General features: G+C 44.5%; 57 protein-coding genes and 2 pseudogenes (2 of these 59 running past the window's edge). 8 read left to right on the top strand and 51 right to left on the bottom strand.

Translation table 11 applies throughout. From position 1 onward, the window contains the following. The 17 genes from yhbY to FYJ39_RS02020 all read right to left on the bottom strand — a co-directional run. On the bottom strand, positions 1 to 21 hold the 5' end (the start) of the coding sequence (gene yhbY, locus FYJ39_RS02100; RefSeq protein WP_154470800.1) for a ribosome assembly RNA-binding protein YhbY. The gene continues 279 nt to the left of window position 1, outside the view; only the first 21 of its 300 coding nucleotides appear in the window; its start codon is at positions 19 to 21; the stop codon falls past the left edge of the window. A 67-nt stretch (positions 22 to 88) separates the two neighbouring features. Then, positions 89 to 1,378 (bottom strand): GTPase ObgE, encoded by a 1,290-nt coding sequence (obgE, locus tag FYJ39_RS02095; RefSeq protein ID WP_154470799.1) that lies wholly within the window; start codon positions 1,376 to 1,378, stop codon positions 89 to 91. Positions 1,379 to 1,485: 107 nt separating this feature from the next. Further along, positions 1,486 to 1,776, bottom strand: coding sequence for a 50S ribosomal protein L27 (rpmA, locus tag FYJ39_RS02090; RefSeq protein WP_007864521.1), 291 nt, complete (start codon positions 1,774 to 1,776; stop codon positions 1,486 to 1,488). A gap of 3 nt (positions 1,777 to 1,779) precedes the next feature. Beyond that, positions 1,780 to 2,121: a ribosomal-processing cysteine protease Prp gene (locus FYJ39_RS02085; protein WP_154470798.1), complete on the bottom strand. Its 342-nt coding sequence runs from the start codon at positions 2,119 to 2,121 to the stop codon at positions 1,780 to 1,782. Between the two features lie 11 nt (positions 2,122 to 2,132). Then, positions 2,133 to 2,441, bottom strand: coding sequence for a 50S ribosomal protein L21 (rplU, locus tag FYJ39_RS02080; RefSeq protein WP_154470797.1), 309 nt, complete (start codon positions 2,439 to 2,441; stop codon positions 2,133 to 2,135). A 479-nt stretch (positions 2,442 to 2,920) separates the two neighbouring features. Next, complete coding sequence (locus FYJ39_RS02075; protein ID WP_154470796.1) at positions 2,921 to 4,360, bottom strand: TrkH family potassium uptake protein; 1,440 nt, start codon at positions 4,358 to 4,360, stop codon at positions 2,921 to 2,923. Between the two features lie 13 nt (positions 4,361 to 4,373). Then, complete coding sequence (trkA, locus tag FYJ39_RS02070; protein ID WP_154470795.1) at positions 4,374 to 5,729, bottom strand: Trk system potassium transporter TrkA; 1,356 nt, start codon at positions 5,727 to 5,729, stop codon at positions 4,374 to 4,376. Positions 5,730 to 5,763: 34 nt separating this feature from the next. Then, on the bottom strand, positions 5,764 to 6,951 hold the full coding sequence (locus FYJ39_RS02065; RefSeq protein WP_154470794.1) for a ribonuclease E/G: 1,188 nt from the start codon (positions 6,949 to 6,951) through the stop codon (positions 5,764 to 5,766). Next, positions 6,951 to 7,697 (bottom strand): TIGR03936 family radical SAM-associated protein, encoded by a 747-nt coding sequence (locus FYJ39_RS02060; RefSeq protein ID WP_154470793.1) that lies wholly within the window; start codon positions 7,695 to 7,697, stop codon positions 6,951 to 6,953. The genes FYJ39_RS02065 and FYJ39_RS02060 overlap by 1 nt, the downstream gene beginning before the upstream one ends. 115 nt (positions 7,698 to 7,812) lie before the next feature. Further along, a complete protein-coding gene (locus tag FYJ39_RS02055) occupies positions 7,813 to 9,675 on the bottom strand; it encodes a TIGR03960 family B12-binding radical SAM protein (protein WP_154470792.1) in 1,863 nt (620 codons plus the stop codon). A gap of 694 nt (positions 9,676 to 10,369) precedes the next feature. After that, on the bottom strand, positions 10,370 to 11,107 hold the full coding sequence (locus tag FYJ39_RS02050; RefSeq protein ID WP_154470791.1) for a tyrosine-protein phosphatase: 738 nt from the start codon (positions 11,105 to 11,107) through the stop codon (positions 10,370 to 10,372). Positions 11,108 to 11,124: 17 nt separating this feature from the next. Beyond that, positions 11,125 to 11,973: an ABC transporter permease gene (locus tag FYJ39_RS02045; RefSeq protein WP_154470790.1), complete on the bottom strand. Its 849-nt coding sequence runs from the start codon at positions 11,971 to 11,973 to the stop codon at positions 11,125 to 11,127. Between the two features lie 82 nt (positions 11,974 to 12,055). Further along, the gene (locus tag FYJ39_RS02040; RefSeq protein ID WP_154470789.1) at positions 12,056 to 13,252 is read right to left on the bottom strand and encodes an extracellular solute-binding protein; all 1,197 of its coding nucleotides are present in this window, start codon (positions 13,250 to 13,252) and stop codon (positions 12,056 to 12,058) included. A gap of 342 nt (positions 13,253 to 13,594) precedes the next feature. Beyond that, positions 13,595 to 14,563 (bottom strand): ABC transporter ATP-binding protein, encoded by a 969-nt coding sequence (locus FYJ39_RS02035; RefSeq protein WP_154470788.1) that lies wholly within the window; start codon positions 14,561 to 14,563, stop codon positions 13,595 to 13,597. 12 nt (positions 14,564 to 14,575) lie between these two features. Beyond that, positions 14,576 to 15,397 carry an ABC transporter permease gene (locus FYJ39_RS02030; protein WP_154470787.1) on the bottom strand — a complete coding sequence of 274 codons (822 nt, stop codon included), beginning with the start codon at positions 15,395 to 15,397 and terminating at the stop codon, positions 14,576 to 14,578. Beyond that, entirely contained in the window at positions 15,394 to 16,371 is a 978-nt protein-coding gene (locus FYJ39_RS02025) for a CehA/McbA family metallohydrolase (protein WP_154470786.1), read from the bottom strand. Before FYJ39_RS02025 ends, FYJ39_RS02030 begins: the two co-directional genes overlap by 4 nt. Further along, the gene (locus FYJ39_RS02020; protein WP_154470785.1) at positions 16,368 to 16,838 is read right to left on the bottom strand and encodes a DUF6669 family protein; all 471 of its coding nucleotides are present in this window, start codon (positions 16,836 to 16,838) and stop codon (positions 16,368 to 16,370) included. The genes FYJ39_RS02025 and FYJ39_RS02020 overlap by 4 nt, the downstream gene beginning before the upstream one ends. Before the next feature lie 475 nt (positions 16,839 to 17,313). On the opposite strand from FYJ39_RS02020, the gene FYJ39_RS02015 reads away from it, so the two are divergent. After that, positions 17,314 to 17,556 carry a hypothetical protein gene (locus tag FYJ39_RS02015; RefSeq protein ID WP_235919700.1) on the top strand — a complete coding sequence of 81 codons (243 nt, stop codon included), beginning with the start codon at positions 17,314 to 17,316 and terminating at the stop codon, positions 17,554 to 17,556. A gap of 143 nt (positions 17,557 to 17,699) precedes the next feature. On the opposite strand, the gene FYJ39_RS02010 is transcribed toward FYJ39_RS02015, so the two are convergent. Both FYJ39_RS02010 and FYJ39_RS02005 read right to left on the bottom strand, forming a co-directional pair. Beyond that, positions 17,700 to 17,948 (bottom strand): AbrB/MazE/SpoVT family DNA-binding domain-containing protein, encoded by a 249-nt coding sequence (locus FYJ39_RS02010; RefSeq protein ID WP_154470784.1) that lies wholly within the window; start codon positions 17,946 to 17,948, stop codon positions 17,700 to 17,702. Between the two features lie 137 nt (positions 17,949 to 18,085). After that, the gene (locus FYJ39_RS02005; RefSeq protein ID WP_154470783.1) at positions 18,086 to 18,787 is read right to left on the bottom strand and encodes an L-ribulose-5-phosphate 4-epimerase; all 702 of its coding nucleotides are present in this window, start codon (positions 18,785 to 18,787) and stop codon (positions 18,086 to 18,088) included. A 231-nt stretch (positions 18,788 to 19,018) separates the two neighbouring features. On the opposite strand from FYJ39_RS02005, the gene FYJ39_RS02000 reads away from it, so the two are divergent. Next, on the top strand, positions 19,019 to 19,456 hold the full coding sequence (locus tag FYJ39_RS02000) for an IS110 family transposase (protein ID WP_287847553.1): 438 nt from the start codon (positions 19,019 to 19,021) through the stop codon (positions 19,454 to 19,456). Here FYJ39_RS02000 and FYJ39_RS01995 read toward each other — a convergent pair. From FYJ39_RS01995 to FYJ39_RS01965, 7 genes are all read right to left on the bottom strand, one after another. Beyond that, complete coding sequence (locus tag FYJ39_RS01995) at positions 19,395 to 19,889, bottom strand: heme-binding protein (RefSeq protein WP_154470782.1); 495 nt, start codon at positions 19,887 to 19,889, stop codon at positions 19,395 to 19,397. The two genes, FYJ39_RS02000 and FYJ39_RS01995, sit on opposite strands and share 62 nt — an antisense overlap. A gap of 11 nt (positions 19,890 to 19,900) precedes the next feature. Continuing rightward, the gene (locus FYJ39_RS01990; protein WP_353847293.1) at positions 19,901 to 20,872 is read right to left on the bottom strand and encodes a Gfo/Idh/MocA family protein; all 972 of its coding nucleotides are present in this window, start codon (positions 20,870 to 20,872) and stop codon (positions 19,901 to 19,903) included. 24 nt (positions 20,873 to 20,896) lie between these two features. Then, complete coding sequence (locus tag FYJ39_RS01985; protein ID WP_154470781.1) at positions 20,897 to 22,411, bottom strand: FGGY-family carbohydrate kinase; 1,515 nt, start codon at positions 22,409 to 22,411, stop codon at positions 20,897 to 20,899. A 203-nt stretch (positions 22,412 to 22,614) separates the two neighbouring features. Then, positions 22,615 to 23,910: a cupin domain-containing protein gene (locus tag FYJ39_RS01980; RefSeq protein WP_154470780.1), complete on the bottom strand. Its 1,296-nt coding sequence runs from the start codon at positions 23,908 to 23,910 to the stop codon at positions 22,615 to 22,617. Positions 23,911 to 23,968: 58 nt separating this feature from the next. Then, positions 23,969 to 24,940 carry an aldose 1-epimerase family protein gene (locus FYJ39_RS01975; protein ID WP_195840353.1) on the bottom strand — a complete coding sequence of 324 codons (972 nt, stop codon included), beginning with the start codon at positions 24,938 to 24,940 and terminating at the stop codon, positions 23,969 to 23,971. Between the two features lie 74 nt (positions 24,941 to 25,014). After that, positions 25,015 to 25,446, bottom strand: coding sequence for an RbsD/FucU family protein (locus FYJ39_RS01970; RefSeq protein WP_154470778.1), 432 nt, complete (start codon positions 25,444 to 25,446; stop codon positions 25,015 to 25,017). Between the two features lie 256 nt (positions 25,447 to 25,702). Beyond that, a complete protein-coding gene (locus tag FYJ39_RS01965; RefSeq protein WP_154470777.1) occupies positions 25,703 to 26,722 on the bottom strand; it encodes a substrate-binding domain-containing protein in 1,020 nt (339 codons plus the stop codon). A 160-nt stretch (positions 26,723 to 26,882) separates the two neighbouring features. On the opposite strand from FYJ39_RS01965, the gene FYJ39_RS21165 reads away from it, so the two are divergent. Further along, positions 26,883 to 27,005: a hypothetical protein gene (locus FYJ39_RS21165; protein ID WP_268890639.1), complete on the top strand. Its 123-nt coding sequence runs from the start codon at positions 26,883 to 26,885 to the stop codon at positions 27,003 to 27,005. A gap of 47 nt (positions 27,006 to 27,052) precedes the next feature. Here the strand turns inward: FYJ39_RS21165 and FYJ39_RS01960 are convergent, their stop codons facing one another. From FYJ39_RS01960 to FYJ39_RS01950, 3 genes are read right to left on the bottom strand one after another with little or no spacing between them, the layout of a single operon-like run. Then, positions 27,053 to 28,000, bottom strand: a complete 948-nt coding sequence (locus FYJ39_RS01960) for an ABC transporter permease (protein WP_154470776.1) — start codon at positions 27,998 to 28,000, stop codon at positions 27,053 to 27,055. A gap of 1 nt (position 28,001) precedes the next feature. Beyond that, entirely contained in the window at positions 28,002 to 29,513 is a 1,512-nt protein-coding gene (locus tag FYJ39_RS01955; RefSeq protein WP_154470775.1) for a sugar ABC transporter ATP-binding protein, read from the bottom strand. Then, on the bottom strand, positions 29,470 to 29,748 hold the full coding sequence (locus tag FYJ39_RS01950; RefSeq protein WP_154470774.1) for a hypothetical protein: 279 nt from the start codon (positions 29,746 to 29,748) through the stop codon (positions 29,470 to 29,472). Before FYJ39_RS01950 ends, FYJ39_RS01955 begins: the two co-directional genes overlap by 44 nt. A gap of 34 nt (positions 29,749 to 29,782) precedes the next feature. Between FYJ39_RS01950 and FYJ39_RS01945 the strand changes: the two are divergent. The 3 genes and pseudogenes from FYJ39_RS01945 to FYJ39_RS01935 all read left to right on the top strand — a co-directional run. Further along, positions 29,783 to 30,214, top strand: a pseudogene (locus FYJ39_RS01945) (transposase); the annotation flags it as partial. 346 nt (positions 30,215 to 30,560) lie between these two features. Further along, the gene (locus FYJ39_RS01940; RefSeq protein ID WP_287847559.1) at positions 30,561 to 31,634 is read left to right on the top strand and encodes a LacI family DNA-binding transcriptional regulator; all 1,074 of its coding nucleotides are present in this window, start codon (positions 30,561 to 30,563) and stop codon (positions 31,632 to 31,634) included. A 42-nt stretch (positions 31,635 to 31,676) separates the two neighbouring features. Then, a complete protein-coding gene (locus tag FYJ39_RS01935) occupies positions 31,677 to 32,534 on the top strand; it encodes an L-ribulose-5-phosphate 3-epimerase (RefSeq protein ID WP_154470773.1) in 858 nt (285 codons plus the stop codon). A gap of 404 nt (positions 32,535 to 32,938) precedes the next feature. On the opposite strand, the gene FYJ39_RS01930 is transcribed toward FYJ39_RS01935, so the two are convergent. The 7 genes from FYJ39_RS01930 to dcuC all read right to left on the bottom strand — a co-directional run bounded on the left by FYJ39_RS01930 (position 32,939) and on the right by dcuC (position 40,068). Beyond that, complete coding sequence (locus tag FYJ39_RS01930; RefSeq protein ID WP_154470772.1) at positions 32,939 to 33,244, bottom strand: hypothetical protein; 306 nt, start codon at positions 33,242 to 33,244, stop codon at positions 32,939 to 32,941. A 325-nt stretch (positions 33,245 to 33,569) separates the two neighbouring features. Beyond that, complete coding sequence (locus FYJ39_RS01925) at positions 33,570 to 33,779, bottom strand: hypothetical protein (protein WP_154470771.1); 210 nt, start codon at positions 33,777 to 33,779, stop codon at positions 33,570 to 33,572. A gap of 234 nt (positions 33,780 to 34,013) precedes the next feature. Further along, complete coding sequence (locus FYJ39_RS01920) at positions 34,014 to 34,190, bottom strand: hypothetical protein (protein ID WP_154470770.1); 177 nt, start codon at positions 34,188 to 34,190, stop codon at positions 34,014 to 34,016. 216 nt (positions 34,191 to 34,406) lie between these two features. Then, complete coding sequence (locus FYJ39_RS01915) at positions 34,407 to 36,332, bottom strand: TRAP transporter permease (protein WP_154470769.1); 1,926 nt, start codon at positions 36,330 to 36,332, stop codon at positions 34,407 to 34,409. Further along, positions 36,329 to 37,336, bottom strand: a complete 1,008-nt coding sequence (locus tag FYJ39_RS01910; RefSeq protein ID WP_154470768.1) for a TAXI family TRAP transporter solute-binding subunit — start codon at positions 37,334 to 37,336, stop codon at positions 36,329 to 36,331. Before FYJ39_RS01910 ends, FYJ39_RS01915 begins: the two co-directional genes overlap by 4 nt. A 148-nt stretch (positions 37,337 to 37,484) precedes the next feature. After that, entirely contained in the window at positions 37,485 to 38,654 is a 1,170-nt protein-coding gene (locus FYJ39_RS01905) for a MalY/PatB family protein (RefSeq protein ID WP_154470767.1), read from the bottom strand. 34 nt (positions 38,655 to 38,688) lie between these two features. Next, a complete protein-coding gene (gene dcuC, locus FYJ39_RS01900; RefSeq protein WP_154470766.1) occupies positions 38,689 to 40,068 on the bottom strand; it encodes a C4-dicarboxylate transporter DcuC in 1,380 nt (459 codons plus the stop codon). A gap of 258 nt (positions 40,069 to 40,326) precedes the next feature. Between dcuC and FYJ39_RS01895 the strand changes: the two genes are divergently transcribed. Next, complete coding sequence (locus tag FYJ39_RS01895; protein ID WP_154470765.1) at positions 40,327 to 41,028, top strand: FadR/GntR family transcriptional regulator; 702 nt, start codon at positions 40,327 to 40,329, stop codon at positions 41,026 to 41,028. 215 nt (positions 41,029 to 41,243) lie between these two features. Here FYJ39_RS01895 and FYJ39_RS01890 read toward each other — a convergent pair whose 3' ends face one another. The 7 genes from FYJ39_RS01890 to FYJ39_RS01860 all read right to left on the bottom strand — a co-directional run bounded on the left by FYJ39_RS01890 (position 41,244) and on the right by FYJ39_RS01860 (position 48,526). Continuing rightward, on the bottom strand, positions 41,244 to 41,732 hold the full coding sequence (locus FYJ39_RS01890; RefSeq protein ID WP_235919698.1) for a PTS system mannose/fructose/N-acetylgalactosamine-transporter subunit IIB: 489 nt from the start codon (positions 41,730 to 41,732) through the stop codon (positions 41,244 to 41,246). An 80-nt stretch (positions 41,733 to 41,812) separates the two neighbouring features. Then, positions 41,813 to 43,348: a CehA/McbA family metallohydrolase domain-containing protein gene (locus FYJ39_RS01885; protein WP_178257973.1), complete on the bottom strand. Its 1,536-nt coding sequence runs from the start codon at positions 43,346 to 43,348 to the stop codon at positions 41,813 to 41,815. Between the two features lie 13 nt (positions 43,349 to 43,361). Beyond that, positions 43,362 to 44,795: a sulfatase-like hydrolase/transferase gene (locus tag FYJ39_RS01880; RefSeq protein WP_154470764.1), complete on the bottom strand. Its 1,434-nt coding sequence runs from the start codon at positions 44,793 to 44,795 to the stop codon at positions 43,362 to 43,364. Positions 44,796 to 45,020: 225 nt separating this feature from the next. After that, a complete protein-coding gene (locus FYJ39_RS01875; protein ID WP_154470763.1) occupies positions 45,021 to 45,857 on the bottom strand; it encodes a PTS system mannose/fructose/sorbose family transporter subunit IID in 837 nt (278 codons plus the stop codon). Continuing rightward, positions 45,847 to 46,662: a PTS mannose/fructose/sorbose/N-acetylgalactosamine transporter subunit IIC gene (locus FYJ39_RS01870; protein ID WP_154470762.1), complete on the bottom strand. Its 816-nt coding sequence runs from the start codon at positions 46,660 to 46,662 to the stop codon at positions 45,847 to 45,849. The genes FYJ39_RS01875 and FYJ39_RS01870 overlap by 11 nt, the downstream gene beginning before the upstream one ends. Positions 46,663 to 46,675: 13 nt before the next feature. Next, the gene (locus FYJ39_RS01865) at positions 46,676 to 47,107 is read right to left on the bottom strand and encodes a PTS sugar transporter subunit IIA (RefSeq protein ID WP_154470761.1); all 432 of its coding nucleotides are present in this window, start codon (positions 47,105 to 47,107) and stop codon (positions 46,676 to 46,678) included. A gap of 60 nt (positions 47,108 to 47,167) precedes the next feature. Beyond that, positions 47,168 to 48,526, bottom strand: a complete 1,359-nt coding sequence (locus FYJ39_RS01860) for a sulfatase family protein (RefSeq protein WP_287847569.1) — start codon at positions 48,524 to 48,526, stop codon at positions 47,168 to 47,170. A gap of 266 nt (positions 48,527 to 48,792) precedes the next feature. Between FYJ39_RS01860 and FYJ39_RS01855 the strand changes: the two genes are divergently transcribed. Then, entirely contained in the window at positions 48,793 to 49,506 is a 714-nt protein-coding gene (locus tag FYJ39_RS01855; RefSeq protein ID WP_154470759.1) for a GntR family transcriptional regulator, read from the top strand. Between the two features lie 443 nt (positions 49,507 to 49,949). On the opposite strand, the gene FYJ39_RS01850 is transcribed toward FYJ39_RS01855, so the two are convergent. The 8 genes and pseudogenes from FYJ39_RS01850 to hisB form a co-directional block, all read right to left on the bottom strand. Further along, entirely contained in the window at positions 49,950 to 50,528 is a 579-nt protein-coding gene (locus tag FYJ39_RS01850; protein ID WP_154470758.1) for a dipicolinate synthase subunit B, read from the bottom strand. A gap of 1 nt (position 50,529) precedes the next feature. Beyond that, positions 50,530 to 51,357 (bottom strand): NAD(P)-dependent oxidoreductase, encoded by an 828-nt coding sequence (locus tag FYJ39_RS01845; RefSeq protein WP_178257971.1) that lies wholly within the window; start codon positions 51,355 to 51,357, stop codon positions 50,530 to 50,532. A gap of 624 nt (positions 51,358 to 51,981) precedes the next feature. Next, the gene (locus tag FYJ39_RS01840; RefSeq protein WP_154470756.1) at positions 51,982 to 53,679 is read right to left on the bottom strand and encodes a phosphoenolpyruvate carboxykinase (ATP); all 1,698 of its coding nucleotides are present in this window, start codon (positions 53,677 to 53,679) and stop codon (positions 51,982 to 51,984) included. 150 nt (positions 53,680 to 53,829) lie between these two features. Next, positions 53,830 to 55,053 (bottom strand): peptidase T, encoded by a 1,224-nt coding sequence (pepT, locus tag FYJ39_RS01835; protein ID WP_154470755.1) that lies wholly within the window; start codon positions 55,051 to 55,053, stop codon positions 53,830 to 53,832. A gap of 87 nt (positions 55,054 to 55,140) precedes the next feature. Continuing rightward, the gene (hisIE, locus tag FYJ39_RS21645; RefSeq protein WP_456236676.1) at positions 55,141 to 55,755 is read right to left on the bottom strand and encodes a bifunctional phosphoribosyl-AMP cyclohydrolase/phosphoribosyl-ATP diphosphatase HisIE; all 615 of its coding nucleotides are present in this window, start codon (positions 55,753 to 55,755) and stop codon (positions 55,141 to 55,143) included. Between the two features lie 339 nt (positions 55,756 to 56,094). Further along, positions 56,095 to 56,460, bottom strand: a pseudogene (locus FYJ39_RS21640) (HisA/HisF-related TIM barrel protein); the annotation flags it as partial. After that, positions 56,447 to 57,229: a 1-(5-phosphoribosyl)-5-[(5-phosphoribosylamino)methylideneamino]imidazole-4-carboxamide isomerase gene (hisA, locus tag FYJ39_RS01825; RefSeq protein ID WP_154470753.1), complete on the bottom strand. Its 783-nt coding sequence runs from the start codon at positions 57,227 to 57,229 to the stop codon at positions 56,447 to 56,449. The gene hisA and the pseudogene FYJ39_RS21640, both read right to left, overlap by 14 nt. A gap of 111 nt (positions 57,230 to 57,340) precedes the next feature. Further along, positions 57,341 to 57,671 carry the 3' portion of an imidazoleglycerol-phosphate dehydratase HisB gene (gene hisB / locus FYJ39_RS01820; RefSeq protein WP_154470752.1) on the bottom strand. It continues 257 nt past the right edge of the window, so 331 of the gene's 588 nt are visible here — the last part of the coding sequence; its start codon lies off the right edge, out of view — the gene reads right to left on this strand; it ends in the stop codon at positions 57,341 to 57,343.

Genomic DNA, 57,671 nt, shown 5'->3' with positions numbered 1-57,671 from the left:
GGCTCTCTGCTTACTCGTCATATGAACTCCTTCTATTGTTATATCTAGGTGTATCGGTTGAAAGGAACTATTTCAGCCCCCTTGTTATCTACTTGTAGTAATCAAATTCCAGCCCATACATACGGACTGTATCCCCTTCTTCTATTCCAGCCTTCTCCAGATCATCCAGAATGCCGGTAGACTTTAGGAATTTTTGAAAAAAATCAAACCCCTTCTCTGAATCCAGATTGGTATAGCCCAGCATTTTCTCAATTCTGGGACCTTCCACCACAAAGGCTCCGTCCTGCGCCCTTTCCACTGCGTAAGGCAGGCTGCGATCTCCCTGGTATTGAATTTCAAATTCCTTTTCAAATATAAGAGGCCCGTTATCCGCCGTCTTAAGCAGCTCATTTACATGAAAAAGCAGCTCCTTAACGCCCTGCCTAGTAACAGCAGAGATAGGAAATACCTTTATGCCCTGAGGCTCGAATTCCTTACGGAGCATTGTTACAATGCTGTCTGAAGCCCTATGATCATACACTGCATCCATCTTATTAGCCGCAATCACCTGGGGACGGGTAAGCAGCTGTGGATTGTACGCCTCCAGCTCTCGGTTGATGATCCGTATATCCTCCAGAGGGTCCCTGCCCTCAACAGAAGCTCCATCCACTACATGAACCAAAACCCTGGTTCTTTCAATGTGCTTTAAAAAGGTATGTCCCAGTCCTATACCTTCGGAAGCGCCTTCTATCAGTCCTGGTATATCTGCCATCACAAAGCCTTCCCCATCACTCAAATCTACTACCCCCAGATGAGGGTTCAGAGTCGTAAAATGGTAATTGGCTATCTCCGGCTTTGCGTTACTGACTATAGACAGCAAGGTGGATTTTCCTACATTGGGGAATCCTACCAGCCCTACGTCTGCAATCACCTTAAGCTCCAACTGTACCCAAAGCTCCTGTCCTGGCTGACCGGGCTGAGCGTACTTGGGCACCTGCATGGTGGAGGTAGCAAAATGCATATTACCAAGACCGCCTCTTCCGCCTTTAAGAATGACCTCCCGCTGGTTATCCTTAGACATATCAGCAATAACCTTGCCGGATTCAAAATCCTTAATCACAGTTCCTTCCGGCACCTTTACAATTAAATCCTGTGCGTCAGCGCCGTGACAGCGTCTTTTGCCGCCTGGTTCTCCGTCTTTGGCAGCATATTTGCGGATATGCCGAAAATCCACAAGTGTATTCTTCCCCTTATCCACCTGAAAAATTACATCTCCGCCCCGGCCTCCATCTCCGCCGTCTGGTCCTCCGTTAGCAATATACAGTTCCCGTCGGAAGGATACATGGCCGTCTCCCCCCTTACCGGACTTAATAAAAACTTTTGCACTATCGGCAAACATACATCGCACCTCCTGTGGTGTGTTTCGAAAGAAGTCTGCTGCCGTCAGCCTTCTTTCGCGCTATTGATAAAAGGAGCTCCATACGGTAAGTATGAAGCCCCTAAGAATTATTCGTTAATTGCCCTTGGATATACAGAAACCTGCTTTCTGTCTCTGCCCTTTCTTTCAAACTTAACAACTCCGTCTACTAAAGCAAATAAGGTGTCGTCACCGCCCTTGCCTACATTGTTGCCAGGATGAATATGGGTTCCACGCTGTCTGTACAGGATATTGCCTGCCAGTACAAACTGTCCGTCAGCCCTCTTGGCGCCCAGTCTTTTGGCCTCAGAGTCTCTGCCGTTTTTGGTAGAGCCAACACCCTTCTTATGAGCGAATAATTGAAGGTTCATCTTTAACATATCTTACACCTCCTCAAATCTGATATTAATATATGATTTTCCATAATCCCTCTCAATATTCTGAAGTCCCAGAACAAGAGAGTTCATAAGGAGCTGCGATTCAGGACTTATCTCAGAAGTGAAGAGGAACTCAAACTGTACGTTCTCCTCCCCTGCCCTTCCCTCAAATTTGTCTTCCGTAAATGCCTCAACAGAGTTAAAAAAGTTAAGTGCTAATGCAGAAACTGCCGCACAGATGATATCCTCGCCTTCCACGGCATAGCCTGCATGTCCCTCCATAAGGATGCCTTTGTAGAGGACATTGCCTGAATCTATGGAATGTTTTAATACAGTTGTTTTAATCATACCGGCTGGTATTAAGCATTGATCTTGTCAATTTTAACCTGGGTATAGAGCTGTCTGTGGCCGTTCTTTTTGTGATAGCCCGTTTTCCTCTTATACTTGTAAACGATAACTTTCTTGCCTTTTCCTTCCTTTTCAACCGTTGCAGTAACCGTTGCACCGGAAACAGTTGGGCATCCAATTCGCAGCTCGCCATTGTTTACAGCCAAAACCTGGTCGAATGTTACGGTTTCGCCTGCGCCTGCGCCCAGCCTTTCAACCTTAATGACATCGCCTTCCGCTACCTTGTACTGCTTTCCGCCTGTTGCAATAATCGCGTACATATAAAGGCACCTCCTATAATCATTACTCGCCAGCTTTGGTGTCCTGCCAGCATCTTCTTAAAAACGGACAGAATCTTAGAACCTCGCTGTGCGGCATACTTATGTATATTAACATTTCTTCCTGGAAATGTCAACTGGATTTTTTGGGGGAGCTGATTCCCTCTATAATCCCCCTGCATATATGCTTTTGCTGCATTGATATTATATTCCTCTTTTTTATCTCTTCCGTCTCACTTGAAGTTCTGTATGCCAATCTTTTCATATACGTTAACATCCCCACGGAGATTTTATATACTCTTCTAATTTTTCCAACTTTTTTCTTTGGCATCGAACCGTTGTATATGATAGAAATTCACCTTTCTTAACAAAAGAACTGGCAAGGCGATTATGTCTAACCGCAGATACATTCATATGGTAATACAAATCACTACACTTATATATATTTCGGCACAAATTAAAAATGTAAAAACGCCGTTCCTCTAACGCTGCTTCCACGTTCCAGGCGACATAATCACCAGCATGGGGAACAGTTCCAGCCTTCCTGCCAGCATATCAAAGATAAGCACCGTTTTGGACAGATAGGACAAGGAGGAATAATTGGACACCGGCCCTACCATGGACATGCCGGGGCCAATATTGTTCAGGTTTGCGGCCACCGCAGAGAAAGAGGTCATAAAATCAAAGTTATCCAGACTTACAATCAACAGGGAAATGCCAAATATCAGAAAATATAAAATAATGTAAGCATTCAGCGACCTGAGAACATTGTGATCCAGAGCCTTCCCTTCATATTTGAGGACCTTCACGCTGCGCGGATGAATAACTGCCGACATCTCCTTTTTCACTTCCTTGAAAGCAATCATAACACGGGATACCTTCATACCGCCGCCTGTGCTGCCCGCGCAGGCTCCAATAAACATAATTAAAAGCAGAATGCACTTGGAAAATTCCGGCCACTGATTGTAATCCACAGTAGCATAGCCGGTGGTTGTGATGATGGAGGAGACCTGGAAAGCCGCCTGGTGAAAGGCCATAAACAGGCTGGGAAACAGAGAGCGGATATTAATGGTAATCAGGAGAATGGAGATAGCAACAGCTGCCAGATATCCTCTTAATTCCTCGCACCGAAAGGCCTCTCTGGGCCGGCGAATCAACATTAAAAAATATACGTTAAAATTCACTCCAAAAAGCAGCATAAAAACCGTGATGACTCCCTGCTGATATATCGTATAGCCTGCCTGACCAAAATTGCGGCAGGAAAAGCCACCTGTACCAGCCGCTCCAAAGCTCATACAGATACTGTCAAAAAGGGGCATACCGCCGGCTAACAGAAGAATCACCATTACAATGGTCATGCCAAGATAAATGGAATAGAGCAGCTTGGCAGTAATACGAAGCTTCGGAACCAGCTTTCCCACAGAAGGTCCGGGGCTTTCCGCACGCATAATATGCATATTGTAATCGCCTGCCATAGGAAGAATGGCAAGAATAAACACCAGAATTCCCATGCCTCCGATCCAATGTGAAAAGCTTCTCCACATAAGGGTGGCTCTGGACATGTCCTCTACCTGGGGAATAATACTAGATCCAGTCGTTGTAAAGCCGGACACTATCTCAAACATAGCGTCAATTATATGGGGAATCTCCCCACTGATAACAAAGGGCATACAGCCGAAAAAGCTAAGGACAATCCAGCCGAAAGCTACGGTAACAAAGCCCTCTCTGGCAAAAAACATCGTTAGCCTGGGCTTTTTTCTGGTACAAAAAAAGCCAATTAATCCGCAGACCGCAGCTACTCCCAGATAGATAAAACCAATAGATTCCCTGTAAATGGCGGCTGTCATCACAGGCAGCAGCATAAACAGGGCTTCTATGTTCATAATCCAGCCCAGCATATAGATAATAATATTGAAATTCATACTCTGCCCGCCTTTATCTTAAGATATCCTTTAAATCATTAAGCCCTGTATGAGTCGTTACAATAATTACTGTATCTCCGGCTTCCAGGGTGTCCTTTCCCCTAGGGGTAATAATCATTCCGTTCCGGTTAATGCAGGCTACCAAAAGATTATCCTTAAGCTTCATATGCTCCAGAGGTATCCCCAGAAGAGGATCGTCCTTTTTAACACGAAATTCCAGGGCTTCTGCTTTGTCAGCTACAATTTTATAAAGAGTTTCTACATTACTGCCCATGGAATTTTGCATAGCCCGGACATATTGAAGAATAATATCAGCCGTTAGCATTTTAGGATAGATTACACTTCCTAAATTCAGAGAATTAATTACATTTTCAAATGCAATTTTATTTACTTTTGTAATCAGCTTGGCCTTGGACCGGCTTGCTGCATACAAAGAGAGCATGATATTCTCCTCGTCAAAGCCTGTCAGGGAGGCAAATGCCTCTGTCCGGCAAATTCCCTCCTCCAAAAGGAGCTGTTGATCCGAACCGTCGCCGTGAATAATCATAACATTGGGAAGAAGCTCGCTTAATTCTCTGCAACGCCCGGCATCCCGTTCTATAATGGTAATCTTAAGCTTAGTATCTGACAGAAGCTTGGTCAGATAATAAGTCAGCTTTCCACCACCTACAAACATAGCTCTATTTACCGTGTTGTTCTCAATGCCAGCTTTTTGGAAAAACTCTGCCAAATCAGCATGGGATGCGATAAAGGAAATTTTGTCTCCTGTTCGCATCTCAAAATTACCGTCAGGGATCACCACGTCCTCTCCCCGCTCTACTGCGCAGATCAGGACATTGCTCTTAAGCTTGTTTACTACATCCATCACCTTCATCTGATCCAGAATGGATTCCTTGGGTATAAGGAACTTTAACAGCTCAATCCTGCCCTTTGCGAAGGGTTCAATTTTGATAGCGTTGGGAAAACGCAAAAGCCTGGCAATCTCCTGGGCTGCGGCCAGCTCCGGATTAATTGCCAAAGACAGGTTCAGCTCCTCTCGGATATAGTTAATTTCCGCAGAATACTCCGGGTTACGGATGCGGGCAATGGTGTGACAATTTCCAGCTTTCTTCGCTATGAGACAGCAGAGCATATTCAGCTCGTCGGAATTGGTGGTGGCTATGAGCAGATCCGCGTCTTGAATGCCTGCCTCCATCTGCACCTGATAAATGGCTCCGTTGCCGGTTATACACATCACATCAATGCTGTCTGACACAGACAGCAGCACATCAGGATCTCTGTCAATCAGGGTAATATCATGCTGCTCCCTGTTCAACTGCTCTGCCAAGGTTGTTCCCACCTTACCGCACCCTACAATTATAATCTTCATATTTACCTCTTTTACTCTCTTTGCGTTAAAATACTTATTCACAAACCTGCTCATAGAGCGGTTTTCTCTCTTTTTTTCGGGTCAGCTCCACCAGATTCAGCCTTGTCATGTCCACTACCGTTGTCTTTACAGGATCCTTTGAAACCGCCGCTTTAAGGTGATAAAGAAGCTTCTCCTTGTCCGCCTCCCGCTCCATATCAATAAAATCTATGATGATGATGCCGGAAAGATTGCGCAGTCTCAGCTGACGGGCGATTTCCCCAGCTGCCTCCATATTAATCTTGAAAATAGTATCCTGATGCTTTTTTTTGCCGGAATATTTGCCTGTATTGACATCAATCACGACCATGGCTTCCGTAGGCTCAATCACAAGATAGCCTCCGGATTTCAGCCATACATGCTTACTCAAAGCCTTTTCCACTGCCGTATCCAGGCTGTAGAGCTTTGCCATAGGAAGAAGTTTATCCTCATAAAAGACCAGTATATCCTCCTCTGCCTGCTGGTACTGTCCAAGATATTCTTTCAGCTGTTCGTGATATAACTCCTCATCTGTAACAATCTCTTGAATGGAACTGCCATAGGCGTCCCGTATAGCTGTAATATAAGCCGGAGGCGACTGATAGAGACAGGTGTAGCAGGTACGGCAGGCTGCGTCAGATAAAACCTTCCTGTACTGTGAGTTCAGAAGGTGAAGCTCGTCCAGTAAACCTTCTTCGGAAGCCTCTGGCCCGTTGGTACGGACGATAATTCCCATATCCTCCCCATAGGCTTCCATAGCTTTTTCCAAAAGCTGCCGTATTCTGGCTTTATAAGTTACATTCCCGATTTTTGCGGAAAAGCCGATTCCAGGCCTGCCAGCAGTAAGAACAAGAAATCTGCCTGCAAAGGAAAGTCTGCTTGTTAGTACCGGAGCCTTCGTCTTTACGCCATCCCTGATAACCTGAACAACGATCTCGTCTCCCGCTTTCAGCTTTTTTCCAGCAGAAGACACATATATATGATTGGGGTTTTCATCCAGACTGTAATAGCCGGTTTTATCCCTTCCTATATCAACAAAGGCTGCATTGATATTAGCCACAACCTTTTGAACCTTGCCGATATAAATATTATTTAGCATGGAAGTCCCATTGTCTGGCTCCAGCATTATCTGGGAAATACTTCCCTTCGACAGCGCCGCTGTACAGACCTTATTCCTCCAGCGGGTTACAATGATTTTATCCATTATCCTATTTCCTGTCCCAGGTCCTCCAATGAAATGAATCTGTGATCGCCAGCCTTCTTCTCAGCCTCTGAAGCCAGGTCTGTGTACACCTCCTCCCGGTGCAGCATAAACGCAAAGGGAGAGCGTTCCTGCCCCATATAGCTGTCATACGCATCCAAAAGTAATTCCGGCTTTACATTCACCAGACTGCCTGCAGACAGCTTCATAAAGAGAGCTGGTATTCCATTATCTGATTTTACAAGCCTCATCTCATAAATAAGAGGCTTTAAATCCAGCTGAGTCTGTCCTTTTTTTGTTTTTTTCGTAACGATTACAGATGGCTGGCTGAAATATTCTGACATTTCCTCAAACCACCGGGCTGCCCCCCTGTCCTCCGGTTCATATCCGGGACGGAAGGTCAGTGTATAATCAGCCGCCGCCACAATGGCCATGGCATTTCCCGCAGCTTCAGGCAGCTTCCTAAAGCTTACAACCTCAAAGCCTTCAGCCATAACCTCATTGAGACGTTTTACCATAGTCCGGGAGTCCCCGGTGCTCAGCACCTCAATATCCACATATTCGCCGCTGCTGGTAATACCTACGCCTAAGGGAGCCGCAAAGGACATAATCTGATGAGGACTAAAGCCTTCGCTGTAGCGGATGTCCACACCAGCTCTGCGGATAGCCTTCTGGAAATATCGCATTACATCCAGATGACCAATGAATTTCATGGCTCCATATTTTTTAAATTTAATTCGTATTTTCATTTTACAGCTTCCTTTTTTGTTCTTTCCAGGTCAGTCTGCCTATGGCGTCTGCACTCCTGACTTTACCCCCTTAATTCAAAGGCCAATAGGCGGCAGACAGCTAAACGGTATTTAATCATTTTACTTCAAAACAGACTCCGCAGCCAAAATCCTTTGCGCCGCAGCCTGAACAGCGCCTGCGGCAATTTGGCGTTTCTTTCTCTCCCAAAGCCTGCTTCCACTCCCTCTGTAAAAATTCCTTGGTCACCCCTGCATCAATAAAGTCCCAGGGAAACACCTCGTCTATACTGCGCTCACGGGTAGTATAAAAGCCGGGATTTACGCCGTAGGTTTCAAAAGCCTTCATCCATACCTCATTTTTAAAATACTCCGACCAGGAATCATAGACAGCCCCATTCCTGTAGGCTTCCTCAATTACAGCGCCAATTCTTCGGTCTCCTCTGGCCAGAACACCCTCCAGCACCGTAAGCTCAGCTTCATGCCAGTTATATTTCAGGCTCTTGAAATTTTTCATCTCCCTGAACTTGCCTCTGACAATGTTTGCCCGCTGTATAAACTCCTCCTGCGTACACATGGCGGCCCACTGGAAGGGCGTAAAGGGCTTAGGCACAAAGAAGGAGGAGCTGGCTACGACCTGAACCTTTCCGTTTCTCTGAGCCTTGGGAATCTCGTAATACGCTTCCGCAATCTTCTCAGACAGAAGTGCAATCCCCTCCATATCTTCCACCGTTTCCGTTGGAAGTCCCAGCATAAAATAAAGCTTTACCCGGTTCCAGCCAGCCTCAAAGGCATCTGTGGCTCCCTTAAGGATAATTTCTTCCGTAAGCCCCTTGTTGATCACATCCCGAAGCCTCTGGGAGCCTGCCTCCGGCGCAAACGTAAGGCTGCTCTTTTTAATATCCTGAACCTTACTCATAACATCCAGGGAAAAGGCGTCAATTCTTAAGGAGGGAAGAGAAATATTTACACCCTTGCCCTTAAATTCCTCGATAAGGAAATTCACCAGCCCTTCCAGCTGGCTGTAATCGCTGGAGCTTAAGGAGCTTAGAGAGATTTCCTCCTGTCCGGTGCTTTTCAGCATATCAGATGCGTACGTTTTCAGGTATTCCAGGCTGTGCTCTCTTAAAGGCCGGTACACATCTCCTGCCTGGCAAAAACGGCAGCCCCGGATACATCCTCTCTGTATTTCCAGAACCACTCTATCTTGGGTTACTTTTATATAAGGGACTAATGGCTTGTCTATATAGGGAACCCTGTCCAGGTCTGTTACGATAACCTTGCTTACAACCGGTTTGGCATGCGGATTGTTGGGGAGAAAGGTATCAATGGTTCCATCTGCCTTGTAGGTCACGTGATAGAAGGAAGGAACATAAATTCCCGGAAGCTGGGCAGCCATTTCTAGGAAATGCTTTCTTGTTCCTCCTGCCCTTTTATTCTCTTTATACCGATCCATCAATTCAAAATAAACAGCCTCACCCTCCCCAATATAAAAAAGGTCAAAAAAATCCGCTAACGGCTCTGGATTATAGGCGCAGGGCCCGCCTCCAATGACAATAGGATACTCCTCGGTTCTGTCGCAGGCGTGAAGCGGGATCTGGGATAACTCCAGCACCTGAAGCACATTGGTATAGCACATCTCATACTGAAGGGTAATGCCCAGAAAATCAAAATTCTTTACAGGCTCCTGGGTCTCCAAAGTAAAAAGAGGGATGCTCTTCTCACGCATAATCGGATCCAAATCCATCCAGGGTGAATAAACTCTCTCGCAGTACATGTCTTCCCGCTTATTAAACATAGAATAAAGAATCTGGATACCTAAATGGGACATCCCTATCTCATAAACGTCGGGAAACGCAAAAGCAAACCTTATGTCCACCTTAGACGGATTTTTGACAACCATGTTCACTTCTCCGCCAATATATCTGGCAGGCTGTTGGATAGACAAAAGTATTTCATCACTTAATGCTAATTTTCTCATTTTAGTTCCTTTTTGCTTGATTTTTTTATATTTCATGTAAATTCGGCTGATGTAATTCTGATGGAGAAAGGTATGTCCATGTCACAAAATGGACGTTTTTTCTTACCTTTTAAATTTTTCTTCAAAAGCGAGAATATCTGCGTGTCAAGGACACGTTTTTTGCCTTCTTACTTGTTTGATTTTTTTGTATGACGGACTGTACAAACAAAAACGTATCAATGCGTACAAACCATCACACAAAACAGCGTCAGATTACCCGTTTTTTCATGAAATCGTTCTGAATAAGTATATGTTATTTTGTTTAAACTGACAAGCCTTTCTAATAAATTACTCCAAAGCTTTCATAAACATCCATTTCAACGTTATAGCGGTAAATCATCTGCGTTGGATTCTTTATATATGCGTTACAGTGTACTCGAAAATACAGACAAAATCAAGAAAATACGTTCAGAGTTTGCAAAATATTTTTTCCGTTCAAATATCCCGGAATTATGGCACAAAAAGAACCGGTCGGAGGAAGCCCATCGTTTTCCGAGCAGCTAAAAAGCATCCTATGCGCAATACAGAAATGCCCGAGCGGTAAATGCAGGAAGAAGAAAAGACTTAGGAAAAGAGGAACCTCAGCGTTAAACACCAGAGCCCGGAGCAATTTATCTTTCATTAAATGGATCCGGGCTTTCTATTTTTTTATAACCTAAATGCTTTCTATAAACAATTCTCTCAACCGAGACAGTTCGTTTTCTGTAAGACCGCCAGCTTTAAGATAGCCTTCTGCCGATCCCCAGAATTTGTGTAAAAAATCCATGGCTTTTTTCATTTCTTCTGCAGGCGAGGTCAGGAGATCGTCAGGAACTTCTACATTTCTGCTCTGAAATTCTTCTTTCATCTTATTGTATAGCGGCTCCATATTCTGCGCACTGGTTTCATAGTCTGCAAGGCTCACTTCTTCCGACACACCACAGACGGAAAGCAGCAGCATCGCTGTGAGACCGGTTCTATCTTTTCCCACCGCGCAGTGGAACACCAGAGGCAAACCATTTTGTTCAATAAAAATTCGCATCACACGAACAAAGTCTTTCATATGCCTGGTTAGGATCAGTTTATATAATTCTGACAGAGAATCCGGATAAATCTCCCGTCCATCAATTTCAGCCTTCTTATCTGACATAGGTATATTATAATATGTAAAATCTTTTCCCAATGCATCTGGCTGCCGTATAGCTTCATTTTCATTTCGAAGGTCGATAATACAACGGATGTCATGTGCCAGCATCCACTGCCTGTCCTGATCACTTAGCAACTGCATACCATCCGAACGATAGAAAACGCCCTTTTTTGTCATGCCTTTCTTTGCCGGATAACCGCCCAAGTCTCTGAAGTTTCTGGGCCCATCCATTTTTACTGGTCTCTGAACTGTAAACTTTTTATCCATAATTTTACCTTTTTCTTTTATTTTACCGTCTGCCAGACTTCTTCTTTCATATTACTTTTAATATACACAACTGCACCACTAAGGCAGATAATAAACATCAGTACCGAGAGTGCGGCCGCCCGTTGATAGTCCAGATATGTATTGACCTGCTGATATAGAAGAATACCCAGCATTTTAGGATTATTTGGACCTGTCAGATAGGGAATGGTGAAGGAACCGATCTGTCCCATCAGGATGAATGTCGCTGCAACAATAATGTCTTTATATACCAAAGGCCAGATAATCTTTATCAAAATCATTTTCCAACCACATCCAGCGTCTTTCGCACTTTCCACATAAGAATCCGTTACATTAGACAGAGCCGCCGAAAGCAGCATAGCCGAAAATGGTATATTAAACCAGAGATTACACAGGATAATTCCTTTCATATCATAAAGCAGTCCCGGTTTATACATGATACCAAAAAGCTGAAGGAAACGATTAATAAAACCGGAATCTTTGATGATATTCATAACTGCATATACGGCTACGATTCCAGGAATGAACCGTGGCAGCAGATAGAGCCGTCCAATGATGCGGCTTATTGCACTTTTAGAAAATCTCAGATAAAGAGCCAGAAAAAAGCTGAGTATAACAGCAAGCAGCATGGTGCTTAGAGATTCTACCAGCGTAAATATAAGGCTTTCAAACGCTTCCGGGCTAGTAAGAAAATACCGATAGTTTGCCAGTGTAAAAGAACCATCAGCGGTTGAAAAAGACTGCACTACGGTATTGATAATTGGAAGGATGACTACCAGCAGCATAACCAGGAAGGCAGGCGTTACCATTAGGTACGGCAGGCATAATTTTATTTTTTTTTGTTTCATCGGTATATTTTCTCCCTTAAATTTGTCCGCATCCTTACGGATGCGGACATTTGCACATAGTTTCACAATCTAAATGAGGAATTTATCTAGCAAGACTTCCAATCTCTTCAGTCCAACGCTTGGAGATATCAGTTTGTATTGTGCCTATTGAGAAATAACGCATACTGCTCATATCTGTCTCAGCAAGCCAGTCTTCATGTTCAAGTCCCTCAAGTTTGGATGGATCCACAACCGGGGAAGCAAACATGGTATTCCAATCGATGGCCTGGGCTTCATAGCTCAGATAATAGTCAATTACGGAAAGGCAGGCTTCTTTGTCGCTGCCAATGGAAGGAATCATAAATCCTGCAAGGCCGCCTAAGAACGGTTCTTCCAACTGTGTGAGTTTAATGTTGTCAGGCAAAGTTTCCATATTCTTCTGGCTAAGCACCATATTTGCGAAAGCCGGGGTCATATCAATCTGTTTGGTGGCGAGCAAATCCAACACTCCCTGGTTTTTAATTGGATATTGCACCTTTCCTGCAGTCTGGTAAAGATAAGGATGAAGCTTTTCAAGCAGCGAGAAAGCATTATCCCATTCTTCGGTGTGTTCGGTTTCCCATTTGGGGTCATTAGAAAGCGCTGCTTCCTGCGGAAGCTGATTATATATGGTATTGGCAACAAATGAGAATCCAGAATTTCCCGTAGAAGGATCACAATAAGCAAAACGTCCTGGGTGTTCCTCTATCCACTGGTAAAGCTCATCTGCCGTTTTTGGTGGCTCAGAAACCACTTCCGAGTCATATGCAAGATACACACAAGTGCCTCTATACGGAATAAAATTAGTTCCAACAACATTATCTTTAAAAACAAGGTTATCATAATTTGGTATCTTCGAAGTATCAATATCATCAAAGAAATCTTCCTTTGTCCTAGATACAATCTTCGCGATAGCGCTGTCATCGAGAGCAATCAGATCAAAATCCGTATTCGTTTCTCCTGCCTGATATGTTGCAACCAGCCGGTCTTCCAGGCTCTGTTCACTGGTACCGGATACAACAAACTGTACTTCCACCTTCGCCTTGGTGTTGTATTTCGGATCTGCGTTATGAGCATCGGCAATAGTCTGCAGTGCTTCCCTTACCTCCTGCCCTCCGGCACCCCAGATTGTGACAGTTGGGACATCCTGTGAGACTTCTGCCTGTCCGGAGTTTGCGCAACCTGTAAGTGCGGCAGCGGCAAGACTTAAAACTGAAAGTCCACTCAGAATCCACGTTTTTCTACTTACTTTTTTCTTCATGATAGTTCTCCTCGTATAATAAGCCTATACCCCAGATATACAGGGTCTGGGCTTATTCTTTTTAGTGGTATAGAGGAATCGTACATCTGGAGGTTCTCTCCATGATTTTCATCCCCTATACAGTTTACTTGTTACCTGTCTTGCCAAGTGTTCCCGGACGCTTATAATAGAGTCTATAGGATTTGTTCCTTGCAAGTTGACCGGTTTGTGTTGCCGCACAGCCCTGTCTCCATTGCTTAAAAAGCTTGCACCCTTGGTTTTCCTTTTTTAATCATCTCTTGACATATCACCAAATTGCTTTTTCTTATGATGTATATTTTGATTTTATATATCTATTGTATATTAAGCGATAAAAATCCGTTTTCTTTGGCAAGTGCAATTTACCGGATCTCCGGTATGAAAATTCCTTGCAACATCTTTTTCCATAAATACTTTGATCTCCTGTCCGTCCGCTCTCCGCACAATCGCTTGGGTAAAATGCCCCAGAGACATAAGTTCCAGAATACGATAGATTCCCTTACTGTCTTTTGTCATACTGATATCCTCAGGACGCACAGCAATTTCTTGCCCGTTTTCCTGAATAAAGTTCATCTCTCCAATGAATTCCGCAACAAACCGGGTTTTGGGATTTTCGTAAATCTCATCTGGATTTCCAATCTGCTCAATAGAACCACTTTTCATAATGGCAATTCTATCAGAGATAGCCATAGCTTCCTCCTGATCGTGGGTAACAAATATCACAGTCAGACCGGCTTCACGCTGGATTCTCTTCAATTCTTCTCTCATCTGTCCCCGAATCTTTGCGTCTAGAGCTGAGAACGGTTCATCCAAAAGCAGGAGAGATGGTTTTAAAGCCAGCGACCTTGCGATAGCGATCCGCTGCTGCTGACCACCGGAAAGTTGTGAAGGATATTTCTTTTCTGAACCGTCCATTCGTACCAACTTTAACATAGCCTGGATTTCTTCTTTCATCTGATTTTTGGGATAATTTCGGATTTGAAGACCGAATGCCATATTTTCAAAGACTGTCATATGCGGCCAGAGATTATAACTCTGGAATACCATGCCAGTGGGACGCTGCTCTGGAGGCAGGTCCTGAATTTCCCGGCCATCCAAAACAATTTTTCCCGTATCAATTTTATTGAATCCGCCTATAGCCCGCATCAGAGTTGTTTTGCCGCAGCCAGAAGGTCCAAGTAATGTGAGAAGCTCCTTCTCTTTCACAGAAATATTTATATTTTCTATGCCTTCATTTTTACTAAATTTTTTGGTAAGTCCGCTGATAATCAGCTTCTCTGTTATTTCGTTCATTCAAATCTCCTTTTACATTTTCAATCCGTTAGAAAGGGCCTCGGCGCTCAGATATTTCCGGAATACAAGAAGAAGTATCAGAGACGGAATCAGCAGTATAACTGCAAATACGGAACCTGCCGTTTCCGGGAAGGACATGATCACACCGTAGAGTTCACTGGGCATAGTATGTACATTCGGCAATCCGATGAGCAGAGAACCTTGAGCTTCTTCCATTGATCCGAGGAAAGTATATAACGATGCCACAATGATACCCGGCCAGGCCATAGGCAGCGTGATTTTGAAAAAAACCCGGAGCGGTGAAGCTCCAACATCCCTGGCGCTTTCTTCTTGCTGGGCATGTACAGTCCGGAATGCGCCACTGGGAATCCAGACCATAAACATCATAGTATTGACAATATGCACCAGAACTACCCCTAAAAAGGACCCCATAAGATTAATCTTATAAAAAATGACTGCCATAGCTGTGTAAATTCCCATTTTAGGAAATGCATTCGTAAGAAGAAAGCTGAGTCTTACAAGGGCACGTCCTATGAATTTGTATCGCGCAATGGCATAGGCAGCCGGTAAACAGATGATAAGTGATACCAGTGTAACAACTACCGCCAATATCAGAGAAGTAACTATACTGTCAACCATTTGACTTTTTGAGAGAATATAATCCCACCACTTGAACCCAAAAGTTTTAGGAATAACATTTGGGTATTCATACTCTCCGGCAAAAGAAAGTACAATCATATCCATCAATGGCCCGCAAAAAAATAGTACAAAGACGGCAAAAAAGATCCATTCAAGAAACTTTTTTTTTCCAAGACCATAATAAAGCCGTTTCATGAGCACGTCCTCCCTTTATCTTGCGCACAGATACCTGCTGCATTAAGCGACATAATATCTACATCTCCGTCATATAGTCTGACAACAGCTCTTTTTGCATTTCCGGACAGTTCAACCCGAATTTCGGTATCTTCGGGGAGAAATTTGATTTCTTTTCTGTTGTTGCAGTCATCCCGAATGACCAGCATAGGATCTGTCTTTCTATACTTTTCACACCAGCTAAAATAGTCAGAAGAATTATCCAGTGTAACAGTCAGGATACCGCCTTTGAGACTTGCCCACATAAGCGGACCTTTTGTAACCATTGTTTTCCTGGTCAGGATGGCACCGACCACAGCATCCGACAGATTTTCGATTTCTTCCTCGTCATCAAAGACTGCATATGTAATCATACAGTTTTCGTCTGATGGTTTCTGATGAATATCTTTGCCAGAAACAGCAGCCAGACTGTACCCGGCGAGAACCTTGTCCTCCCAAAGCGTAAGCGCCTGTCCGTTACCGATGAACTGCTCACCATATTCATCGATACCGGTACTGGTATTGAATACTTCAATATAATCAATCACATTCCAATCACGGAGTTTCATATCGAAGCGACATCCTGCCATAACTGGTCTGCCAATGCAGCACGGATGTGCAAGTCCAATAGCGGATGCTCCGGCTGATCGGATCTTCTTAAAAAAAAGTTCTGGAGAGTTCGGATCCAACTCCCGCAAATCCGGCATACGATCTGTTTTCAGCGCCAGTATATGTCCATAAAAAGTTGTAATCTCAATGCCTTTGATAAGGTTCAGGGAGAGCTGTTTCTTCTGGATGCAGTGTTCCGCCTTTCTGTGTCCCGAGCAGGTATTATGATCGGTGATCGCCAGAACTTCATATCCTTGCATTTCCCCCCATTGAAGAAGTTCCTCTACATTTAAACTTCCATCAGATTCTGTTGTATGATTATGAAGCTCCGCTCTCTGAAATTTCATTCAATCCCCTCCTTTCCAGATATGGTAAGCTCATAGGGAGTGTGGTCATTTAATATCTGATAAACATGCAGTACGACTCTGAGAATTCCACCTCTGAAATTCCACGGTATAAAACCGTCAGAAGCCTCATTCGGTGAAATGAAGATATGTTTTTCAATTTCATCCCTGTGCGAACAGCCGACATACGCCCCATTGTGGAAAACAGAAAGATTGATTTCTGTTTTTTCCATTCCAATCAGTACATCTTTATCTATTTCTGTCGCAGCCTTTCCCATATTAAGCAGCCAGGCTTTTGCGGCAGCCGTCTTGTCTGCTTCAGTGATATGTTCCATAAGTCTTTTACCGAAAGAAAATCTAATCTCCACACTCTCATTATTCTCCGGAACAACAGTTTCATAACTGATATTGCCCAGAAATCCTTTCATCAGATCTCCGGTTATCTGATATTCTTTTATTCCATTCTCCATCTATTTTCTCCTTGTTTTTCTAATTTCGTATGCTATCATACAATATAAAATTTTATTGTTCTCGCACATTCTGGTAATATTTTAGTAAAATATACGTAAACATCAAAGGAACCTTGAAAAAGTAAATTCCACAGCAGATTTGTTGATTAATGATGAAAGCGTATCAGCGTTCAGTACATCCTTCTGTATACTCGTACCTGTCCTGGATCGTAAATCTTAAACTTTGCACTTTGCCCAGCGCCAGACCTGATATCCTTAAGATCACAGGAAGTTTTTCTCCTCACTTATCCTACGTGGATAAAAATGAGTCTCTATGACGTAGCAACAGCCATTTTTATTCAAAATTTTCAAAAGAGAGCACCGATAAATACCACAAAATCATCTCATTTTGACACATTTTTTTGTTTTTCTATTCCGAAATCGGAGTAAAAATTGGCTTTTGGTATACTGCGTGCTATCATTGGAATACTATTTGATGGAAGTGATCATTTTGGTTGAAAGAAAGGAATATCTGGAACGTTTGATCGAGTGGGAGGATGAACAGGTCATCAAGGTTGTTACCGGCATCCGCCGATGCGGAAAGTCCACCTTGCTTCTGCAGTATCAGGCATGGCTAAAAGCAAATGGAATTTCTGATGACCAGATCGTATCTTCAATGTTTCTTCCTATTTCAGTCATATTTATGATTGGCATTTCTTTTCGTCCTTTCTGCATATAAAAAACCGCCTGCCCATCAGGACAAGCGGTTTACCGAAAGTCTTATAGAAATCCCAGGTTAGGATCACACGACAGACTCTATACATACCCTATCTTTTTAAATGTTCAACTTTTAAAATATCTCCTTGTCTGATAGGAAGCATATTACCACACCTCTCGTCCTTCAAGTTCTCCCCAATCGTATTCGCAAACAGGTTCTAATGTTCCCCCTGCCTCCGCAATACGTTCAGCCAGTGTACGATGTTGATTTCTTTTTTTGAGTACAATCTTTTTATTCACTACTTCAATCTCAAGAAAATCATTTGATTTGATTTTGGCTTCTTTTAAAATTTCATGAGGGAGTCGGATTCCCTGGCTATTTCCCCATGTTCTTACTTGTGTTAGATTTGTCAATGGAAGGAAGAAAAATTTCCGTTGAACTTTGTCTTATTATTGTTTATTTTCTATCTATCGCATACGACCGCAGCAATGTCTTCTCTTCCGTTGGTGTCAAGCGCTGCAGCATTTCCGTATGAAAGTCTTTCATTCACCTAACGTTTCTGCTGCCCATAATAGGCGTTGACTCCGTGTTTCCTATAATAGTGTTTATCCTGAAGGGACTGGGGAGCCATGGCAGCCTGTGGGTTAATCTGCTCACACCTGGCTGCCATTTTTGCCACCTCTTCCAGCACTACCGCGTTGTGTACCGCCTCAAAGGGAGCCTTACCCCAGGTGAAGGGGCCATGGTTCTTACAGAGCACAGCGGGCATCGCCTCATAGTCCAGCTTCTGCCCCTGGAAATAATCCGTAATTAAGACGCCGGTATTCCTCTCATAACCTTCCTCAATCTCCTCTGGCGTAAGGTTCCGGACGCAGGGCACCTGGCCATAGAGATAATCCGCATGGGTAGTCCCGTAGCAGGGGATCCCCCTGCCGGCCTGGGCCCAGCTGGTAGCCCATGAGGAATGGGTATGGACAATACCCCCGATATTCGAGAAACGGTTATACAGCTCCAAATGGGTTGCTGCATCGGAAGAAGGATTATATCCAGCTTCCACCTTGTTCCCCTTCAGATCCAACACTACCATGTTATCCGGCGTCAGCTTGTCATACTCAACACCGCTTGGCTTGATGACAATAAGTCCTTCCTTCCGGTCGATACCACTGACATTTCCCCAGGTAAAGGTTACCAAGCCATATTTTGGGAGAAGCATATTTGCTTCATACACTTGTTTTTTTAATGCTTCTAACATATTTAATCTTGTATGATGTTTATAGAAGCAAAAACAACATATTCCTTTCTTTTTTCTATATACGTGGTTTAATGCATTCAGATACTGTGGACTATTGATTTTTACCTGTAGCTTGACTGCTTAACAGGAGTGTATTGCCGCTACTTTTATCTGAATTGTTTATTAGCTGGATGTGCCGGAGTGTTGCTCTCAGAGTACTCTTTTTAATCAAGTCTACGATGATAATTGTTGGTGGATATCACGGTATCAGACTTTAGGATATGTTGGTATAATCTATTGATTTACGTAGGCATTGATATTGCCAAACTCAATCCTTTCGCTGCTGCGATTTCTTCCGACGCCGAAATACTCATCGAGCCGTTTCAATTTACGAATGACTATGATGGCTTCTATCTGCTGCTTTCTAAGCTGGTACCTCTGAACCAGCACAGCATCATCATAGGTCCCCCATCAACGGCACACTACGGTGACAACCTTGTTCATTTTCTTATCAGCAAGGGTTTTAAAGTGTGTGTTCTCAATCCCTTATCGACTTCCTCTATGCGTAAGAACAATGTACGCAAGACAAAAACCGATAAAGTCGACATGTTTGTTATTGCTAAAACCTTTAACAGGTATAGGAAAAGGCAGGAGCCTCAGGACACTTCAAATATGCCCGAAGGCAGGTAATAATAAATTCATGATCAGCGATATGGAACAGGTTAGATGCCAGGATGACCCCCACAATAGGCTTGCTTCCCTTGATCCGGATGGGAAAACCGCCTCCGCAAAGGGCATATTCCTCCTCTGAAAGCCCGTGTATCTTTGGAGTTTCCCCAGCCTCCTCCCACTTCAAAGAGGCCATCAGGGAGCTGTTCTCCGTCAGCCTAACTGTATTGTACTTCCTCTCCATCCATTTCTGATTTAACAGGTTGGTACCGTCCGGAAGATACTGGAATACAATGCTCCCACTGCCCATGCGAATGGAAACGGCAACCACGATATTTTGACTCTTGGCATATTCCACCATAAATTTTCCCAGCTCATAGGCATCCCCCTGGTCAAATTTGGGAAACTGCAGAAGCGCCTCCTGCTTTGTTAAAATTTCTAATTCATTGGACATTTTTGTCTCCTCTATTTAATGACGGGAATCTCATATCCCCATGATTTACGGATATCATCCATAATCTCCATTACTCTGATAGTCTCAGCGTGAGGAGCCTCCTGGCACTCGATTTCATGGTTCTTAAGGGCACGCATGCATGCCAAAACTTCATACTCATAACCAGTAATCTGCTTAGGCGGCAGATAGGATGCGGTTTCTTCATACTGGTCATTGAAGACTGTGATTTTCTCCGGGTTATTGATATTGGTAATTTCAATATAGCCCTTGGTTCCAAAGATTGCGGCGCTGCGGTTCTGCGCGGCATAAACATTGCTCTGCATGGTAGCCATCTTACTGTCATCAAAAATCATGGTGATATTATCGCACATGTCAACACCATTCCTGAATACAGCCGATGTCTTGATATCAGTAATATTACCGCCAAAAATCATCCTCGCGAAATGAACCAGATAAACGCCACAGTCAAGCAATGCCCCGCCCGCAAAGTTCACATCCCAAATTCTCGGAACCGCGCTTAATTCATAGCCCAGATTAGCAGTAAGGGAAGTCACTTCTCCAATCACGCCGCTGGCGATAACATCATCGATTATCTTTCTGGACGGCATATATCTTGTCCAGATGGCTTCCTGCAGAAGAAGCTTTTTCTCCTCCGCCAAAGCCAGAATTTCTCTTGCCTGATCCGCGTTTACCGTGAAAGATTTTTCACAAAGAACATTCTTTCCGCCTTCCAGACAGATCTTTGTAAATTTATAGTGAAGAGAATGGGGAAGCGCAATATATACAAGATCCACAGCATCATCTGCCACAATCTCATCCACAGAGCCGCACACCTTTGTATATCCATATTGATCTGCCAGGCTCTGAGCCTTCTCTGCCACAGTATCCGCAATGATATAAGGCTCTACGTTCTCCATCTGGCTGATGGTGTTAGACATTTTATGTGCAATAGCGCCTGCGCCAAGAACTGCTATTTTCATCATGGTTATATCCTCTCTTTCAAAAAATCAGTTTTTAAAATGCTCCCAGGCTTTGCTGAGGCCGTCAATTACCGCGCGATAGGTCGCGTATTTTTCTTCATAAATCTCTTTGTATTCCGGGCGGGGATTTACGGTTTTTGTGATTTTTACTGTCCTGCTGATCGCTTCCTGATAGTCCTTATAAACTCCGGCTGCAATTCCAGCGGCTATCGCGGCTCCCTGGGCGCCCAGCTCTTTATCTCCAACAGTATCTACCGGGATCTGTAAAGCATCCGCGAATATTTGTACCCATACATCGGAATTGGCAGCCCCGCCTGACAGCCGGATGCTCTTAGGCGCCTGGCGGTTGCGCAGCAGCTTTTTAACATGAGTCAAATGGGAAAACACAATTCCTTCATATACGGCCCGCAGCATATGTTTTTTGTTGTGGTAAGCAGTCAGTCCCACAAAAGTTCCCTTGGCCAGGGCATCCTCATTGGAACCATTCAAGAATGGCAGGAAAATTACATTGCTGTCCTGAGGCTCAATGGACGCTACCCACTCATTGGTAATATCGTAAACACTTCTGCCTTCCTCTTTCGCGGCCTTTTTTTCATAATCCAAGAGAGTTCGGATGAACCATTCCATATTACCGGCTGATGTAGGTGAACTCTCTTCGATTAGGAAGTAACCTGGCATACAGAACATAGAATTTAAAGCAACGGTTCCGTTGTCAATGGGATTTTTTCCAATAAATTCATTGATACTCCAGGTTCCGGCCACCATACACATATCTTTCTCACTGGCCAGGCCGGAAGCGATTCCACAGGCATTTACATCAAACATTCCGGCAGCTACGGGAACGCCCTCCGGAATCAGGGTTTCATCACTTGCCTTGGCAGTGATATGCCCGGATATTTCCGCTGAATGCTTTAGCGGAGGCAGCTTTTCATACATATCTCCCAGCCCGAACAGTTCCATCAGTTCTTTATCATATGATTTTGTATGGAGATTCACCAGATTAGCACCGGAAAAATCCGTATATTCCGCAAAAGCCTCGCCAGTCAGTTTATAGCGGATATAGTCCTTAACCGCAAAAATATATTTTGTTTTCTCCAAAACTTCCGGATGGTTTTCTTGAAACCAGGCCAAGATGCTCACTGGCTGGCAGGCTAAAATCTCCTGGACAGTCTTTTCATGGACCTTCTTGTTGGTTCCGTCTTTATACCAGTTCTCCACATATTTCCAAGCTCTGGCATCTGTGGATAAGATTCCGTGATAGGAGGGATTCCCATCCCCGTCAATCATATAAAGTCCCTTTCCATGGCCGGAAAAAGACACGCCCGCAATATCTTTTGGGTCAATCCCGCTCTTTTGGATTGCGGTGCGCACTGCCTGTGCGTTCACCCTCCACAGTTCATCCATATCCCGTTCCGTGTAACCTGGTTTTGGGGTGATGGTAACCGTAGGAACACTGGAAACCGCAATCTGATTTCCCTCTTCATCAAAAATGGCGGCTTTTGAAAAAGTGCCTCCATTGTCAATACCAATTAAATACCTCATTTTCCTTCCTTTCCACTGCCGCCGGCCCTTCCCCACAGCAGCATCACCGTCATTCCCGTGCCGCCCGGACAGGGCTGTAACAGGCTTTGCCCCGGCCCCTCAGCAAACTGAGAAACCGAGGACAGACAACGGCCTGGCGCCACAACCGATTGACAGCCGCGTCATTTTGCCGCAACAGCGCTGCCTGGCATCCTTAATCTAAATCAGACTTCCTGAGGTACGCCTGGGCAGTTGGGGCCAAAGTGCTTCAGGACAACCAGAGGTTCAACCTTGCTTTCATTGGTAATGGTAATTCCCTCAACCGCAGCCTTCTCTGATACGAAGAATTCATCCGTGCTCTGCTGGCCAAAGTGAAGCAGGGTCGCGGCCTCAGCGTCATACACTCCAAACTTCCCATGTCCCTGTACAAAGATGCAGCCATATGCGGCTCCGTCCTGGATGACAACAGTCTGTCCTGGATTTACCGTCAGCTCCTTGGCCGCGATATAAGGATTGGCGTATGTAATCCATTTCTGAGTATACTGCTCATTCTCTACTTCCACAACCGGCGGTCTGAAATAGTGCTTCTTATAGTATGGATCTACATTCTTATCCCAGTCAAGGAGCTTGAATACGGCATCCACTCCATTGTCCTCAGGCGGGCACTCCTCGTTAAGCATCTCAGGCGGGTATACCTCTCCTGATACGATATTCTCATATACAGAGTTTACATCAGAATTCCACTGAGGCTCATAGGTCAATACGGAAGCCGGCGCGTGGATTACGCCTGCGGGCGTATACCAGCCAGTTCCCAGCTGAATCCGATAAGCTCTGGACAGATCGGTGATTCTGGTGTCATCATCCGCGAAATGACGGATTCTCTCTTTGATTTCCTCCGGATCTACGTCAGGGTCAAAACCAAAGTAAGTATAGTTGGCCTCTCCAAAATAATTATTCAACTGCTTGGGGAAGTAATAGCACTCCGGCTTTCCTAATTTTCCTACACGAGCCGCATCCTCAAAGGTTAAATGAAGGTGATGGAACAATGGGTTCTCGTTATCAAAGAACTTCGAATACATGGGCCAGCCATTGTATTTCTCCATTAATTCATTCCCAACGATCTCTTCCCCCAATACCTTCACTGCTGTCCGCAGAGAAAATTTTTCATCGGAATTGTAATCCACGCACACATAAGCCATGCCCTCATCCGCTTTAGCCAACTCGCCGTTCTGAGCCGCAATGGTAGATGCGAACCATCTCTCTGTGATAGAACCTCTCGCCATGCCGAAAGCAAAATAATCATCTGGATGAAGTTTTAAACGATGCCCGGCTTTTCCAAATCTTCTGGGTACAAAAGCCGGGAAGAGACGGAATACCCCTTTCCCCTTTTCAAAGGTATCACGGATTACTTTTTCGTCCTCTGTAGCATCCTTCACCACCAGGTTTCCTGTTTTCTTTGCCTCTTCCAGCTTGGCGTCCAGGTCAGCCCCGGCTTTCATGGTTAGTTCTTTTTCTGTCATCTTGCATCCTCCTATTCTTGATAAACAATTGATTCCATCGCTGTAATTAACAACCCTCTCATACCCTGGCCTTGCTTTTCATCTCCTCCAGATCTTCCTTGGATGACAAGATCCGGAAAGCCAGATGATAATCTACTGTCTCCCCTGGCTCTAGAAACTTCATGGCTCCATTTTCAATGGCATCCTCAATGCCATCAATGGTGCTGTTGCCTGGTTCCAGCCCTAACACATAATCGCCCGCCCCCATCATTTTCCACTGAACAAAATGATCCAGGGTGGTTTTGTCAAATTCAATAGCGATTCCAAGGTTCAGGTTCGGATTATAGACTGCCGCCCCTGTCCAGTGATCCGCGTCAGCTTTCAGATCATGATAATAGCACATTTCCTCATAATTCGGATCCGGCTTTTGCAGCTGATCCCAGATTTGAATCCCTTCCTGAGCGTGGTTTGTCCGGGCCTTGGTCTCCCTGGCCGGAATAAAGATCTCGCTGTCTGGTGATAAGACTGGGTAGCCGATATTACAGTGATACAGAATCATATGGTTGGTTCTCTGGAATCCCTGGTTGGTCACCCTGTCTCGGATTGTGAATTTCTTTTCTTGATAATTACACCGAATTTCTCTCTCCAGGAGCATCTTGTGGCCAAAGATCACCCCATCCCTTACCTTGCCTGTAATGACAACACTGGGGATATCCCCCTCTTCCACCACGCAGGTCACTTCCTCGGCAGGGACATGGGAGATATTCCCATGAAGCCCATAGTTCTTCCCCTCATATTCGTTGGGGGCCCCGGCGCTTTTCAGGCCGCAGGTGGTCAGGAATCCGGCGGTAAAGCTTTTTAAAAATCCCAGCTCCTTATCGTCAAAATATTGAGGCGCCACAACCCCGCAGGGAGAAATAAAGCCAATATTTTCTCCCTGAAAGTCCAGATACGGTATGTCCATCCCACGGCTGACATTGACGTCAAAATGCATGCCGGAGCGGTTCTGCACATCAATCATCTCAACTCCCTCAGCTTTTCCCTCCCGCATCAGGAGCCTTTTGGCTTTCAAGAGCTGATCTCTGTTCCCTATGTATTGCCTCTCCTCTTGATATTTCATCTGACTTACGCACAAACTCCTTTCTGAAGGATGATATTCCCATAACGGGAAGTGTCCCCTGTCTGCACCACCACATAGGCTTTATCTGCCTCTTCATAGAAAGGAATCCTCTCCAGATAATGGAATTCCTTAAAAGCATTATCCTTATCATATTTGTTCAGTAAAGTTCGGTAGGTTTCCCAGATGGTTACTTCCGGTTCATGAGGCAGCTTCTGCATCAGGCGCACCGGGTCTTCCACAAAGTAATCCAGTGGGAAAAAAGGAAGAATTGCCTCTAACAATTCCGGGATTTCCACACTATCCATCCGAACCAGCCGCTTTGCGTGGGCCGCCGCCGGGAACCCGGCGTCCGCAATCACAAGATAATCCGAATGCCCCATTTCCATCATATATTTCACCAAATCCGGCGGAAGGATTTTAGGAATATTTCTCAGCATATATTATACCGCTCCTTTCCATATTTTTCCATTAATGTTCACGTAACAGGACAGTTGCCTAATTCCAAAAGTTTTGTTCACAGGGAGGAGTATCTTCTTGTCCGGCGTAGCCGTACAAAAAGCATTGTAAACTGAAACTTTTATAAAACAGCACCGCTACAAAGCATCTGGGATTTCCTCTGCAGGCGGTACTGTTCTCTTATTTATGATCTAACTCAGCTCTTGCTGTTTCGATCTTAGATAGAAATGTGTTGATTTACTTTGAAATAGCTTCGACACCGCCTGACAGATAGGCCTCTACGTTCTCCTTTGTGATAGGGCGGAAGGGGATTCTGGTATCTTCTTCATATTCCTGTCCTGTTACAATCTGGTAGGCCACATCCACGCCGCCTTTGCCCTGTCCCTCAGAGTCCTGAAGAACGGATACGCCGTACTCGCCATTCTTAACAGCCTCAACCGCGTCTTCCAGGCCATCTACGCCGCCGATAACGATATCAGTTCTTCCAGCAGCCTTGCAGGCTGCCAGAGCGCCAAGGCCCATGTCATCATTCTCACAGATAATAGCCTTCAAGTCATCGCCATAAGTGGTCAGCCAATCTTCTGCCAGAGCCATTGCCTCGTCACGCTTCCAGTTCGCGGTCTGAGTAGAAAGAACCTCAAAGTGATCTAACATTCCAACCTTCTCAAATCCCGCATAACGGCCAACCTGTCCGGACTGTCCCATGGGACCCTCAATGATGCATACTTTGGATCCCTCCGGCACATTCTCCATAAACCAATTTCCAAGAAGCTCTCCTGACTCCTGATCGGTACAGCCTACGAACGCGGTATAGTCCTTATCCGCAATATCCCCATTGTCAACAATAATCGGAATTCCCGCATTGTTTGCCATGCTTACAACAGGAGCGCTTCCCTCTACATCCTGAGGAATGACGATCAAAGCATCCACACCTTGGGCAATCATAGTTTCACAGTCGCTGATCTGCTTGTTTACATCTCCGGCCGCGTCCATCATGATCAGGTTGATGCCCAGCTCCTTAGCCCTTGCCTCCGCCGCGTCAGCGATATTCTTAACAAAGGTATCTGAGTTTGTCTTGGATGAGAAACCAATGGTGATGCTGCTATCGCCTTCTGCTTTTGTCTCTCTGGCCGCTTTCTCTCCGCCATCAGACTGTGCCGCCGTGGTAGCCGTAGTAGCAGAAGAACCACCGCAGCCTGCCAATATGCTGCCAGTCACCGCAAAACACAACGCAACACCTAAGATTTTCTTTTTCATTTTAATCTCCTCCTTTAAATTAAATATATAAACATTTGTTAAATGCCGAAACCCTTTGATTTTACTGGGCTTTCTTTCTTGTTTTATATAAATTTTCTCTCCGCAAATGGTATAATAGAATCATCACAAACCACTATACAATTCGCGGAGGAGAAAATTTATGGCTACAAAATACCGTCAAATTTCTTTAAAAGATACCTTATCAGACTGTTGGGACATGTTTATGGAAGATACCCCTTCCTTCTTTCAGCTTTTAGATGAACATTTTAAATTACATATATAGTATCTCGCATGACATTGTTTCAATATAGTAAACCCGAATGAAATCCCTTAATTCTCGGAACCCTTTGACTTCATATCCAGAAATACCGCGACTACAATCAAAAGGCCTTTCGCGATCTGCTGATAGAAAGAGTTAATGTTCAGCAGGTTCATGGAGTTGGTCATAAGCCCTAACAAGATAAAGCCTTCGATAGTGCCCACCAAGGAACCAAGTCCGCCGTTCATGCTGGTTCCTCCAATCGCGGTGGCCGCGATAGCATCCATCTCATAACTCTCACCGGCTGTTGGCTGGCCGGAGCTGATACGCGCTGACAGAATCAAACCCACGATTGACGCGCAGATTGCGGAAATCACGTATACGGTTAATTTCACTCTTCTGGTTCTGACGCCGGAAAGCTTTGCCGCATTCTCATTACCGCCGATTGCAAAAATGTACCGTCCAAAGGTAGTCATCTTTAAGGTAATGAGTCCCACGGCCACCACAATCACCAAAAGGATGATCGGGATGGGGATTCCCAAGAAATATCCCTGGCCGATGGCGATAAAGGATGGATCCTTGATCGGGTAAGGCTTACCATTGGAATAAGCCAAGGCGATACCACGCCCAATGGCCATGCTGGCCAAGGTGGCGATAAAAGGCTGGAACCTTACATAAGAAATCATGTATCCGTTAAACAGGCCAAAGAGAATGGAAATGGCCACACCTGAGATACAAGCCACAAACCAGTTAATCCCCATTGCCAGGAAAGAACCGCAAATTACACTGGTGATTGCCACTACGGAACCTACGGAGAGGTCGATGCCGCCAGTCAAGATGACACAAGTCATTCCAACAGCAATGATACCGTTAATGGAAACCTGACGGATGATATTAATAATATTTTGAGGCTTTAAAAATACCGGGGATACAATGCTCATAATAATTACAATTGCTAAAATTACGAACAGCAGTCCAAACTGCCTCAGCAGCTTCGTCAAATCTTGCTTTTTTTCCATCTCAATCTCCTCCCAATGCTAATTTCAAAATTGTTTGCTGGGATTTCGCTTCTTCTCCCAGCAATTCACCTGTAATCCGTCCGCCGCACATCACGATCACCCGGTCGCTCATGCCAATCAGCTCCGGCATCTCAGAAGAGATCATAATAATCGCGATACCCCGCTTTGCCATATCCAGCATAATGTTATAAATCTTGGCTTTCGCGCCTACATCAATTCCTCTTGTGGGCTCATCCATGATTAACACTTTCGGGGCAGACAGCATACATTTAGCAAGAACCACCTTCTGCTGATTTCCGCCGGATAGGCTTCCAGCCGCGTCCTCAATGCCGTTCATTTTGGTGGCCATCTGTGCCGCATAATCCTGGCAGAGATTTTTTTCCTTTGGCTTGTTAATAAACCCGCCTTTGGACATTAGATCGAAATTTTGAATTGAGATATTTTCCCGGATACTTCTGTCCAAGAACAGCCCCAGAGCCTTCCGATCCTCGGAAGCAATGATAATATGGTGCCGGATCGCGTCCCGGGGATGACTGATCGTGATCTTTTCACCATTCAGGTAAATTTCCCCTGAATCCAGCTTATCGTACCCTACCAAGGCCCGCATGACCTCGCTGCGCCCAGCTCCCACCAGGCCAGCCATTCCCAGGATCTCCCCTGCCTGTACAGTCAGATTCACATTTTCAAATACGCCCTTCCGGTTAAAGTTCTTCAGCTCCAGCACCACATCCCCCTTCTTCACCGTGCTGCGGGGATATCCGCCTTCCAGCTCACGTCCGACCATCATGTTGATCAGTTCTTCCGGGGTGGCTTCCTTTGTGCGGACGCAGCCGATAAACTTGCCGTCCCGTAAGACAGAAACCCTGTCCGCCAGTTGGAACACCTCTTCCATACGGTGGGATATATAGACAATGCCTACCTTTTTTGCTTTCAGGCTGTCGATGATCTTAAAAAGGGTTTCCGTCTCCTTCTCTGACAGGGAAGATGTTGGTTCATCCATAATGATCACCTTGGAGTTATAGGACACAGCCTTGATAATCTCCATCATTTGTGTCTGGGCAATATTCAGATTCTTCATCTTCATATCCGGTTTGATAAACTCGGATAGTTCATATTCTTCCAAAAGCGCCTGGGTGCTGTCATTCAACGCCTTTTTGTCCACAAAAGGTAAGCCTTTAATCTTATGCCGTTCCCGTCCAAGGAATACATTCTCCGCTACTGTCATCTCCGGAATTGGGCTCAATTCCTGATGAATCATGGAAATTCCCGCGTCCAGCGCGTCACGGGCAGATTTAAAATCCGCTTCCTTTCCATCCAAAAGCACGGTTCCGGCATCCTTTGTATAAATCCCCATGATAATCTTCATCAGCGTTGACTTTCCCGCACCATTTTCGCCCATCAGTGCGTGAAGCTCTCCTGGGGCTACGCTCAGTTCCGCTCCGTTTAACACGCTTACGCCAGAAAAAGATTTACAGATGCCCTTGGCTTCCAAAATATACTCTTTCTCTTCCAAGCCTTCCTCCTCCTTCCACAACTGTTTTGTCCTTTCCCAGTTCCCTTTGCACATTGCCGTGCAGGTTTCTGTCTGCTAAAAATGCACAATATACACCTATTTTAACCACATTTTTTTGGCATTTATGAGAAATTAAAAACACCTCCATTACCGTTTTGCATAATATTTCTGTCATAAATAATTTATTTTTTGTTGATGATGGATTAATTATTGCAGAAAAACGTTTTTCTGTCAATAGGTTTTTTACATTTAAATCAACATTGTGAAAGTTGTATGGTTTTCTTTTTTGTTTTTGTGCATTATGTTTAAACTTTTATCTTGAATTATTCACCGCAAAGCTGAAAGCAAAACTTCGGGACGGCGTCCGGTATTGCAGCAAAGATGCAGATCTGTTCATGATCCCACTTTTGCAGGAATACCGGAACAACTATCCATCGCTTCCATTATATTTACGCGGGGACAGCGGCTTTGCGTCCCCAAGTCTCTATGAGGCACTTGAGGATAACGACTGCAAATATGCGATCCGTTTGAAACTGAACCAGACGCTGCTTAAATATGCTGCTGACAGCAGCTTCTCAAAAACAGTGCCTGCAAACCGGCTTCAGATCCATGTTCTGGCGTACAATTTATTCAATTGGTTCCGGCGGTCAGCTCTTGCTGTTAAAATGCGAAAACAGCAGGTCGATACCGTCCGTTTGAAACATAGCAGCTTTTTAACGAACATTGACAATCTCAAGGGTCTCAACGAATAGCCATAGGGATACTATACCCATTTTTGGTACTGGTCGTTGACGCAACAATGAGATTTCAGTATTCAGAGTATTTCGGCGAACAACTCAGGTCAGGATTTATCGCCGTGAATAATTCAGGTTTATTTAAAAAATGTCTTTAATCATAATTCAAGGTATTTCGATAATCGAAAATTTTATTTATAAATTTTGTTCCGCAACTGTTATTTTTTTCAAAAATAAATGTTGAAATATACCATAACAGGTAGTAAAATGCAAATAGAAACACTTAAAATGTTTCCGGGGAAGGGGAGATATTGTGCCAAACATAAAGGATGTGGCCAAAAAAGCTGGGGTTTCCATATCAACGGTATCCAACGTGTTAAATGACACAAAATTCGTAAGCGAAGAACTGAAAAAAAAAGTGCAGGATGCCGTTCAGGAATTGAATTATAAGGTGGATCCCATTGCCCGCAACATGAAAACCAGAAAAACTAAAACCATTGGGCTGATCACAGCCGATGTATGCGGACTCTTCTATCCTTTTCTAATTAAGGGTGTTTATGAGGTTGCCAACCAAAGGGGATACCAGGTGATGATATGTGATTCCGCCGGCGAGTACGGAGAACAAGGCGCGATTGAACGGGAAAAGGAAAATTTTGATAAAATGTTTGCCAACAAGGTAGGCGGGATTATATTTGCGTCTGTGACATCTCCTCATATGGACAAAGAGTACTGGTATTCTCTCAAGAAAAAAACATTTCAGCATCAAAATATCCCCCTGGTCAGCATTGAGCAGGATTTCTCAGAGGTTGGAATTGATTCGGTATATTTTGACTGTTATGCCAATTCCGTAAAGGCAACGGAACATTTAGTGGAATGTGGCTGTAAAAAAATCGCCCATGTTACTGGGCCTGTTTTCAGCAATGTAGTAAAGGAACGGATGCAGGGTTACCGGGACGCCATGAAAAAATCCGGTTTAGATGTTAAGGATATCATGATAGCCTATGGCGATTACACGCATCAGAGCGGTTATAAAGCAGCAAAAACCTTGATTCAGAACGCAAAAGGATTAGATGGGATATTTTTCGCGAATGATCTGATGGCTCTGGGAGCGTTAAGGGCGTTTAAGGAGTTAAATATCCGCATACCGGAAGATATCAAAATTATAGGATATGACAATACTTTTGCCTCAGGCCTTGTGGATCCTTCCCTTTCAACGATCCATATTCCGAAAAGGCATACAGGAAAACTGGCAATGCAGCTGCTTGTTGACCAGATTGAGAATCCGGTGGAAAACCGAAAGGTGCAAAAAATCAAGGTGGAAGGCCGATTGGTGGTTCGGCAATCCACTGTAAGCGGTGCGTCAGATGACAGGGTTTTAGCTGACTGAGAACAAGGGTACGGCACACTATAGAGGGAGGGAATCAAAGTGATGGGAACTGGAAAAAAAGCGTATCGGATCGGGGTTTATGAGAAAGCCCTGCCCCAAAAGCTGAGCTGGGAAGAGAAATTCATTGCTTCCCGAGAGGCTGGTTTTGACTTTATGGAAATGAGTGTGGACGAATCTGATGAAAAGCTTGCCCGCCTGGACTGGAGTGATCAGGAAATTGAGGCGGTACTGAAAGCAGAGGCAAAAACTGGATTCCCCATTGAAAGTATTACTTTTTCCGCCCAAAGGAGATATCCTATGGGAACACTAAAGTGGAGGAAAGAAGCCTGGGAAATCATCGAAAAATGCGTTGCCTTCGCGAAGAAGATGGGCATCCGGATTATCATGACCCAGGGATATGACGTATACTATGAGGAAACCAGTGATGAGATCACAAGAGAACGGTTCTATCAGACCCTGGAGAAAGCTGTCATGTTAGCTGCTGCCCATGGAGTGACTTTGGCCACTGAAACCATGATGGATCAAGAATTTATGAATTCTGTGGAAAAAGTCATGTACGGTGTCAATCGGATCAATTCTCCCTACTACCAGGCTTATCCTGATATTGGGAATATTTACAACAGCACGGATGATATCATCCGGGATATTCGGACAGGGGCCGGACATATGGTGGGAGCCCATTTGAAAGAAACTCTACCCGGCAAAGACCGGAGCATCCCTTATGGGCAGGGGCAGGTGGATTTTCCAACTTACATTGCCGAATTTTATCGCCAGGGCATTCGCCGCTATGTGGCGGAATTCTGGCATGACGGAGGGGATAACTGGAAACAGGTGATGAAAGAAAATCGAGACTTCCTGGATCGGCAGTTTGACCTGGCATTTAAGATGATAGAAACGTAATTGTCCAGAGTTTCCAGATAAACAGAGTAATCATAACCGTTCATACGGGGCATCAAGACTATGAAAAATTATTCACTGCAAAGCGGTGCATGCGGATGAAATCCGCACAAAACCTACAGTTACAAGTGAGTGTAAAAAAAGCCCAGCTTTCGCCGGGACTTTGTCTACAACGGTTAGGGTTCATAAATCAGTTACGGTATATGTGCCTCCCCGGGATAAACCAATATGTAAGATTTCATCACGCTTATACGTCCAATGAAATACCATCAGCTCTGTATTGATAGATTCTGTCTGCCAGTTCCTTTTTTTAATATAATTTTGTCCATACGTAGTATGTAGAAATATCTGCATTAAGCACTTGGGTGTTCTTAAGTTTATGTCTCTTTATAAAATAGAACAAAGCACTAATTCCATACACCTGAGAGCAGTGTTATAAATGATATAAATAAAATCAGAATCCCTACACACAACATATGCAAATTTTTCTTAAATAGTAATTTAAAAATAGCAGTTTCAGAGCAGATTAAAATAATCAAACAAACACTTAATACTGTCCATCCAAACATAGCATAAATATCTCGTTCTACTTCGGGTATTGTATATGCAGCTCCCTTTGCTATACCCTGGATATCAGTAATAAAAATCAGTAAACATGGGCAAGTAAAAAATCCCAAAAATATATTAATTAATACTCCAAATATTTTCTTCATTCATCTAGTTTTCTGTCATTTCAGTAGATAATCAATAGCGTTGTATATTGCTTAATTATTTTTCGAAAGGAACTAAATCCAGTATATCCCAAATGACACATTAAGCAGAGCGTATTATATCCAGATATCCTGGCAAAAAATTTAAACGTTTCCTTTTATACCAACCATCTTCCGTCTCAAACAGTACTTCATTTTCACTTACAATATAAAATGCACTGCCAAATTCGAAAATTTCTTTATCGTTTTAATAAATATTAGCCACTTGAACATGAACAAAATATAACTCATTCTTTCTCAGCATCTCTCTAGTCCCTTCTGCTAGATGTCAGATACTTTTATACATATCCCATTTATCCATATGTATAATGGCACAATCATATCTGGGATTATCAACAACAACCTCATCATTTATTCTGATTTCATCGGAACTATAAAATATTCTTTGTCCAACATAGCCTTCCTTGTGATCACCTTTATAATGCTGACCTATTCCCATAAACTCAGTTATTTCCCATTCACCATAAAACATTTCCATTTTTCAGATACCCAATCTTGAATCCGCCATATGTATGCAAAAAAAACGCCAGCAAAATCCCATAGTTCAGGATCATGACCCAGTTTCCGCGCCGGTAAAACGGCATCTGGAGTATGGTATCGTTATAACATCCGATCCAAACTGCCGCATACAGCAAACATAGACCTATCAACATAACCGCCGCGAAAAACAGCTTGATCAGCCGTTTATATTGTTCTTTTGTCTTTAGGTTTCTCATGACTTTCTTTCACTCAATCCTTTTCCTTTCTCGTCTGCAGCCCGTACTCCAGCCATTCTCACACTTACCAAAAATCCGCCGCATACGCAAAGCTGCTGCCCATATGCTTCGTTGATCCAATCCACACATTGAATCGAGTATCCCATAATGATCACAATAAATGAAACAGCCATGCAAACTGTCTTATTTTCCTTGATTTAAACATAATAAACCTTTATACAGTATATCATTGAATAAGGAAATACGCAACTTATTAATTTTTTGAATTCAATGAACCCAAAGATAAATGCACTTTCCTCAAAGATTATAAAAAGAAACATATCTGCCAAACCTATGAATTTGTCTGCAAATAATGTGTAGGCTTTGCAGCTACTGCAATTCCTTTTGTGCTATTTCATCCCCCGCGGCTTCCATTGCCTCAACCTAGACAAAGCTCCTTTTGTATGCAATAGCTGTGCACATTTTTTTACTCTCATATTTTTTAACAACAGCACTAGAATCAGCAAATTAGAACATGTCTTAACCAGTATGGATGTATGTAGTTCACATAACGCTCCCACAAACAACAGCACTCGTTCCTTTTTACTCAACTCTGATGTAAAATACCCTTCTATGCTGCTGCACAGAGCTATAATTGTAAGACCCGACAAAATAAACTCTATCATAATCTCCATAACGCTGCTTTCCAGCATTAAAAGCGCAGGATTCAGCACAAACAAAAACGGAATCATATAAATCGGTATAGCAATTCTGCTTGCGCACAATCCTAACCTGAGCGGACTTTCATTTAACAGACTGGCGGAAGCAAAGATTGCCGTTGCCACCGGAGGCGTAATACAGGAAAGAATGCCGAAGTAAAAAACAAACATATGCGCGGCAATCGGCTCAACTCCAAAGTCTACAAGAGCGGGCGCTACTAAAACACTCAGCACGATATACACAGATGTTGTGGTCATGCCCATGCCCAGGATTAGACCTGCCAGCATAGTAAATACCAACAGAATTATTTTATATCCGCCTGAAAGAGCTAACAGAACCGTTGAAAACTTAAGTCCTAGGCCCGTTACCGATAAAACACCAACAATAATTCCTGCAACAGCACAGGCAACGCTGACCGTCACAGCTCCTTTCGCAGATCGCTCCATTGCCTGCACGATCACTGGGATTGTCATACGCCTTTCTTTGTTAAACTGTGATACAATTACCACAAGAACCGTTGACCACATTCCTGCTTTAATCGGCGACCACTTCAAACCTGAAATCGTAACCATTAAAAATATAATCGGAATCAAATAATAGAAACCGGATTTTAGAACCGGCAGCCAGTCTATCTTATCCTTTTTCCCTATCAGTCCTAGACGGTTTGAATGGCAGTTGATCGTGAGCCAGATTGTTAAATAAAATAGTATACCAGGAATCAATGCTGCTTTTGTTACTTCTCCATAAGAAACAGCCAGTGTTTCCGCTATTATGAAAGCTGCCGTTCCCATAACAGGTGGCATTAGCTGCCCTCCGGTACCTGAAATGGCAGCGATTGCGCCACAAAAATAATTTGAGAATCCATCCTTTTTCATCATCGGAAACGTCATAGGCCCAACTGCCATAACATTAGCAACGGCACTGCCGGAAACCATTCCCAGCAGTCCTCCTGCCATTGTATTGACCTTTGCTCCACTTCCCTTCCGTGATCCCAGCAGAATGCTTGCCATTTTCAGAAAAAATTCGCTTGCACCGCTCAATTCAAGAGAACTGCCCAAAATTATAAATACAAAGATCTGCTTTGCCGCTGTTCCCAATATCGTTCCGTAAATTCCTGATGTTTCCATTGTTAGAATACTGATGATCCGCTGAACCGTAAAGCTTACGGTACCCATGCTTCCCTTTATGTACTGTCCAAATAACGCATAGATAATAAACAGCAATGCAATGAAAGGAAGCGTTCTTCCCAATCGTATATTGGCACAGTCAATGACTGCGGCAATGATCAGGATACCAGCCAAGAGGTCCATTTTTTCTGGCCGGATAACCCTAAATGACATCTCATACCAATTCACAAAAATATAGACAGAAGCAAAGAAGATTCCCAGCAATATGAAAATACTCCATAAATCCAGAATCCCCTTTGCTATTTTGTTCCGAATATGAATCAGCAAAATGATTGACAAAATGAATCCCAAGAACAGACTTCTTTGCTGCATTGCCGGAAAAATACCAAATATATAATTTGCCAGCTGGATTCCTGTTAAACACACACACAGAAATGAGATCACTCCATCCAATACCGTTATTGCACGATTTGTTTTCTTTGTATTCATTCTACCTTTCCACCCATAAGCTCTGAATAATACCGTATTGCTCCTTCATGAAACTTCAAAATATCACTGTCCAAAAACAGCTTTGTCATATCAAAACTCCACTCTGCTCCGCTGGAATGGATCTTGGCTAATTCTTGTGTACCTTCATTTAATATTTTTGTAATTTGATATGCCAGCTCTGCGTCCAGTTTAGCATTACATGCCAGAAGTGTATTAACTGACAGGCAAGTCATATCCTCCTTCTGTCCGGAATAGGTTCCCGCATCAATGACTACAGGATGCCAAAACGGATATGTTTCTCTTAGTTCTTTTGTTTTCTCATCATCCACTGACAAATACACCACTTCGCTAGAATAATCCAGATCGGTCACCGTTGCCTGTGGAATCCCTCCTGCCATAAACGCCACATCAATCGTTCCATCCTTCAATGCGTCAGCCTGCTCACCAGGACTCATTGGTATGATCGTACTGTTTTTCTCAGTACATCCGTAGCTTTTAGCAACTGCCAGCGCCATATAATACGTTGTAGAGCCAACGGGAGGAACAGATACTTTCTTTCCGCATAGATCCGAATAATGTTCTACTCCCATTCCTTTCAAAGACAGCCCATATAAATATGCTGTATGACCAACCTGAATTACTCGCAATTCCTTCATTGGAGTCTGAAATCCCCGCTGCTTCTCTCCATTTTCTGCATAATAAAATCCATCAATCGTGACAATTCCCAAGTTGGACGGATTTTGTTCCACCAGTGTCATATTCTCAACAGGAGAGCCGCTGGTAGACTGAGTTGTGACATTGATCCCTTCCAGCTTTTCACTCAGAAGCTTTGCCTGTCCTGCCGCAATATAATAATATGTCCCGCCGCTGTTTCCTGACATAATTGACAAATTGTTCGATGTTATCTCCGTGTTCTGTACCGCCTGATTATCTGATACAGAAGCTCCGATCAATAGTAAAAGCAATGGGATAAAAATCCAATTACTATCTATTTTTAATCTCATACTGCCTCTTTTCTATATGTCTCCGTAAACATAAAGGGGCGTTGTTCCAAATATGAACCGCCCCTTATACCATCCGTCAATACCCGTTTACTTAAACCGAACGGTTTATCCTGTTTAGATATGTTCAATAAAATGCGTAATAACAAATTTATCCAAGTTCCTTTACAGCCCGTTCCAATTGGTTCATAGCTTCTATAACCGTAGACTTGGGGCACGCAATATTCATTCTCATAAAGCCTGTCCCCTCCACTCCAAAGGTTGAGCCGTCATTTAAACCTAATTTCGCCTTTTCAAAAAAGAATTTTTTTAATTCTTCCTGTGACATATTAAGGCCCCGGCAATCAAGCCATAATAAATAGGTTGCCTCTGGTTCTGCCAGCTTGATCCTTGGGATCTTCTCCTGAATGAAGTTTACAACATAGTCCTTATTTATCTCCAGATATTCCATCAGTTCATCGGCATAATCATCACATTCTGTGTAGGCAGTGATAAACGACAGCATTCCGAAAATAGTACGTCCATAGTTCTTATTATTCTCAATAATAATCTGAATATTATCACGCAGCTTCTTATTCGGTATAATCGCAGCGCCCGTTCTGAAACCTGCGATATTAAAGGTTTTGCTTGGATTGATCAAAACCATACAATTCTGTGCAAATTCTTCCGAAATTGACGCAAAGGGAATATGTTTATAACGCTTATATGTCAGATCACAGTGGATTTCATCTGAAACAACAATTACATTATATTTCAGACAAAGTTCACCAATTTTGATCAATTCTTCCCGTGTAAAGGCTCTCATCGTCGGGTTATGGGGATTGCTCATGAAAAACAGCTTCGTTCTTGGGTCCTTTAATTTATTTTCAAGATCCTCAAAATCAATCTGATATTTCCCCTTCTCATTCTGTATGAGAGGATTTGTTAAAAGCTGACAGCCATTATTTTTTGTAATAGCATGAAATGGAGGATATACAGGAGGCTGTATTACAACTTTATCTCCCGGATAGGCAAATGCCCTGATCCCATACATCAAAAATGGCAGAACTCCGTTTGAATATTTAACCCACTCTGGTTCTACATTCCAGCCAAAACGTACTTTTTCCCATCTCGCAGCGGCCTTCTCAAATTCAAAGCTTTCTACCGGATACCCATAACAGGGATGCTCTGCCCTCTTTTTAATTGCATCCGTAATCTCTTTTGGAACTGCAAAATCCGTATCTGCTATCCACATGGGAATTACATCCTTTGGGTATGCAGGTTCATATTTTTTGCATTCAGATGCCCTTCTGTCAATGATCTCATCAAAATTGTATCTCATTTTATCTACTCCTTTCCTTTCACTTAACAGCTCGCTACAGCGCTACGAAAATGATATAGGTTGCAACCAGATTCATAATATACGCAGCAATCATAGGAACCATATTTCGTTTTATCACATCCTTTATTTCAACCTCTGCTACACCGCTGATCGCAATAACAGCCGCACAGAATGGAGAACAACATCTTGCGATTCCACCTGTCAGATGCATAGGAATTGCTAGGGCCGCTGTTTCAATACCAAGAATCTTAGCAATTCCCGGAGTCAATGGGCCAAATGCCATCCAGGGTGCCTGTCCGCTGCCTGTTAATAGAGCGGTTGCCAGAATAATAAGGCTGAGCATGATCATGGCAATGACAGTTGCTCCGGTCATATGGGAGATCCATCCTGTGATGATGTCAATTCCCTTCATTTGCTTGATCGCTTCCGCAAACACTGCTGCCGCAACCATCAGTACAACTACAGTTGTAAAATAAGAACCCATCCACTCGAACACTTTTTTTAGATTATCTCCTATTTTGGCAGTGTTCTTTGTTACAATAAGATCGCATATAAATACTACAAAGAAGCCAACCAGATTTGCTGTTATAATATCCATGGAAACGCTTGTAAAGCTAAATGCGATAACCAATACCAACGGAATCAGTGGAAACAGTCCATAAAATACTGGAACGCCATAATCTCTTGGTGAGAAGGCGAGCTCTTGTGCATTCTGTGTAGCAGCAGAATTTCCAAATTCTTTTTTATCCATATACTTAAAATACATGGCATAAAACACTGCCATTACTAAAATAACCGCGGCGCACACATAACCTTCATAGTGCAGGAAAAACTCCATCGGCGTTACGCCTAAAACCTCTGTCGCTCCAAAAATCGCTGAGCTGTCATTCGGACCATAGTCCATCATTCCGATGGTGATCAGTACTACTGCCGCACTCAGCTTACTTACTCCCAGTGAAACAAGAATCGGAAAAATGGTTGCCATGAATAACAGCCCTAACGATACCTGACTGGTAATGAATATCTTCAATAAACAGCCTGCGGCAAAAACGCCTCCTAAAATCAGATATGGGCTTTTCAGTTTAACCAAAACACGTCCTACTGCCGCTGCCAATACTTTAGAGGCCCCCATATGATTCATCAGCATAACATAACTGGCAACAACCATTAGGCGAATACCGGTACCCTGCACAGTACTGATGAATTTCGTACGGATTACATCTACCACATCAAGATAGAGATTTCCGGTTGTATTATCCCCTAATACCGATTCGCCTGTTAGGAAAGTCACAACCAGCAATGCAGCTGTTCCAACAAAAAAGAATACCAGCTTGGAATCCATCTTCTTCAAAATCATAACTGCTGCAATTACAATGAACAGCACAGTCAAAAGAACAAACATTACATCGTACATATTACCCTCCTCCTTAATTCAACTGACGTCTGACGTCTGATTCTTTATTTAGTATAGAGCATTCGTGCACTTTAGTCAATATGATTTTCAAATTATTTTTTATTTGGTCATTATACACAATTTTATACCTTTATTTTCTACAAATGAAAATGTTTATCCCCCACTGCTATTTGACAATTATTACTCCATATACTATACTATCATTAAATAAAATTCCGTAGTGCCATACTTTAAACATTACGTTGTTAGGGAGTACATATGACAAACGCTAAAACTTTATCCGTGTCTATCGCATCAGAAATTGAGAATATAATTATTGAAGGATCACTAAAACCCGGTGACCGGATTCCCAATGAACAGGAATTAATGGAAACGTATCACACAAGCCGTTCCACGATTCGGGAAGCCATTAAATCTCTTGTCTCCAGAGGAACTCTTGAAATACGCCGTGGAAAAGGCACCTTTGTATGTCAGCTGCCAGGAATGACGGATGATCCCCTTGGTCTTAACTTTTTGGGGATTGACAATCTTAATCCTTATCTATATGAAGCAAGATTAATTTTTGAACCTGAAATCTGTGGTCTTTCTGCTAAAAGAGCCACCGATCAGGAGATCCGGATTCTTCAAAAGCTTTCTGATAGCATTGATGAGCTGGATAAGGATCTGCATGGGCAGGAAACAGAAATTCAAGTGATCCAGCAGCTTCACGAAAAAGATAAGGCATTCCATATGATGCTATGCCGCACATGCCATAACCCTGTTTTGGAACGTATGATGCCGATTATCATTCGGTCTATCTCTGTCATTTATGATCCAATAACCTTTAAAAACCGCCTTACATCAAAGCCGCGGCGATCCACCCATGACAAAATCTGTAAGGCAATTTCCGCACATAATGCGGAGCTGGCAAAAGAATTAATGTACCAACATCTTTATAATGCCATGGATTTTAATTACTAAAAATAAATATCTCAATTTCCTATAACCGTATCAACAGTACACAATTCAGAATAGCAGCAAACTAAAAAGGGTATCCCCAGAAGCTGATTTCTGGTTCAATCCTATGCCAGATCCAACGCCCGGCTAAACGGACATACTGAATCAGCCTAACGATTGTACAGAAACCAGCATTCGAGATACCCTTCTGACTTTCAGACAGCCTGTTTTACTTTCTTTTATTGTGCAGCCTTAAGCAACTCCACAAAATCCTGAACTGGATCTGTTGGAACCATCTGTGCTGTCACCTTCACACCCTGTTCGGCCAGATAGAGGAAATTTTCAATATCCTCCTCGGTTACGCTGACTGCTTTTTTTATCATTTTCGTATTCTGCTTACCCGCCATATTTCCCACATTTACCTGCTCCATATGAAAACCGGCATCATAGAGACTGCGTATGGTTTTCGGGCTTTTTGCTACGATAAATACTCTTTCCCCCTCATACTTGCCTGCACACAGGTTGTCAGCGGCCTTGGCTGCGGTCAGGATGGACAGCTTACATTGTTTAGGGCATGCCATTTTCAGGGCCTCCTTGTTTACAATATCCTTCACAACCAAATCATCCACTACCATGATTCTGGTTGCCTTTGTCACAAGGCTCCATACAGCCGCAACCTGACCATGGATCAGGCGGTCATCAATTCTAATATTTACTATTTCCATCATCGCTTTCTCCTTTTTGTTTCTTTTTTCTCAGTAAGCGGAGATCGGTCTCACATACGCTGGAATGTCCTGTACTCCCGCTATTATTTCACTGTCACAAACACAGGGGAGGTCCAGGCAGCATCTCCATTTTTCTGCCAAATCCTCAGCCTCAGATTTCCATTCTCCTTCATCTGCAGCCTTTTCTTGAAGGAAACCTTATAAGAGGATTCCGGGTATGCTTTCCCCACTCTGAATTTATAGGCATTATGCCACCATGGGTCATCTCTATAATGGGTAATGTCTCCCCAGGTTTCTTTCGTTAGCCTTCTGACCTCATCCCACAAAGCGAATACCTTGGAGGACTCAAACATTTCCCTAACAGACAGAGGATATTCCTTCCCGTCAATGGTCAGGCGCAAAAAACTGTCAGCATCTGCCTCTACTTCAAAGATAAAGCCCTCTGTTGTTACGTTACTGGGGCCCATCCACTTTCCTGTAGCTGTAGACTGATACGTAGTGATGGAAAAATCACAGCTTTTTTCATCTTGTGCCGTGATCTCCTGCCCAAAGTTATTCCAGCACTTTTCCACGTTCAAAAGACTTCCGTCCACTTCAAGACGTCCGGTCCACTCCTTCATCCACTGTTCCTTGTATACCCGGGTGTCAGGCCCCCAGCCTAGTTCTAGACGGAATTTAAACCGCACAAGTCCTTGAATCGGATTTCTCTCCCAGGCTCCAGAGTGCACCACCATTTCCTCCAGAATATTATCTCTCAAAATTTCTATCCGGTCAACGGCTGCCGTACCCTTTACATGAAATTCCAGTTCCACCTCACCATTGGTTTCTATCTCTGCTCCCATGGGTGCTCCGTTTGCGATAACATCCACCTCAATCCGGCTCCTGGATACTCCATAGGTTCTGCGCTCCTTCAACGCCTCCCAAATTGCCTCCTTTGTGCGATCCGCAGCCAGCACACATAAGGCTCCATGCTCATATACTCCAGGCACACTATGGTTATCGCCTGACGCTATAATTCCCACCTTGTATCCTCTGGACAAGCCTTTTTCATAAGTAGTCTCGCCGGTTCTTGGCCCCATATGTACATGCCGGTTCATGTTCAGGGGGCCATCGTCATTTTCGCTGGAACCGTGGCTGGAATAAATTTCCGCAAAGGGTGAAAACGCTTCATTGTGGGTATCCCAGTTCTTTCCCCGGGAACCAGGCTGATAGGCCAGGTGATGGGGAATACCGATTACCTCCTGCCCCTTAAAGGCATCCGCCAGCTCCTTATAACGTAAGGGGTGTGTTTGCTCTCCGTCATTCTTTAGGAAAAAAATGTTATGATCCCCATCCAGACCGGCTCCCTGCCATTCATATCCCATAAAAAACGGAAATCCCTCTTTTTCAGCTCGTTTTGCCAGCTTCCTTACCAGCTCCCAGTCCTGCTTTACCAACTGATCATCATACCTATCCTCAACAGCCAGTCCATATCCCGTGGGACGCATATAAAAAGGGTAATAGGCAATGGGCCAGAAATCCATCACCTTTTTTATATGCTCATACCATATAGGAAGGGCTTCCATCTGATCGTGATGGATGTTGCTGTGCATATCTGTCCAAAGTTTCTTATATTTCATATGGCTACCTCCATTATTCTACAGGTTTGCGGCTCGCTTCTTGAGGAATCCTCATAGTCTCCGGCTCTTCAGGCCGCTTTGCCAATCCCCATTCCGTTAGCCGCCTGTGCATCCGGCGCAGCTCATACTCTCTCTGCACCAGTGTTTCCTCCCGAGCCGAATCCAGAAAATACCCCTTGAGGGCTTCTAAGCTACTTTCTTCTGTGTTTGCTTCCTGACAAAAGGGAATGGGAGACTGCTCCAAAGGATCCTCCTTTAAATTATACAAAACATTTTTTCCTAAAGTCCGAACCGCTTTCCATCGGCCGTCTGTCACTGCCTGAGCTAAAAACAGCTTTTCCTCCCGCTCAAGCATCTGTTGAATCCGGATGGGCCGCCGTTTTTCTTCGGGATGCTCCAGATTCAGAGCTGAGCCCTGATGCCATGAGAAATCCTCTCCTTCTCGTTCTGAGGCCGCCAGCTCCAACAGTGTCCTGGACAGATCCAGCAGCCCCACCGGCTGCCGGCTGACCGCCTGGGCCACCCCATCTCCAGCCACCACCAAAGGAACGTGGATGGAATCCTCATAAAGAGTTTGCTTTCCAAAAATCCCTCTTATACCTAGCTGCTCCCCATGATCTGAGGTGTAAAAGAAGATTTTTTCCCTCCCTCCTTCCAGCTTCATAAAGCTCTGATAAAGGGCTCCGATATAGGAATCCAGACGTTCCACCAGGCCACAGTAAGCCGCGCGGCAATTTCTCATATGCTCCGGGGAGCATTGCTGAATGTATTCCCGATAAACCGGAGCCGCCTTAAGCGACAGCTCCCTGCCGCACTCCTCTGTTTCAAAAAGCTTCTGATAACGCCTGTACTCCTTCTCCCCGCACGCAAAGGGAAAGTGGGGACTGTAAAAGCCTACCACTAAGAATATTCCACGGCCATCCCTGGGGCAATGTTTCAGATATTCCATGGCTGTCTCAAACACATGGGCGTCATAGGCCATTACCGGAGAATATCCGCCGCCCACAGCCTCCAGACAATGTCTGCGGTTTGTAGTTCCTGCATAGGCCCCGAAATCACTGCGGCTTTTTCCTCCTGTTCCCCAATATTGAGAGGTAATGTCCCCGGCCAACCTCATATCAAAGCCATGCTTCTGATCCGCCCCCTTAAAATGCATCCGCCCGATGAGCACAGTTTTATACCCTATCCGTCCTATCTCATGGGCAATGGTAGGCATATCAATCGGAAGGGTTGTATCATTTCCAAAAATCTGCAAATCAGAAGGCATTTTCCCCGCAAGAAAGGACATACGTGACGGAACACACAAGGGGGAGTTGCAGTAACAGCGGTCAAAACGGGTCCCCTGAGCTGCTATCTGAGCCAGCCAGGGCGTCCGAACACGGCCATCCTCCCATTCCGTATACCGGAAGCTATGCTGATCGGACATTACAAGAAGTATATCCTTCATCTTTCTCTCCTTTCCCAAGGGTATGAATCTTTGGCTTCTCAAATCGGCTCAATACAGCAACAGCAAGGGTACCAGGCATTTTTTCTCCAAAAACCTCTTACGCCTCATTCCGCCTCGTAATGGCCGGTTGCCTTTCCTCCTAATTCCTGTCAGATCCAGGCTGAAAGCCCATTAAATTCAGGCTTTACAGGGCTTCGGGAATTAAATATAGAGCCAAGAGGTTTCTTACATAATCCCCAAAGCAACCATAATGGCTGCAAATAGGACAATGGCAAGCACGATCCTTGTTGCCGGCCATTTTCTTTTGTCCATGAGATACCAGGCGGCCAGCGTTATAAGCAGAGGCAACACGCCAGGCATAATCTTGTCAAGAACCTTTTCCTGTATCGAAAGGATCATATCCCCGCTGACAAACTGGTACTTGACGCTTGCGCTTACTGTGGTGGAGGCAACTCCTCCAATTACAATCAGCCCCATCATGGTCAGCCCTGTAGTAATCTTGTCCGCCAGCGCCTTGTTTGTAAAGAACAGGTTCGCAGCTCCAATTCCCATGCTGTATCCTTTGTGGAACAGGTACCACTGAAGCCCCACTACTGTAGTCAGCCACACTGCGCAAAAGAACAGCGGTCCTACCGGATTTCCGTCCGCAATGCACATACTCATGGCTATACTTAAAAGAATAGGGCTGTAGGTTCCCACTACCATGGAATCTCCGATTCCAGCAAAAGGTCCCATCAGGGCATTTTTTGTATTGACGATAAGCTCTTCGCTTATATCATCTCCCTTTGCCCTGGCTTCCTCCATAGCAATGGTTATACCGGGAATCAGCGCTCCAAGCTGTGGCTCTGTGTTGAAAAACTGCATGTGCCGTTCTAGGGAACGTTTGTATTCCTCAGGATTATTCCGGTATAATTTACGGCAGATGGGCTCCATTACATGGCAGAAAGCCAGTCCCATCATACGTTCAAAGTTTTGGGTAGCCTGTGCAAAAAAAATGTAGGACCAGGCAGCCTTGTCTATATCCTTTTTTGTCAAAAGGCCATTATTATTCTTATTCCTCATAACAGTCATCCTCCTCACTCTGTACGGGTGTGACGGCAGCAGAAGAAGCCGCCGCTCTGGTATCACCCTGAGCCATAACAAAGATAAGAGCTACAGCGGTCGCAAAAATAGCAAGCGCAGTTACAGACATACTGGTGGAGCCAATGAGAATCCATCCCATAAGGAACAGAGCGATCATCCACTTCTTGGAAAGGGACTGCTTTAACAGCATTGCAAATCCAACAGCCGGAAGCATTTTTCCTGCCACCTCAAAAAAATGAAGAGCAATCGCCGGCATATTGTTTATGAGCATTTCTGCCAGCGGAGTACCTACGTAGCAGAGGATCATGGCAGATCCGCCTCTGAGAATAAGGCTGGGCACTGCCGCAAGATAGGTGGCTCTGTGAATTCCGGCTCCGTCGCCGGCTTGCGCCGCCTTGTCTCCCATATGTGCAAAGCAGGAGTTAATGGTCATGATAAAGTTAAACAGCCCCAAGCCCAGCATACTTAAAGGAACAGACAGGGCAACGGCCTGCTCGCCTGTGCCTCCTGCCGCCAAAGCTAACGGAATCCCAATATAAGCAGCCCAGTTTACATCTGACGGCAAAGCGCCTCCCGGAGTAATCTGTCCAATAAACAGGGCCTGAACCATAGCTCCCGCAATCACTCCATTTCTCACGTCCCCCAGAATCAGACCCACAATCAGACCTGCTACCAAGGGTCTCCCCAGCATATTCCATCCACCTGCAACGCCAAAAAACCATGGCGTACGCTTACTGCCCAGATAAGCAAATAAGCCTATCAGCAAAGCCTGCACTACAGTCATACTTTATTCCCTCCTATTCTTCCTCATAATCATCATCCTCTAAGACGGACGTCTGAAAACGCACCATGGCTCCCTGTCCGCAGGCCAGCACATCCTTTGCCAGAAGGGCGGCATCTTCCTGGGATATACGGGCCATATAAGCCTGCAATACAGCTGGAAGATTGATCCCTCCTATTACCTCCATAGAAATACTTTCTGTCTCCTCCTTCAGGCGGCAGGACACATTAAAAGGGGAGCCTCCTGTCAGATCTGCCAATACTAAAAGGCCGGAACATTCTTTGAGCCTTACCATAGCTTCCCTGAGTTTTTCCTCCAGAGTAAGAATGGAATCCTCCTGTGTAAAATCTACAACCTCATACTGCACAGGTTCTCCGGCTAGAAGCTTAACCCCACTTGTAATTCCCGTGGCAAAGGTTCCATGCCCTGTTACAATGATACCTATCATGTTTACTCACCTCTATTTTGTTTCAATCGCTCCTTCGCCTCCCAGAAGCTTAAGCCTTTCTTATGTTCCCAGGCTTTCATAATCCTCCGGACACTTTGAGCTGGCTGTTTCACATTCCTTTTTGTTTACCTTCCAACAGGGGCTTATCAGGATTTCTCCCTCCAGCAACGGATCCCGCGTTTTTGTCTGATACCGCAACAGCCGTCTCTTCATATCCTCCAGTATAGCCTGATATTCCGGCCTGCCGGCCAGGTTTTCTCTTTCACCAGGGTCATAAGCCAGATCGTATAACCCCTCCCTGTCCTTTAACCGCTGGGACAAACCGCGCTCTGCAAGATATTCCTTTGACAGAGACTCATCAATGTTGGAACGGTTGATCTTAAGGTATGAATCGTCGTAGTAACGTATGTACTTGTACCGTTCAGTCCTGATGCATCTGGCAGGCTCATAGGATGTGTGAAAGTTCATTTCAGCAAAAATATCCTCCCGTACCTGAGCCTTTGTTCCATCCATCAGGGGAACCAGAGATACGCCCTCCAGATAGTCCGGCTGCTCCAACCCTAAAAGGCTGCACAAAGTGGGGAACACATCCACATGGGAAACCAGCCCGTCCACCACCCTCTTTTTCATACCCGGCACGTGAAGCATCAGACAAACACCGATCCCGCTGTCATAGAGAGTGCATTTTGCAAAAGGATTTGCCAATCCATGATCCGTGGTGAACAGAACGATGGTATTATCCCAAAGTCCCTGCTGCTTTAAGCATCGCATTACCTGTCCAAAGCAGTCATCCGCACTACGAACGCTCATCATATACCCGGCAAAGTCCTTTCTGGTTTCCGGACTGTCCTGCATGGGATAAGGTGGAACGGAGTATTCCTGCTCCGTCTCCCCGTCCAGCCGATCTGGAAACCGTCTGTGGGTAGCGTACATTCCGTAGGATAGAAAGAAAGGGTTTTCTCCATCATAGCGCCGCAGCCATTTGCAGACCTCTATGGCATTTTCCTTGTCCCAGTCCACCAAATCCTCCTGTCTAAACTCCGTACTATCCCTTGTAAGCTCCTGCTGATAGCCGATCCGGGCCGCCCCCTCTCCTCTGTCCATATACCAGCCTGCCTCATGCTGTATCCCGCACAGAACTGTGCTATACCCCTTCTGGTTCAGATACTGTACCAGATGTTTTGTATAATCCATAGAAAAGCCTCTCTGGGCAAGCCCCAGCATACCACTTTGATGAGGATAAGTACCGCTGAGCATAGCCGCCCGGCTGGGCGAGCAGGTAGGGCCTGCACAGTAGGCATTCCGAAACAGTACTGACTCCTTAGCAAATTCCTCCATGTTAGGCGTGGGAACCTTGTAACCGTAGGGACTTAAAATTCTTCCCGAATCATGGGTATGAATGTATAGCACATTTTTCACACTTACACCTCCTTTTTCATCTAATAGTAATGACACGTTATGCATCTTGCACGAGTCAACTACCTATACTGATAATATATACCACACTTTTTTAAATGTCAATACATTTATGCCTTAATTTGTATTATCATTTATTAGGAATAAATGTATTTAAAACTTAACTGACATCCGCCTGCTAAATAAAAGTAATTGCTTGAGACATAAACCTATAGTAAAATATAGATAAATGCTTATACTCAAATCCAATCAGAGGGGGAGTGTTTTTAATGGCTGAGAGACAAACCGCGCAGTATAAGCAGATCGAAAACGATCTGCTTCAAAAAATAAATCTTGGATATTACAAAAAGGATGACTTGATTCCTACAGAACTGGAGCTTTCCAATACCTACCATGTTTCCAGGGTAACGGTACGCAAAGCCACAGACAACCTGGTTGCCAAGGGCCTTTTGACCCGGGTAGCCGGTGTTGGTACCTTTGTCTGCCATCCGGCCGTAACTTTGAACCCCAGCTCTATCCAGGGCTTTTCCGAGGTCATGCAGAGGCAGGGCATCACGGTTCACACCGAGGTTCCTACCTTCATGGTGCAAAAATCTCCTTCCAACATTGCTTCCATCCTTGGGATAGAGACAGGAGAACCAATCTACTTCATTGAGCGCACCCGGTACGCCAATGATGTAATCTTCCAATTAGAAATTACCTACATGTCCTGCCGGCTTTATCCAGATATTTCCATGCAGGTTCTCCAGGGCTCCAAATACCAATACTTTGAACAGGTCAAGGGAATGAAAATTGCCTACAGCAACCATACAGTTACACCTCTGCACCCATCCAGAGAGATTGCGGATATGTTCGGAATCTCCCAGGATACTCCGATCCTGAAAGTTGCAAACACCACCTACCTCTTAAACGGACAGGTGATGGATTATACGGAGCTGACTCTTAATTCTCCCAAGTATCAGTTGACGTATGTAAAGAGGTAGAAAAATATAAAAGAAGCCGCACGAATTTAGGCGGTTTTTGTATCTCATGGACTTTCCATTTTTTGTAAAAACTGCCGATCTTGCCTTAAGGGCTGAACCAGCAGTTTCTATTTTTATCCGTTCACATAATTATTTTTTCTATAAACATATTTATCTGACCCAGCGTAGGAGTAGAATCTGAACAGCTATGGCCTGATATGGTGATAGAAGCCGCAGCAGCAGCGTACTTCAGACACTTCTCCATATCCACTCCCTTTATAATACTATAATGAAATGCATCCTTATCTAAGTAAATAGATTTGCGACAAACCTACGCACATATTTACAAGCATGATCGCACCAGAATGAATCACAATCATCCCATAAGCATTCATTGCAACCGGAAGAAAAAGAGATGTCATAATCAGAATCATTGCATTATTTTGTCGTTTTTCCCACCATGATTATTTCAGAATCGGCTGAATCTGGATTCCATCCAGCGCTGATTCGACCGTAGCTTTGGTAGCTTCCATGTCAGCTACCAAAGAGTAAGGCTTTTTGACCGGATCGTCCTGTGAAAATGGAACCATATAGATATTTTTACTTCCCATAAGGGTAGCAATGTTTTGCATGCTCCTGCCTAAACCGTCATTAGTAGAAACTGCCAGTACCACCGGCTTTTGGTTGCGCAGATGCGCCTTCACAGCCATCAGCACCGGCCCGTCAGTAATGCCATGGGCCATTTTACTTAGGGTATTTCCGCTACAGGGAACCACAGCCATGATATCGAGAAAATTCCCTGGACCGATAGGCTCGGCCTCTACAATTGTTTTTATAACTTCCCGTCCGCACAGTGAGGAAAACCTTTGCTCCCATTCTGCAGCCAATCCAAATTTCGTATTCATCTGCCAGACTGAATCAGAAAATATGGGATACAGCTCTGCTCCTGCTTTTTTCAGGCTTTGAGCGGCATTTAGCGCCCGGTTGAGGGTACAGAAGGAGCCGGTTACAGCAAAGCCTATTTTCTTTCCTTTTATATCCATTTTATTCATCCTCTTTTTGATCATTGATGATAGCAGCCACCGTATCAGCCAGAATTTTCCCTGCTGTCTTTGGAAAAAACTTGCCTGGCAGACTGCTTGCCAGTACCGCTGTCAGCTTCATCTTTTCACACAGGGAAAAGTCAGTGCCTCCTGGAGCACTTGCCAGATCGATGATCAGGTTGCTTCTGGGCATATAGGTAAGAATGGAACCATCCAGAAGCCGTTCTGGAACTGTATTGAAGATACAGGCCTTTTGGCGAACCAGTTTAGGCAGCTGTTTGTATTCCCGCATGTCAACTCCAAGGGTTTTGCCATAAATCCTATCCTCCGGACTGCGTGCAAACACTGTGACATCAGCGCCCAAGGCTTTTAACCGTATGGAAAGCGCTTTTCCGCAGTGTCCAAAGCCCAGAACCAGCATACGGGACTGGGCTACAGTCTGGCCTGACAGCTCCATATAGAGCTTGATCGCTCCCTCTGAAGTGGGTACGGCATTGGCTATTTTAAACTCTGTATTATCCAGATAAGAAATAAGCTTTAGCTGTCTCTTCCCGCACGCCTCCCTCAACATCTCACCGGCGAGGCCAGCCAGTAAAAGGGTATCCGGTTCAAGCTGATCCATCCAGCCTATATCATTGAAAAGCTCCTCTGAAGCTTTTACAGGCAAAACGATGACGCCTGCGGCAGTTTTTAAATCCTCCGGAGTTTTGGCATGAATAACGGAAGATGGCTGGAAGCGCAGCTTCAACTCCCGAACCAGCTCCTTTTGTCTATTATCCATACCTATGACCGCTATTTTATCCCTTTGACGAGTTTCAGTTATAATCATCGGCTCCTCCTTGTAGTAAGTGGATAATACAATATATGATTCAAGCATGCTTGTGCTACTGTATTTTTCATATTGGCTGCAATTTTGTTAATGGCATCTGCTTCAAAGCTGGATAATATACAAGCTGGGCATAAAAGACGCCTGCGGCTTCGACAAAAAGCACATTCACGAAAACATATATGGTTAAAGAAATAGCTTATATGAACTATAAAAGGCGGTATCAAACTATGTGATTGAACCAGCTGATCCAGGAAAGAGCAGTGTTTACAAAAGCAGAGCATGGTCGTAAGCCTGTGGAATGAATATACCCAGAATATATACGGATGGCCAACCTTCCAACTGTACGAAAGGATTGGCTATGAGTTGATTCACTATTTTATTTGATGTTTATAAAAATAGCATAGGTTAGAGGATGGCTTATCTTATAAAGAAAGAGAACGCCAGACACAATCTGACGTCCTCTCCAGACTTAAATATAGCTTAACCGTACACAAACAACCTTAGCCTCCTTACCTGCCAAATCTTCCTTCGGCATAAGGTCATTCCTATACATTCGTTTTGCCGTAAGGCAATTCATCTAAGATGCAAAGTCTATCCTTTTCTTACTCATTTTATTTCAAAGGATTAATTTAATTCATCAACTACCTTCTGGATAGCTTCTAACGCATCATCTGGAAGCTTATCGTAGCCTTCCTTAGCCTCAGCGAACTGCTTAATCTCATTTACACGGTCATTCATACGAGCCTTTAACTGTCCTACATACTCAGAATCATTCATATCAGGAACAAAGCCTTCCCAATCCATAATTTCAATATCAGAGAACGGTCCCCATGGCTTAAATTCTGCTCTCTTCTCAACAATTGCCTCAAGAATTCCCAAAGTATCGGCGGGTTTCACCTTCTTGCCCATGAAATCGCCGGTGTTGATGATGTAGCAATCTACATTCTTTTCCTCAACCAGCTTTTTAAATTTCTCATAGTCATTGGCCAGAGGATAGGTTCTGAATGGGTTAGCGTAAGGAACAACAACCAGCTTGTTCGGATCTACACCTGGAGCAAGTCTCTCAGCAGTGGATCTCTTGGTAGCCAGGGTAGCTCCCATAACGGACGCCAGAGAAGCTCCTTTCAGCTTAACTACCGGCGGAATGGTTGGATCCTTCATAATCCAGAAGATAGCGTTTACAGGAGCGTCAATCTTGTCCACACGGTTCGGAGACCATAACTTGGACTTGATTGCACGGCCATTACCGTTTCGGATATCCTCAGTTACCAGCTGCAGCTTGCCATCTTCGTCTATCGTTGCGGAACAGTTCTGAGCGGTTAACAGATATTTGTTGTCCTCGCAGCCTGTAGGATAATCGGCTGTCTTATCAAAGTAGGTAGGCTCCAGAGCAATGGAAGCGCAGGTATCCGTATTGATAATAAACGCATCATCGTGAAGCACCTTAATCTCGTATTTGCCATTGTGCTTAGCATGGGTCAGGGTAGACTTGCCGGAGCCTGACAGGCCATATACGGAAGCTACGTACTTAGAGCCATCTGCTAATAGGTACTCCTTCTGTCCGCCGTGGCAGGAAGCGTAACCGTTGCGGTTTGCAATTGCCCAAGCCATCGTCAGAGTTCCCTTCTTATGCTCGCCGAAGTATCTCATACCTAAGATACAAGCGCAGTTGGTCTCTGTGTTAAAGTAACACAGTGTTTTCTTCTGGGGATCAGATAAGCAGTCCAAAGATACGTTTGGACGGTCGGAACCGTTCCACTGAGGATCGGAGAAAATATAAATATCAGCTTCCTTCCCGTCTCCTACTGGCTTGGAATCCCTGTACATCTTAACATACTCATCAGACATATACTGGAAGTTCAGCATCCAGTTGTACATAATGTTCTCTTCGCCCTCCGGAATCAGCAGGTGAGCCTTTACCATAAATTCCGGATCCAGACCAACGAAAACCTCCGCATGGTACATGGTTTTCCAACGGGACTCATAAACAGCATCCATAGCTACCAGGTCTAAGGCTGCGCAGTTAACTCCTGGCTCGCCGGCAATACGGCGCGCAGTTGCATAGCGTCCTGTTATGGCTCCGTCGTTGAACAAAAGAACCTTGGCGTCCTTCTCCAGTCCGAATTCCTCGCCTCTGTATACAGGCATGTCCGTTACCACCGTTCCCGGAGAGTTTTTTGCTAATTCATAGGCTTCCTTTAAGGTATTAACTTTAACTACATTATTGCCGTAGAAAGCTGCTTCGATAATGGATCTTGTCTTAGAAAAACCGACCTTGCCCGCGCCAATTTCACGAATTGGGTAATACGCTTTAGTTGACATATTAAATCCTCCTTATAAATCGAAATTTGAATTTATTATCTCACTTTGTTAAGAATAAGTCAATAAGATCCAAGCAAAAACTTCCGGCTGCTTCCCAGGCTCCTGCCGGGATCAGAGCAGGCCCGGCAGCACTGCCGGGCCTCTTAGCCTTTAGAATATAAAGGATTTTGTAATTTCAATAAGGAGTTCTGTCACCTTCTCCATAGCCTCTACTGTAATGTATTCGAATTTCCCATGAAAATTATGGCCTCCGGTGCAAATATTGGGACAGGGAAGCCCCATATAGGACAATCTGGCTCCGTCTGTTCCTCCCCGGATAGGCTCAATCAGGGGCTGGATACCCAGCTTTTCCATTGAGGCTTTCGCCTTGTCTATGAGATACATATGGGGCTTAATTTTTTCCTTCATGTTGTAATAAGAGTCTTTTACATAAGCCTCCACAGTGCCTTTGCCATATTTGTAATTCATAAATTCAGCTGCCATTACAAACAGCTTCTTTTTTTCTTCAAACCGATCCATGTCATGGTCACGGATAATATAATCCAGCTTTGCCTCCTCCACACTTCCGGACATGGAATCCAAATGAAAGAAGCCCTCGTACCCCTCCGTATACATGGGATTTTCAAATACAGGCAGCATGGCTTGGAACTCCATCCCCATAAGAAGCGCATTCTTCATCTGCCCTTTACCGCTGCCGGGATGAATGTTGCGGCCATGGATAGTCACCCTTCCTGATGCGCCGTTAAAATTCTCATACGTCAGCTCTCCCAGGGGCCCTCCGTCTACGGTATAGGCCACATCTGCCCCGAAAGCTTTTACATCAAAGCCGTCTGCACCGCGTCCGACTTCCTCATCCGGTGTAAAGCCGATACAGATTTTACCATGCTCCTCCTCCGGATGCTTTAAAAACCAGTCTGCCATGGTAAGGATCTCTGCAATCCCAGCCTTATCGTCCGCCCCCAGCAGGGTATTCCCATCTGTTGTAATCAGCGTCTGTCCATTCACATGTTTTAAATCTGGAAAGTCCTCTGCCGTCATCCATATATCCAGATCCGGGTTCAGACAAATGCTCTTTCCATCGTAATTTTCTATCACCTTAGGTTTTACATCTTTACCGGAAAAGGAAGGCGCTGTATCCATATGGGCAATAAATCCCAGTACAGGCGCCGGCTTATTTGTAGTGGCAGGAATGTCTGCATATACATACCCCTGATCGGTGATCCTTACATTTTCGGCCCCCATGCCTTCCAGCTCCTCTGCCAGCTTTTTGGCAAGAATCAACTGCTTTTTGGTGCTGGGAATCACGTTCTGTTCCTCCTGAGACTGGGTATCATAACTAACATATTCTAAAAAACGTTTTGCAACCTCTGACATTTTCATAAATCTCCTTACTGTAAGTTTTCACAAGCATTTTGCAGGAACTGCTAAATATATGTCAACAAGCTGACCAAACCGGTATTCCTACCGGTTTGCCAGCTCCTTTGTAATCTCCTCCCAGGTAATGCCCTTCTCTGCCATTAGAACCATCATATGATAAAGAAAATCGGAAATCTCATACTTAATCTCCTCCGGGTTGGGATTCTTTGCCGCTATGACGATCTCTGTGGCTTCCTCCCCCAGCTTTTTAAGAATCTTATCAATCCCTTTATCAAACAGATAATTCGTATAAGATCCCTCCCTTGGGTTTTCCTTTCGATCCAAAATGATTCGGAACACATCCTCAAATACCTTGAGCGGATTTGTCTCCCTGTATTCCTTCCGAACCAACGTCTGAAAAAAGCAGCTTCTGCTGCCTGTATGACAGGCCGCCCCGATTTGCTTTACAGAAGCCAGAATTGTATCCTTGTCACAGTCCAGCCTTAATGACTTTACATACTGGACATGACCGCTGGTTTCTCCCTTCAGCCACAGCTTATTCCTGCTTCTGCTGAAATAGGTCATCCGCCCCGTTGCCAGAGTCGCCATAAAGGCTTCCTCATTCATATATGCCATCATCAGAACTTCCAGGCTCTTATAATCCTGCACAATCACAGGTATCAGCCCATCACTGTTAAGCTTAAAATCCTTCCAGTCCACAACGCTTTCAAAGGTATCGACAGCAATGCTTTCTGCTTTTAGCTTCTGCTTGATCTCCATAAAGGTATTCATGTCAGTTTCTTCCAGCGTCATCACCGCCCCCTCCACTTTAGAGCAGTCAAAAGCAGAGGCCAGTGTTTTTGAAGCCTCGCCGGTATCCTTAAAAGGAGGGCTGACAACCAGCCAGGTTAGGCCTCCAGATCCAGCTAAACCAGATACGGCCGCTCCGGCAGGCCGCTCTTTCAGATAATCATTGATAACCAACACCGATACTCCCAGCGCCTCATATTCGCCTTCTCTTTGGAGATAGGAAGCATCTGGCAGCCAGCTATATATTTTCCTGCTGCCGAACCGATCCGAGGCCTCCTTCATCATATCCACCTGCTCCTGATTATCTGCCTCCAGAAAAACAGCACTGGCTCCACCATAGAGATATTTTTTCACATCCTCCAGCCGTTTCACACGTCCTCCGGTCAGAATAGGAGCGTCCACCGCGGTGGAGGCCTCCTTCACAGCGGCGATTGCCGCCTCATGATCCGCATCTGATTTGGAGCGGTCATAGATTAACACCTCGTCCGCTCCATTGTCACAGGCCTTTCTAACCAGCTCTGTCAAGGATTCCTCATACCGCCTCTCCCCATCCAGAGAATAAGCCCTTCCTTCTCTATACCCAAATCCTGCGATCAGTTTCTTATAGCCGCTCATTTAACTTCTCCCTAATCCCTTTTTGTCCGTCTGCTTTTGGCGACGCAGCCTCTTTTTCAAATCGAAGCACAGCTTCCCCAAGGTCAATCCGTTTCTCATAGAGTGCCTTTCCGATAATGGCCCCGGTAATTCCGGCTCTGTGCAGCTGCTCCAAATCCTCCATGGAGGCTATCCCTCCGGAAGCAATTACATCCAGTCCTGTAGCCTCTGTCAGTATTTTGGTAGCCTCCACATTCGGGCCTGACAGCATTCCGTCTCTGGAAATGTCCGTATAAACAATATGTTTGACTCCCAGCTCCTTTAGCTTCAGGCAGAACTCCAAAGCTTTTAGTCTGCTGACCTTTTCCCAGCCCTCTACCGCCACCATTCCTCCTTTTGCGTCCACGCCTGCCACAATCGAATCCTGGCCGAATTTTTCCACCATTTCCCGAAGAAACTCCGGTCGTTCCACAGCCCTGGTGCCTATGATCACACGCTTCACCCCCAGGGACAGCATGTTGGAAATGGTTTCCTCTGTCCGTATTCCGCCTCCGGCCTCAATGGGAATGGATACTGCCTTCGCGATTCTGCTAATTACGGCCTTATTTACAGAATGGCCTGCCAGCGCTCCGTCCAGATCCACCAGATGAAGATACGTAGCTCCCTGCTCCTGCCAGCGGCGCGCCACCTTTTCCGGTTCATCGGAATATACGGTTATATGCTCAAATTCTCCCTGTCTCAAACGAACGCACTGGCCGTTTTTTAAGTCGATCGCCGGATATAATTGCATGTATTTCTCCCTCCGTCTAATGTTTGCTTTGAATTTGCCGGATCAGCTCCTCTGAAAAAGCCCCGGTTGGTTTACTGCCTGCAAGCCTACGGATGCAAGCATCTTTTATTTCTACAGGCTTCCTTTGGTGGAAAGCACATCCGTCAGACGGGGCTCATAAGCGACTGCCTGATCCAACGCCTTTGCAAACGCCTTAAAGGCTGCTTCAATTATATGGTGATTATTCCTTCCTGCGATCTGTTTTAAATGAAGATTCATCTCCGATCCATAGGAAACGGCATAGAAAAATTCATGAACCATTTCCGTTTCTAAATCTCCCACCTTTTCCCGATCCAAACGCAAATCATACACAAGATAAGGGCGGCCGCATAAATCCAGAGCGCACAGAGCCAAAGCCTCGTCCATGGGAAGAACACTATGGCCGTACCGGGCGATTCCCTTT

This window comes from Clostridium porci, from assembly GCF_009696375.1.
Classification (GTDB): domain Bacteria; phylum Bacillota; class Clostridia; order Lachnospirales; family Lachnospiraceae; genus Enterocloster; species Enterocloster porci.
This window is presented reverse-complemented; position numbering and strand designations above follow the sequence as displayed.

Excerpts from the sequence above, each read along its gene's own strand:
- obgE (WP_154470799.1), bottom strand. The coding sequence starts at position 1,378 with ATGTTTGCCGATAGTGCAAAAGTTTTTATTAAGTCCGGTAAGGGGGGA.
- rpmA (WP_007864521.1), bottom strand. The coding sequence starts at position 1,776 with ATGTTAAAGATGAACCTTCAATTATTCGCTCATAAGAAGGGTGTTGGC.
- FYJ39_RS02085 (WP_154470798.1), bottom strand. The coding sequence starts at position 2,121 with ATGATTAAAACAACTGTATTAAAACATTCCATAGATTCAGGCAATGTC.
- rplU (WP_154470797.1), bottom strand. The coding sequence starts at position 2,441 with ATGTACGCGATTATTGCAACAGGCGGAAAGCAGTACAAGGTAGCGGAA.
- FYJ39_RS02075 (WP_154470796.1), bottom strand. The coding sequence starts at position 4,360 with ATGAATTTCAATATTATTATCTATATGCTGGGCTGGATTATGAACATA.
- trkA (WP_154470795.1), bottom strand. The coding sequence starts at position 5,729 with ATGAAGATTATAATTGTAGGGTGCGGTAAGGTGGGAACAACCTTGGCA.
- FYJ39_RS02065 (WP_154470794.1), bottom strand. The coding sequence starts at position 6,951 with ATGGATAAAATCATTGTAACCCGCTGGAGGAATAAGGTCTGTACAGCG.
- FYJ39_RS02060 (WP_154470793.1), bottom strand. The coding sequence starts at position 7,697 with ATGAAAATACGAATTAAATTTAAAAAATATGGAGCCATGAAATTCATT.
- FYJ39_RS02055 (WP_154470792.1), bottom strand. The coding sequence starts at position 9,675 with ATGAGAAAATTAGCATTAAGTGATGAAATACTTTTGTCTATCCAACAG.
- FYJ39_RS02050 (WP_154470791.1), bottom strand. The coding sequence starts at position 11,107 with ATGGATAAAAAGTTTACAGTTCAGAGACCAGTAAAAATGGATGGGCCC.
- FYJ39_RS02045 (WP_154470790.1), bottom strand. The coding sequence starts at position 11,973 with ATGAAACAAAAAAAAATAAAATTATGCCTGCCGTACCTAATGGTAACG.
- FYJ39_RS02040 (WP_154470789.1), bottom strand. The coding sequence starts at position 13,252 with ATGAAGAAAAAAGTAAGTAGAAAAACGTGGATTCTGAGTGGACTTTCA.
- FYJ39_RS02035 (WP_154470788.1), bottom strand. The coding sequence starts at position 14,563 with ATGAACGAAATAACAGAGAAGCTGATTATCAGCGGACTTACCAAAAAA.
- FYJ39_RS02030 (WP_154470787.1), bottom strand. The coding sequence starts at position 15,397 with ATGAAACGGCTTTATTATGGTCTTGGAAAAAAAAAGTTTCTTGAATGG.
- FYJ39_RS02025 (WP_154470786.1), bottom strand. The coding sequence starts at position 16,371 with ATGAAATTTCAGAGAGCGGAGCTTCATAATCATACAACAGAATCTGAT.
- FYJ39_RS02020 (WP_154470785.1), bottom strand. The coding sequence starts at position 16,838 with ATGGAGAATGGAATAAAAGAATATCAGATAACCGGAGATCTGATGAAA.
- FYJ39_RS02015 (WP_235919700.1), top strand. The coding sequence starts at position 17,314 with ATGGAAGTGATCATTTTGGTTGAAAGAAAGGAATATCTGGAACGTTTG.
- FYJ39_RS02005 (WP_154470783.1), bottom strand. The coding sequence starts at position 18,787 with ATGTTAGAAGCATTAAAAAAACAAGTGTATGAAGCAAATATGCTTCTC.
- FYJ39_RS01995 (WP_154470782.1), bottom strand. The coding sequence starts at position 19,889 with ATGTCCAATGAATTAGAAATTTTAACAAAGCAGGAGGCGCTTCTGCAG.
- FYJ39_RS01990 (WP_353847293.1), bottom strand. The coding sequence starts at position 20,872 with ATGATGAAAATAGCAGTTCTTGGCGCAGGCGCTATTGCACATAAAATG.
- FYJ39_RS01985 (WP_154470781.1), bottom strand. The coding sequence starts at position 22,411 with ATGAGGTATTTAATTGGTATTGACAATGGAGGCACTTTTTCAAAAGCC.
- FYJ39_RS01980 (WP_154470780.1), bottom strand. The coding sequence starts at position 23,910 with ATGACAGAAAAAGAACTAACCATGAAAGCCGGGGCTGACCTGGACGCC.
- FYJ39_RS01975 (WP_195840353.1), bottom strand. The coding sequence starts at position 24,940 with ATGCGGGAGGGAAAAGCTGAGGGAGTTGAGATGATTGATGTGCAGAAC.
- FYJ39_RS01970 (WP_154470778.1), bottom strand. The coding sequence starts at position 25,446 with ATGCTGAGAAATATTCCTAAAATCCTTCCGCCGGATTTGGTGAAATAT.
- FYJ39_RS01965 (WP_154470777.1), bottom strand. The coding sequence starts at position 26,722 with ATGAAAAAGAAAATCTTAGGTGTTGCGTTGTGTTTTGCGGTGACTGGC.
- FYJ39_RS21165 (WP_268890639.1), top strand. The coding sequence starts at position 26,883 with ATGGCTACAAAATACCGTCAAATTTCTTTAAAAGATACCTTATCAGAC.
- FYJ39_RS01960 (WP_154470776.1), bottom strand. The coding sequence starts at position 28,000 with ATGGAAAAAAAGCAAGATTTGACGAAGCTGCTGAGGCAGTTTGGACTG.
- FYJ39_RS01935 (WP_154470773.1), top strand. The coding sequence starts at position 31,677 with ATGGGAACTGGAAAAAAAGCGTATCGGATCGGGGTTTATGAGAAAGCC.
- FYJ39_RS01930 (WP_154470772.1), bottom strand. The coding sequence starts at position 33,244 with ATGAAGAAAATATTTGGAGTATTAATTAATATATTTTTGGGATTTTTT.
- FYJ39_RS01925 (WP_154470771.1), bottom strand. The coding sequence starts at position 33,779 with ATGGAAATGTTTTATGGTGAATGGGAAATAACTGAGTTTATGGGAATA.
- FYJ39_RS01920 (WP_154470770.1), bottom strand. The coding sequence starts at position 34,190 with ATGGCTGTTTCATTTATTGTGATCATTATGGGATACTCGATTCAATGT.
- FYJ39_RS01915 (WP_154470769.1), bottom strand. The coding sequence starts at position 36,332 with ATGAATACAAAGAAAACAAATCGTGCAATAACGGTATTGGATGGAGTG.
- FYJ39_RS01910 (WP_154470768.1), bottom strand. The coding sequence starts at position 37,336 with ATGAGATTAAAAATAGATAGTAATTGGATTTTTATCCCATTGCTTTTA.
- FYJ39_RS01905 (WP_154470767.1), bottom strand. The coding sequence starts at position 38,654 with ATGAGATACAATTTTGATGAGATCATTGACAGAAGGGCATCTGAATGC.
- dcuC (WP_154470766.1), bottom strand. The coding sequence starts at position 40,068 with ATGTACGATGTAATGTTTGTTCTTTTGACTGTGCTGTTCATTGTAATT.
- FYJ39_RS01895 (WP_154470765.1), top strand. The coding sequence starts at position 40,327 with ATGACAAACGCTAAAACTTTATCCGTGTCTATCGCATCAGAAATTGAG.
- FYJ39_RS01890 (WP_235919698.1), bottom strand. The coding sequence starts at position 41,732 with ATGATGGAAATAGTAAATATTAGAATTGATGACCGCCTGATCCATGGT.
- FYJ39_RS01885 (WP_178257973.1), bottom strand. The coding sequence starts at position 43,348 with ATGAAATATAAGAAACTTTGGACAGATATGCACAGCAACATCCATCAC.
- FYJ39_RS01880 (WP_154470764.1), bottom strand. The coding sequence starts at position 44,795 with ATGAAGGATATACTTCTTGTAATGTCCGATCAGCATAGCTTCCGGTAT.
- FYJ39_RS01875 (WP_154470763.1), bottom strand. The coding sequence starts at position 45,857 with ATGAGGAATAAGAATAATAATGGCCTTTTGACAAAAAAGGATATAGAC.
- FYJ39_RS01870 (WP_154470762.1), bottom strand. The coding sequence starts at position 46,662 with ATGACTGTAGTGCAGGCTTTGCTGATAGGCTTATTTGCTTATCTGGGC.
- FYJ39_RS01865 (WP_154470761.1), bottom strand. The coding sequence starts at position 47,107 with ATGATAGGTATCATTGTAACAGGGCATGGAACCTTTGCCACGGGAATT.
- FYJ39_RS01855 (WP_154470759.1), top strand. The coding sequence starts at position 48,793 with ATGGCTGAGAGACAAACCGCGCAGTATAAGCAGATCGAAAACGATCTG.
- FYJ39_RS01850 (WP_154470758.1), bottom strand. The coding sequence starts at position 50,528 with ATGGATATAAAAGGAAAGAAAATAGGCTTTGCTGTAACCGGCTCCTTC.
- FYJ39_RS01845 (WP_178257971.1), bottom strand. The coding sequence starts at position 51,357 with ATGATTATAACTGAAACTCGTCAAAGGGATAAAATAGCGGTCATAGGT.
- FYJ39_RS01840 (WP_154470756.1), bottom strand. The coding sequence starts at position 53,679 with ATGTCAACTAAAGCGTATTACCCAATTCGTGAAATTGGCGCGGGCAAG.
- pepT (WP_154470755.1), bottom strand. The coding sequence starts at position 55,053 with ATGTCAGAGGTTGCAAAACGTTTTTTAGAATATGTTAGTTATGATACC.
- hisA (WP_154470753.1), bottom strand. The coding sequence starts at position 57,229 with ATGCAATTATATCCGGCGATCGACTTAAAAAACGGCCAGTGCGTTCGT.